Origin of the sequence: Flavobacterium cheonanense (assembly GCF_039539185.1) — a bacterium.
Classification (GTDB): domain Bacteria; phylum Bacteroidota; class Bacteroidia; order Flavobacteriales; family Flavobacteriaceae; genus Flavobacterium; species Flavobacterium cheonanense.
Window position 1 is genome coordinate 1 of the sequence record NZ_BAABCT010000003.1, and the last position, 57,671, is coordinate 57,671.

Annotated in this window: 44 protein-coding genes (1 of these 44 running past the window's edge); 29 read left to right on the plus strand and 15 right to left on the minus strand. The window is 31.2% G+C overall.

Annotation, left to right across the window (positions count from 1 at the left end):
- Nucleotides 1–7,489: beta strand repeat-containing protein (locus ABD766_RS06925; protein ID WP_425556571.1), on the minus strand; the 7,489-nt coding region annotated here is incomplete at its 3' end.
- 154 nt (nt 7,490–7,643) lie between these two features.
- Here ABD766_RS06925 and folE point away from each other — a divergent pair.
- From folE to ABD766_RS06950, 5 genes are all read left to right on the plus strand, one after another.
- Nucleotides 7,644–8,315 carry a GTP cyclohydrolase I FolE gene (gene folE / locus ABD766_RS06930; protein ID WP_344815991.1) on the plus strand — a complete coding sequence of 224 codons (672 nt, stop codon included), beginning with the start codon at nt 7,644–7,646 and terminating at the stop codon, nt 8,313–8,315.
- A 41-nt stretch (nt 8,316–8,356) separates the two neighbouring features.
- The gene (gene cysS, locus ABD766_RS06935) at nt 8,357–9,838 is read left to right on the plus strand and encodes a cysteine--tRNA ligase (RefSeq protein ID WP_344815992.1); all 1,482 of its coding nucleotides are present in this window, start codon (nt 8,357–8,359) and stop codon (nt 9,836–9,838) included.
- 11 nt (nt 9,839–9,849) lie between these two features.
- The gene (gene yidD, locus ABD766_RS06940; RefSeq protein WP_344815993.1) at nt 9,850–10,095 is read left to right on the plus strand and encodes a membrane protein insertion efficiency factor YidD; all 246 of its coding nucleotides are present in this window, start codon (nt 9,850–9,852) and stop codon (nt 10,093–10,095) included.
- A gap of 69 nt (nt 10,096–10,164) precedes the next feature.
- Entirely contained in the window at nt 10,165–11,088 is a 924-nt protein-coding gene (gene lgt, locus ABD766_RS06945) for a prolipoprotein diacylglyceryl transferase (protein WP_344815994.1), read from the plus strand.
- A 134-nt stretch (nt 11,089–11,222) separates the two neighbouring features.
- The gene (locus ABD766_RS06950) at nt 11,223–11,822 is read left to right on the plus strand and encodes a DUF6624 domain-containing protein (RefSeq protein ID WP_344815995.1); all 600 of its coding nucleotides are present in this window, start codon (nt 11,223–11,225) and stop codon (nt 11,820–11,822) included.
- A gap of 134 nt (nt 11,823–11,956) precedes the next feature.
- On the opposite strand, the gene secDF is transcribed toward ABD766_RS06950, so the two are convergent.
- The 8 genes from secDF to ABD766_RS06990 form a co-directional block, all read right to left on the minus strand.
- The gene (gene secDF / locus ABD766_RS06955) at nt 11,957–14,932 is read right to left on the minus strand and encodes a protein translocase subunit SecDF (protein ID WP_344815996.1); all 2,976 of its coding nucleotides are present in this window, start codon (nt 14,930–14,932) and stop codon (nt 11,957–11,959) included.
- Nucleotides 14,933–15,153: 221 nt separating this feature from the next.
- On the minus strand, nt 15,154–16,089 hold the full coding sequence (mdh, locus tag ABD766_RS06960) for a malate dehydrogenase (protein ID WP_298302043.1): 936 nt from the start codon (nt 16,087–16,089) through the stop codon (nt 15,154–15,156).
- A 31-nt stretch (nt 16,090–16,120) separates the two neighbouring features.
- Nucleotides 16,121–17,131, minus strand: a complete 1,011-nt coding sequence (locus ABD766_RS06965) for a DUF6588 family protein (protein ID WP_344815997.1) — start codon at nt 17,129–17,131, stop codon at nt 16,121–16,123.
- Nucleotides 17,124–19,064 carry a DNA topoisomerase (ATP-hydrolyzing) subunit B gene (gyrB, locus tag ABD766_RS06970; RefSeq protein ID WP_344815998.1) on the minus strand — a complete coding sequence of 647 codons (1,941 nt, stop codon included), beginning with the start codon at nt 19,062–19,064 and terminating at the stop codon, nt 17,124–17,126. Before gyrB ends, ABD766_RS06965 begins: the two co-directional genes overlap by 8 nt.
- Nucleotides 19,065–19,514: 450 nt before the next feature.
- Nucleotides 19,515–21,188 carry an asparagine synthase B gene (gene asnB / locus ABD766_RS06975; RefSeq protein WP_344815999.1) on the minus strand — a complete coding sequence of 558 codons (1,674 nt, stop codon included), beginning with the start codon at nt 21,186–21,188 and terminating at the stop codon, nt 19,515–19,517.
- Nucleotides 21,189–21,399: 211 nt separating this feature from the next.
- Nucleotides 21,400–21,843 (minus strand): hypothetical protein, encoded by a 444-nt coding sequence (locus tag ABD766_RS06980; RefSeq protein WP_344816000.1) that lies wholly within the window; start codon nt 21,841–21,843, stop codon nt 21,400–21,402.
- Between the two features lie 73 nt (nt 21,844–21,916).
- Nucleotides 21,917–23,686 carry a TonB-dependent receptor gene (locus tag ABD766_RS06985; protein WP_344816001.1) on the minus strand — a complete coding sequence of 590 codons (1,770 nt, stop codon included), beginning with the start codon at nt 23,684–23,686 and terminating at the stop codon, nt 21,917–21,919.
- Between the two features lie 37 nt (nt 23,687–23,723).
- The gene (locus ABD766_RS06990; protein WP_344816002.1) at nt 23,724–26,738 is read right to left on the minus strand and encodes a tetratricopeptide repeat protein; all 3,015 of its coding nucleotides are present in this window, start codon (nt 26,736–26,738) and stop codon (nt 23,724–23,726) included.
- Between the two features lie 237 nt (nt 26,739–26,975).
- On the opposite strand from ABD766_RS06990, the gene ABD766_RS06995 reads away from it, so the two are divergent.
- Genes ABD766_RS06995 through ABD766_RS07005 form a run of 3 tightly spaced genes read left to right on the plus strand, consistent with a single transcriptional unit; the run spans nt 26,976 to nt 29,726 of the window.
- Complete coding sequence (locus tag ABD766_RS06995; protein ID WP_298302498.1) at nt 26,976–27,659, plus strand: cell division ATP-binding protein FtsE; 684 nt, start codon at nt 26,976–26,978, stop codon at nt 27,657–27,659.
- A 30-nt stretch (nt 27,660–27,689) separates the two neighbouring features.
- Nucleotides 27,690–28,784: a glycosyltransferase gene (locus tag ABD766_RS07000; protein WP_344816005.1), complete on the plus strand. Its 1,095-nt coding sequence runs from the start codon at nt 27,690–27,692 to the stop codon at nt 28,782–28,784.
- Between the two features lie 3 nt (nt 28,785–28,787).
- Entirely contained in the window at nt 28,788–29,726 is a 939-nt protein-coding gene (locus ABD766_RS07005; RefSeq protein WP_344816006.1) for a glycosyltransferase family 2 protein, read from the plus strand.
- On the opposite strand, the gene ABD766_RS07010 is transcribed toward ABD766_RS07005, so the two are convergent.
- On the minus strand, nt 29,713–30,111 hold the full coding sequence (locus ABD766_RS07010) for a sugar 3,4-ketoisomerase (RefSeq protein WP_344816007.1): 399 nt from the start codon (nt 30,109–30,111) through the stop codon (nt 29,713–29,715). The genes ABD766_RS07005 and ABD766_RS07010 overlap by 14 nt on opposite strands.
- Complete coding sequence (locus ABD766_RS07015) at nt 30,101–31,210, minus strand: glycosyltransferase (protein WP_344816008.1); 1,110 nt, start codon at nt 31,208–31,210, stop codon at nt 30,101–30,103. The genes ABD766_RS07010 and ABD766_RS07015 overlap by 11 nt, the downstream gene beginning before the upstream one ends.
- Nucleotides 31,211–31,247: 37 nt before the next feature.
- Here ABD766_RS07015 and ABD766_RS07020 point away from each other — a divergent pair, with 37 nt between their 5' ends.
- The 5 genes from ABD766_RS07020 to ABD766_RS07040 are packed head-to-tail and all read left to right on the plus strand — an operon-like array spanning nt 31,248 to nt 36,065.
- Nucleotides 31,248–32,387 carry a glycosyltransferase gene (locus ABD766_RS07020; RefSeq protein ID WP_344816009.1) on the plus strand — a complete coding sequence of 380 codons (1,140 nt, stop codon included), beginning with the start codon at nt 31,248–31,250 and terminating at the stop codon, nt 32,385–32,387.
- A complete protein-coding gene (locus ABD766_RS07025; RefSeq protein WP_344816010.1) occupies nt 32,375–33,028 on the plus strand; it encodes a class I SAM-dependent methyltransferase in 654 nt (217 codons plus the stop codon). The genes ABD766_RS07020 and ABD766_RS07025 overlap by 13 nt, the downstream gene beginning before the upstream one ends.
- Nucleotides 33,025–34,644, plus strand: coding sequence for a hypothetical protein (locus ABD766_RS07030; RefSeq protein WP_344816011.1), 1,620 nt, complete (start codon nt 33,025–33,027; stop codon nt 34,642–34,644). The genes ABD766_RS07025 and ABD766_RS07030 overlap by 4 nt, the downstream gene beginning before the upstream one ends.
- Entirely contained in the window at nt 34,628–35,497 is an 870-nt protein-coding gene (locus ABD766_RS07035) for a decaprenyl-phosphate phosphoribosyltransferase (protein ID WP_344816012.1), read from the plus strand. The genes ABD766_RS07030 and ABD766_RS07035 overlap by 17 nt, the downstream gene beginning before the upstream one ends.
- Nucleotide 35,498: 1 nt before the next feature.
- A complete protein-coding gene (locus tag ABD766_RS07040; protein ID WP_344816013.1) occupies nt 35,499–36,065 on the plus strand; it encodes an HAD family hydrolase in 567 nt (188 codons plus the stop codon).
- Here ABD766_RS07040 and ABD766_RS07045 read toward each other — a convergent pair.
- The 3 genes from ABD766_RS07045 to ABD766_RS07055 are packed head-to-tail and all read right to left on the minus strand — an operon-like array spanning nt 36,054 to nt 39,406.
- Nucleotides 36,054–37,331, minus strand: a complete 1,278-nt coding sequence (locus tag ABD766_RS07045) for an O-antigen translocase (RefSeq protein ID WP_344816014.1) — start codon at nt 37,329–37,331, stop codon at nt 36,054–36,056. The two genes, ABD766_RS07040 and ABD766_RS07045, sit on opposite strands and share 12 nt — an antisense overlap.
- Nucleotides 37,332–38,432: a DegT/DnrJ/EryC1/StrS family aminotransferase gene (locus tag ABD766_RS07050; RefSeq protein ID WP_344816015.1), complete on the minus strand. Its 1,101-nt coding sequence runs from the start codon at nt 38,430–38,432 to the stop codon at nt 37,332–37,334.
- Nucleotides 38,429–39,406 (minus strand): GNAT family N-acetyltransferase, encoded by a 978-nt coding sequence (locus ABD766_RS07055; protein ID WP_344816016.1) that lies wholly within the window; start codon nt 39,404–39,406, stop codon nt 38,429–38,431. Before ABD766_RS07055 ends, ABD766_RS07050 begins: the two co-directional genes overlap by 4 nt.
- A gap of 115 nt (nt 39,407–39,521) precedes the next feature.
- Between ABD766_RS07055 and ABD766_RS07060 the strand changes: the two genes are divergently transcribed.
- On the plus strand, nt 39,522–41,336 hold the full coding sequence (locus ABD766_RS07060; RefSeq protein WP_344816017.1) for a T9SS type B sorting domain-containing protein: 1,815 nt from the start codon (nt 39,522–39,524) through the stop codon (nt 41,334–41,336).
- Between the two features lie 10 nt (nt 41,337–41,346).
- Here the strand turns inward: ABD766_RS07060 and ABD766_RS07065 are convergent, their stop codons facing one another.
- The gene (locus tag ABD766_RS07065; RefSeq protein ID WP_344816018.1) at nt 41,347–42,090 is read right to left on the minus strand and encodes an RDD family protein; all 744 of its coding nucleotides are present in this window, start codon (nt 42,088–42,090) and stop codon (nt 41,347–41,349) included.
- A gap of 23 nt (nt 42,091–42,113) precedes the next feature.
- On the opposite strand from ABD766_RS07065, the gene ABD766_RS07070 reads away from it, so the two are divergent.
- The 15 genes from ABD766_RS07070 to ABD766_RS07140 all read left to right on the plus strand — a co-directional run.
- Nucleotides 42,114–43,091 carry a stage II sporulation protein M gene (locus ABD766_RS07070; RefSeq protein WP_344816019.1) on the plus strand — a complete coding sequence of 326 codons (978 nt, stop codon included), beginning with the start codon at nt 42,114–42,116 and terminating at the stop codon, nt 43,089–43,091.
- Nucleotides 43,075–44,025 (plus strand): hypothetical protein, encoded by a 951-nt coding sequence (locus tag ABD766_RS07075; protein ID WP_344816020.1) that lies wholly within the window; start codon nt 43,075–43,077, stop codon nt 44,023–44,025. The genes ABD766_RS07070 and ABD766_RS07075 overlap by 17 nt, the downstream gene beginning before the upstream one ends.
- 55 nt (nt 44,026–44,080) lie before the next feature.
- Complete coding sequence (locus ABD766_RS07080) at nt 44,081–44,767, plus strand: DUF4129 domain-containing protein (RefSeq protein WP_344816021.1); 687 nt, start codon at nt 44,081–44,083, stop codon at nt 44,765–44,767.
- The gene (locus tag ABD766_RS07085) at nt 44,768–45,970 is read left to right on the plus strand and encodes a DUF4350 domain-containing protein (RefSeq protein WP_344816022.1); all 1,203 of its coding nucleotides are present in this window, start codon (nt 44,768–44,770) and stop codon (nt 45,968–45,970) included.
- A gap of 25 nt (nt 45,971–45,995) precedes the next feature.
- Nucleotides 45,996–47,003: an AAA family ATPase gene (locus tag ABD766_RS07090; protein WP_298302558.1), complete on the plus strand. Its 1,008-nt coding sequence runs from the start codon at nt 45,996–45,998 to the stop codon at nt 47,001–47,003.
- A gap of 48 nt (nt 47,004–47,051) precedes the next feature.
- Nucleotides 47,052–48,383 (plus strand): DUF58 domain-containing protein, encoded by a 1,332-nt coding sequence (locus ABD766_RS07095; RefSeq protein WP_344816023.1) that lies wholly within the window; start codon nt 47,052–47,054, stop codon nt 48,381–48,383.
- 51 nt (nt 48,384–48,434) lie between these two features.
- The gene (locus ABD766_RS07100; RefSeq protein WP_344816024.1) at nt 48,435–49,226 is read left to right on the plus strand and encodes a TrmH family RNA methyltransferase; all 792 of its coding nucleotides are present in this window, start codon (nt 48,435–48,437) and stop codon (nt 49,224–49,226) included.
- Between the two features lie 21 nt (nt 49,227–49,247).
- A complete protein-coding gene (locus ABD766_RS07105; protein ID WP_344816025.1) occupies nt 49,248–50,795 on the plus strand; it encodes a serine hydrolase in 1,548 nt (515 codons plus the stop codon).
- Nucleotides 50,796–50,923: 128 nt separating this feature from the next.
- Entirely contained in the window at nt 50,924–53,143 is a 2,220-nt protein-coding gene (locus tag ABD766_RS07110) for a RelA/SpoT family protein (protein ID WP_344816026.1), read from the plus strand.
- 80 nt (nt 53,144–53,223) lie between these two features.
- Nucleotides 53,224–53,679: a Fur family transcriptional regulator gene (locus tag ABD766_RS07115; protein WP_298302572.1), complete on the plus strand. Its 456-nt coding sequence runs from the start codon at nt 53,224–53,226 to the stop codon at nt 53,677–53,679.
- A gap of 45 nt (nt 53,680–53,724) precedes the next feature.
- Complete coding sequence (locus ABD766_RS07120; protein WP_344816027.1) at nt 53,725–54,996, plus strand: adenylosuccinate synthase; 1,272 nt, start codon at nt 53,725–53,727, stop codon at nt 54,994–54,996.
- A 205-nt stretch (nt 54,997–55,201) separates the two neighbouring features.
- Entirely contained in the window at nt 55,202–56,359 is a 1,158-nt protein-coding gene (locus ABD766_RS07125; RefSeq protein ID WP_344816028.1) for a hypothetical protein, read from the plus strand.
- Between the two features lie 147 nt (nt 56,360–56,506).
- On the plus strand, nt 56,507–56,896 hold the full coding sequence (locus tag ABD766_RS07130; RefSeq protein WP_344816029.1) for a hypothetical protein: 390 nt from the start codon (nt 56,507–56,509) through the stop codon (nt 56,894–56,896).
- Nucleotides 56,897–57,271: 375 nt separating this feature from the next.
- Nucleotides 57,272–57,511 carry a hypothetical protein gene (locus ABD766_RS07135; protein ID WP_344816030.1) on the plus strand — a complete coding sequence of 80 codons (240 nt, stop codon included), beginning with the start codon at nt 57,272–57,274 and terminating at the stop codon, nt 57,509–57,511.
- Nucleotides 57,495–57,671, plus strand: the 5' portion of a protein-coding gene (locus ABD766_RS07140; protein WP_344816031.1) for a type II toxin-antitoxin system RelE/ParE family toxin. 129 nt of this gene lie beyond the right edge of the window; the window shows 177 of its 306 coding nt (coding positions 1–177); the start codon lies at nt 57,495–57,497; its stop codon lies beyond the right edge, outside the window. The genes ABD766_RS07135 and ABD766_RS07140 overlap by 17 nt, the downstream gene beginning before the upstream one ends.

Genomic DNA, 57,671 nt, shown 5'->3' on the forward strand with positions numbered 1-57,671 from the left:
GATAACTAATCTGAATACCCGATTGTGTCGATATTTGTGAATTCTTTGTCGTTAAATCAAATAAACAACTCTCACCATCATTGTTCTCATCACAAACTACATAGTTGCTTGGTGTGGTGATGATTGGAGCATAAATTAAATTTACTATTCCTGAAGCACTAAGTCCTACACAACCTGTAACAGTATTGGTAGTAACTACGCTATAAGTTCCTGCAACTGTGGTAGTAAAACTAGCAACATTTCCTGGATTAGTAACTCCTGATGGAACTGTCCAAACATAAGAATAAGTTCCTGCTGTACTTACTGTCGCGGTTACTGTAGCCGCATCACCTGTACAAACCGTTGGACTATTAACTGTGGTAACTGGAAGTGGGTTTACAATCAAACTAAATGAACCAACAGAGATACATCCTGTAACAGTATTTCTAATAGTATACCATATTACTTGAGCATTTGGTGTAACATTTGTATACAAATTAGTAAGTGGACTCGTTTGCGATGTCGCATCTGCTTGTGTCAAATAATATCTCACGGTCATGTTAGACTGACCGTTGATTATCTGAGCTGTCTTTGTTGGTAAATTGAACTGCTCTACACCGTCACCTGGGCTATTATTATCACAAAGTGCATAGTCTGTAACATTTGGATTAATAAGTGGTTTTGGATTAACAATTAATTGTAAAGTTGTAGTCGATGGACAAGCTGGTGCCAATGGATCAACAACTCTTACATGTAAAAGCTGAGAAAATGCAGACGTTATGTTACAATATGGATTCTGTGTAATTGGATTTGATCCTGTCAAAGCATCGGTAGCAGTTAAGTGATAGGTAACTACTAAATTTGGATTAGTTGTGATTTCTGCATTCTTTGTCTGTAAGAAAAACAAACATGATATTCCATCTGCATTCTCATCACAAACTTGATAAGGAGTTGGTGTAGTTATTGTTGGAGCAGTAATAATATTTACTGTTGCAATACTTGTATCATTACTACATGGCGCTGCAGCTGTTAAAGTATAAGTAAAGGTGCTTGTTGTAGCTCCGGCTGCTGAAGTAAATGTTGCTGCTGCTGCATTAAAAGTTCCTCCTGTACCCGATGTTCTTGTCCAAGTTCCGCCTATTTGCTCACCTGTGATTAAGGCAGATAAATCTATAACACTTGTACTAGATTGACAAATAGTCGTGCTACCATCATTTCCTGCATTAGGTTGTGCATTGATGTTTACTGTAGCGATACTTGTATCATCAATACAAGGTGCTGTACCTGTTAAAGTATAAAAGAAAGTACTTGTTGTTGAACCAACTGCTGGTGTAAATGTTCCTGTTGCTGCATTAAAAACTCCTCCTGTTCCTGAGGTTCTTGTCCAAGTTCCACCTATTTGCTCGCCTGTGATTAAGGTAGCTAAATTAATAGCTGTTGTTGATGTCTCACAAACTGTAGTAGCTCCATCTGTTCCTGCAACTGGTTGTGCGTTGATGTTTACTGTAGCAATACTTGTATCATTAATACATGGTGCAGTTCCTGTTAAAGTATAAGTAAAAGTACTTGTTGTTGAACCAACGGCTGGGGTGAAAGTTCCTGCTGCTGCATTAAAGACTCCTCCTGTTCCTGTAGTTCTTGTCCAAGTTCCACCTATTTGCTCACCTGTAATTAATGTAGATAAATCGATTGCTGCTGTTGATGTCTCACAAACCGTTGTTGCTCCGTCATTTCCTGCAACTGGTTGTGCATTGATGTTTACTGTAGCAATACTAGTATCATCAATACAAGGTGCTGCGCCAGTTAAAGTATAAGTAAAAGTACTTGTTGTGGCTCCAACGGCTGGCGTGAAAGTTCCTGCTGCTGCACTAAATACTCCGCCTGTTCCTGTTGTTCTTGTCCAAGTTCCACCTAACTGCTCACCTGTAATTAAGGTTGCTAAATTAATGGCTACTGCCGATGTCTCACAAACTGTGGTAGCTCCATCTGCTCCTGCAATTGGCTGTGGGTTAATCGTTACTGTAGCCACACTCGTATCATTAATACAAGGTGCTGTTCCAAGTAAAGTATAAGTAAAAGTACTCGTAGTTGCTCCTAAAGCCGGAGTAAACGTTCCTGTTGCTGCATTAAAAGTTCCTCCTGTTCCTGTAGTTCTTGTCCAAGTTCCTCCTATTTGCTCACCTGTAATTAGTGTAGATAAAGTAATTGATGTTGTTGATGTCTCACAAACTGTGATACCACCATCTGTTCCTGCAAGTGGTTGTGGGTTGATATTAACTGTAGCGATACTCGTATCATTTGTACATGGCGCTATACCTGTTAAAGTATATTCAAAGGTACTTGTGGTGGCTCCAACTGCTGGGGTAAATGTTCCTGCTGTTGCATTGAACGCTCCGCCTGTTCCTGTAAGCCTAACCCAAGTTCCACCTGATTGCTCTCCTGTAATTAATGTTGCTAAATTAATTGCCGCTGTTGATGTCTCACAAACTGTGGTAGCTCCATCTACTCCTGCAACTGGCTGTGCGTTGATAGTTACTGTAGCAACACTTGTATCATTAATACAAGGCGCAGTTCCTGTTAAAGTATAAGTAAAAGTGCTTGTTGTTGCTCCTAAAACTGGGGTAAATGTTCCTGCTGCTGCATTAAAAACTCCGCCAGTTCCACCTGTTCTTGTCCAAGTTCCTCCTGATTGCGCGCCTGTAATTAATGTTGCCAAATTAATGGCTGTTGTTGATGTCTCACAAATTGTAATACCACCATCTGTTCCTGCAACTGGTTGTGCGTTAATAGTAATTGTAGCTACACTTGAATCACTAATACAAGGCGCTACTCCTGTTAATGTATATGTAAAAGTACTATTTGTTGTTCCTACGGCTGGGGTAAATGTTCCGTTTACTGAATCAAACGTTCCTCCTGTCCCTGTAGTTCTTACCCATGATCCTCCTGATTGCTCACCTGTTATTATACTAAATAAATCAATAATACCTGAGGTCTCACAAACCACTATAGAATCATCCAATCCTGCATCCAACTGTGCCGTAATATTTACAGAAGCAATACTTGTATCTACTCCACATGGAGCAGCTCCTGTAACGGTATAAGTAAAAGTACTTGAAGTAGTCCCTGCAGATGGTGTAAAAGTTCCAGCGCCTGCATTGAATGTTCCGCCACTACCCGAAGTCTGTGTCCAAACTCCTCCTGAACTCTCGCCTGTAATCAAACTAAATAAGTTTATAACACTTGAACTACTGCCGCAAATGTTTATACTGCCATCAGTGCCGGCTGTTGGTTGAGAAACAAAATTTATTGTAGCAATACTTGAATCATCAATACATGGTGCAACTCCTAACAAAGTATATGTAAAAGTACTATTAGTAGTTGTTGCAGATGGTGTGAAAGTTCCAGCAAGAGCATTAAAAGTTCCTCCTGTTCCTGATGTTCTTACCCAAGAACCTCCAGATTGTTCAACAGTAATAATACTAAATAAATCAATTGTTGTTAAATTTCCTAAACATATATCTAATGTACCATCATTACCTGCGTTTGGTTGAGGGTTTATGTTTACTGTTGCTATACTAAAATCTCCTGTACAAGGCGCAACTCCTGTTAAAGTATAATTAAAAGTACTTGTTGTAGCTCCAATTGCTGGCGTATAGGTTCCTGCTGCCGCATTGAAAACTCCACCTGTTCCACCTGTTTGAGACCAAGTTCCTCCAGCTTGCTCGCCTGTAATTAAATTAAATAAATTTATTGGAGTAGTTGATGATTCACAAATTGTTGTATTACCATCTATTCCGGCATTTGGTGATGTATTTACATTTACTTGAATCAATTGAAATGGTCTACAAGTAACATCTGTAGGCGCTGGGTTTGCAATAGCATATACATAATAACTTCCTAAAACATTAGGTAAAGAACCTGAACTGCCTAAAATAGGTGCGTCATAAGTTGCTATTCCACCTGCATTAGGTGTAACAGTTCCAAGTAAAGTACCTCCAGTATACATATTTGTACCAACTTGTGGTGTTGTAAAATACACATAACTTATACTATTTGCTCCTGTAAATGTAGTATTTACTGTAAATGGTGTTGGGTCTGAATTCAAACACAATGTTTGAGTGGGAGATGGATTTGTTATGGTTGGACATGTCGAACAATCATCCAAAATAATATTAAAAGATTTAACTCTGATACAAGGATTAGTAGTACTAATTAAACTCATATAGATAGTTTGACTTGTACCTGAAGCTAAAACATAAGCAGCTGGATTAGCAATACTATTTGCTGCAGCATTTTCAGCATCAGCTTGGTTTGTATAATAATAAACATCATAAGCTCCTGTACCATTCAAAGAACCTAAAACTGTAGGTTCATTAGATGTTAAATTAAAAATATTATTTGGTATACAATTAGTTATTGAATTTGGTGTTAAAGTGTCATCAGGAAAAACCTCAATAGTAACAGGTTCTGTAACTGTTCTTACAATAGTTGCTGGTGGTCCTGGGACATTACATTGAGTATATCTAACTTCTGCAGTATAAGTAGTTGTAACTGATGGACAGACAGATATTGTAGGTGTTGTGCCAATAGGATTTCCATTTTGCAACCATCTGAATGAAGTCAAAGAAGGTCCTGAAGGTGTAAACCTCCATGATTCATCATTTGCAATCCAAGTACCTGTATTTCTACCAGGTGCAGCAAGTCCTTCAGCTGCTACTTGACCATGTATGCCTATAACACCACTACCACTATTCCATCCAGCACAAACGCTTCTTCTTTTAACGTGTATATCAATTATATTAGTTGATTCATATAAAACCAATTGACTCTCTTGCAAACCTTGTGCAGTTCCACATGAAAACAAAGGCATGTTTCTTACATTCACAATCAACTTTCTGCACGGAGCAACACCATCAACAATATATCTAACATCAACTGGTGGTGTAGCTGGAACATTAGGATTTGTATCCTGCATTGGGAAGAAAATGGAATTTAAAAATTCAGGTTGAGCTGTACCCAAAGCTGGTATAGCTGCAGTAAATGGCCAAGGACTTGTTGCTGGTTGACAATTAGGATTCGTTGTAACAAAAGTTAAATAAGTATTAGTACTTAATTGAAATGCGTCAAAACAACTACCATAAAAACTAAAATCAAATGGTAAAGGTGTCGCAGCTGAATATGCATCGTCTATATTACAAAGTGAAGTACCAGCATTACCTAATGGCGCTAGAGGCGCATAAGGGATAGATGCCACAGTATAAGAAGTGGTATCTTTAATATCAATATATGATGCTGAAATTGTGGTACAACTAGATGCGTTACATAAAACTGGGTTTGGAGCGTCAATTGTAATCTCATCAGGGCAACAATTAGTTATGTATGTCAGTGTTCCTGTTGATGGTTGACTTACACATCCAGTCGTTGTATTAGTAATTACAACTGTATAATTTCCAGCAATTGCACTATTAAAACTAGGTACATTACCCGGTGCCGGAACACCAGCCGGAACTGTCCAAGCATAGTTGTATGTTCCAGCAACAGATGGTGTAGCTTGTATTAATGCTGGAGTAGTTTCTCCTGTGCATTTAACAGGACTATTAACCAATACTGATGGTGATGGATTTATAGTAATTGTAAAACTATTAGTAACATCAGTACAACCACTCAAAGAAGCAGTCACTGTAATAGTTGCTACAATTGGAGCAGAAGTTGTATTAGTTGCAAGTACGTTAGTTAAATTTCCTTGACCAGCACTTCCAATCGCCAATAGAGGATTATTGTTTGTCCATGATACTGTTGCCCCTGGTAAGTTAGTTGGAAATGACAAAGAAGGTATTAATGTACCATTACATACAATTTGATTACCCGGTACAATTAAAGCTAAAGTATTCACTGTAACAGTAACTGATTGTGTAACAGAACAAGTAGCATTTGTAGTAAATGAAATATCATCAATTGCAAAATCATTTCCTGCAACAGAAGTAGTCCTATCATACATTACGATTTGTGCCGTATTACTTGCACCTGAATTCCAAACATATGAGTATTGAGTCCAATTTCCACATGTTGCAATAGATGGAGCTAATCCGATTCCTTGTGACACTCCATTTATTAGAACTTCTATTTGAGCAGGATTTGGTGTTGCAACTGTTTGAATCCAATAACTGAATGTATGATTTTGACCTGGTAAAACTGGAACCGTTTGACTCCATAACCTGTCATTTCCAGCATTTAAATTTGAACCATCAACAACCATCATATTTCCAGTTCCTGTGGTATGATCACCACAAGTGGAAAAAGGTGTAAACCAAGAACTTGGATTTGTAACAATTCCATAAGCCCTTTGAACTCCAACCACTGGTGCAGATGTTAGATATTGATAATCAGTACCAAAACCACTATTTCCTTGTGAAAAATCTCCATTAACAATTAAACTTCTTGGTGAACTTATTGATGAAGTCACTGTATATGTAGTTGTTGCTGAAGGACTAACTGTAGGTGTTGCACTATTTGGAGTTGTCAATGATGGATCAGCTGGTGATGCTGTCCAAGTATAGGTGGAACCTCCACTAACAGATAATGTTGTGTTACTTCCGCTACATATACTAGTATTAGAAGAAACTACTAAAGGATTTACTGGATTAGCGATAACAACGTTTGATTGACTAACTGTTGTTGGTGCGCTATCTGTTGCTGATATTGTGTACGTACCTGCAGGTAAACCTGTAAAAATTCCTAAAGCATTTGTTTGTGAAACAGGACCTGTTATGGAATAACTAGTGTAAGGTTGTGTCCCTCCAGTAGCATAAATTGCGATAGATCCATCTGAAGATGCAGGACATGACGTATTTAATGCAGAATAAGTTATTGACAATGGTGAAGCAGGTGGTGTTAAAGACAAGTCGTCTATAGCAAAATCATTACCAACAGGATTTGTATTAAAATTTCTTAATTCAATATTTACACATGCATTTGTTGGTGTAAAAGTATAAGTTCTCATTTCCCATCCAGTAGCAGGTAAAGGTGCTAAAAAACTTGGTGGCGATGTTAAAACTGTTGCATTATTAAAAACTACTCTAATATCTGGTTGTGTCGACACCCCTGTTACATTTGTTGAAATTGTTTTTACCCAATAACGAAAAGTATATGTTGCTCCAACAGTTAATCCGCAAACTCCTCCTCCAGAATTACCAGCTTTCCAAAAACTAGGATTTCCGCCATCTGTGCTTCCATCAATAATCATCATTCTACCAGTTGCTAAACCAGTTGTATGATCAAAACCGCTTATAAAATTAGACGTATTATAGGGAAACGGATTTCCTCCAAATGAATAATCACCAGATGTAGTAGTTCCAGTTGGAGTTGCAACATAATTATATCCAGTACTATTGATGTTAAATCCTACACCTATTCCACCAGATTCAAAATTACCATTAACTAATAAATTTTGAGCCGTTATAACATTGATAAACAGGCAACTTAACAATATAATTAGAGTATTTCTTTTCATTGCATAATACATTTTAAGGAGCGAAATATACATAAATTTAACCAAAATTTATCTTAAAATTTCTAATTTTTAAAAATAGAGATTCCATTGCTAATTATAATTCAATAATATTTATCTTTGCAATTAAAATTTGCTAAAAAAATCTTATTAAAAAATGACCAATAACGAAGAATTTACCGACGAAATCGGAAACAATCATATTGCCACAAATGAGCAAACACCTCTAAGAAAAGATGCTTTTGAGAAAACGGATGAGGAGAAAATTGAATTAATAAAAAAAGATGTCGAAAATATACTTTTCACTCTTGGTATGGACCTAACTGACGATAGTTTAAAAGGCACACCCAATCGTGTGGCAAAAATGTTTGTTAAAGAAATATTTGGCGGTTTGAATCCAAATAAAAAACCAAGTTCTTCTACTTTTGACAATAAATACAAATACAACGAAATGTTGGTTGAAAAAAACATTACTGTTTATTCAACTTGTGAGCATCACTTATTACCAATAGTGGGACGAGCTCATATTGCTTACATTTCAAACGGAACTGTAGTTGGATTGTCAAAAATGAATAGAGTTGTTGATTATTTTGCTAAAAGACCTCAAGTTCAAGAAAGGTTAACCATTCAAATTGTTAAAGAACTTCAGAAAGTTTTAAACACTGAAAATGTAGCTTGTATTATTGATGCAAAACATCTTTGTGTAAATTCTCGTGGAATAAGAGATATTGAAAGTAGTACTGTTACTGCTGAATTCGGAGGAAAATTTAAAGATGATGTAGTTAGAAGAGAATTTTTAGATTACATAAAATTAGATACAAATTTCTAGATTTCTAATCATTTACACATCAATAAAACAACAAATATAATATGCAACTTTTTAAAAATCAAACACTTAAAATTTATAATTCTCTTTCTGGAGAAAAAGAAATTTTCACTCCAATAACAGATGGCACTATTGGAATGTATGTTTGTGGACCAACTGTATATAGCAATGTGCATTTAGGTAATGTTAGAACTTTTATGAGTTTTGATGTTATTTACAGATACCTTTTACATTTAAACTATAAAGTTCGTTATGTTAGAAATATCACTGATGCTGGACATTTAACAGATGATGGAGATATTGAAAATGACAGATTTGTAAAACAATCAAGATTAGAAAAATTAGAACCCATGGAAGTGGTTCAAAAATATACTGTTGATTTTCACAAAGTATTGGATTTATTCAATTTTCTTCCTCCAAATATTGAACCAACAGCAACTGGTCATATACTTGAACAAATAGAATTAACTCAAAAATTGATTGATGAAGGATTTGCTTATGAAAGCAATGGATCGGTTTATTTTGACGTTTTAGAGTATAACAAAAGAGGTTTGAATTATGGTGAATTAAACAACCGAAATGTTGAAGAATTACTAGCAAACACTCGTGATTTGGATGGTCAAAACGAGAAAAAAAATCCACAAGATTTTGCATTGTGGAAACATGCTACTCCTGCTCACATTATGCGATGGAACTCTCCTTGGGGCGAAGGTTTTCCTGGTTGGCATCTTGAGTGTACAGCTATGAGTACTAAATATTTAGGCGAACAATTTGATATACACGGTGGCGGAATGGATTTGAAATTTCCTCATCACGAATGTGAAATTGCACAAGGAAAAGCTTGCAATGGAGTTTCACCAGTAAGACATTGGATGCATACAAACATGCTAACAATGAACGGTTTAAGAATGAGTAAATCTACTGGAAATTATATTCTTCCAATGGAACTGATTGAAGGTGGAAATAATTTTTTTGAAAAACCTTTTCACCCAAATGTAGTTCGTTTTTGCTTTTTACAAGCTCATTATAGAAGTGTTTTAGATATTTCTAACGATGCAATGGTAGCAAGTGAAAAAGGCTTCAATAGATTGATGGAAGGTCTTCAACTTTTGAACGATATTCAAACAAGTTCTTCTTCTACTTTAGATATTTCTTCTTGGAGCCAAAGTTGTTATGATGCAATGAATGATGATTTCAATACTCCTATTTTAATCGCTCAACTTTTTGAAGGAATACGTTTTGTAAATTTACTTAATGATAAAAGAGAATCAATAACTTCAGCTGATTTAGAATTATTAAAAACGACTTTAGAGGAATTTACTTTTGAAGTTTTAGGTATTAGAAATGAAAAATCTTCTGGAAATAACTCAGAAAAATTAGAAGGTGTTGTCGAAATGCTAATTGAAATGCGAAATGAAGCAAGAGCCAATAAAAACTGGGCACTTTCAGACGAAATTAGAGATAAATTATTAGCACTTGGTATTCAACTAAAAGACGGAAAAGAAGGAACATCCTTTAGTGTTTAATCAAAATTCAAATGGTGAAAAAAATAATTATTTTTCCTCTTGTACTACTTATTCGGTTTTATCAAGAAGCAATATCACCATTCACTCCTTCAACTTGTCGATTTGAACCTACATGTTCCAGTTATTTTCTTGAAGCCTTGAAAGTTCATGGATTGATAAAAGGATTTTATTTAGGAATTAAACGAATTTTAAGTTGTCATCCATGGGGAAAATCTGGTTATGACCCTGTCCCTGAAAAAAAATGTACTCATAAATAACATAATTTTAGAATTAAGTAATTTTAAAATTACTATTTTTGATAAAATTCATATTAAAAAATACAAAAAATGATTTGGAATCCGTCAGAAGGAATACACATTGGCTCACTTAATTTGAGGTTTTACAGCTTAATGTTTGTAATTGCATTTGGATTAGGTTGGTACATCATGAAAAAGATTTTTATAAACGAAAAAGAACCTTTAGATAAATTGGACACTCTTTTCGTATGGACAGTTTTAGCTACTTTGTTTGGTGCACGTTTAGGACATGTATTTTTTTATGATTGGGAATACTTTAGAAATCATCCACTTGAAATATTGCTTCCTTTTAAGTTTGAACCAGAATTTCAATTTACAGGTTTTGCAGGATTAGCAAGCCATGGAGCTGCAATTTCAATAATAATTGTAATGTACTTTTACAGCAAAAAAGTAGTAAACAAACCTTTACTTTGGGTTTTAGATAGAGTTGTGATACCTGTAGCTTGTGGTGCTATTTTTGTAAGATTAGGTAACTTCTTTAATTCTGAAATTGTTGGAAAAATAACTACCAATGAAACTTTTGGAATTAAATTTGTTCGAGATTATTTTTCTCCTCAAGCTGCCATGAATCAAACTCAGATTGCAAATCCAGATTTAGCTTATGATGCTATTGTAAACAATCCAAAATTTGCAAACCTACTTGCTGAAGTTCCTTTAAAACATCCAGCACAACTTTATGAAGCTTTTGCCTATATTTTTGTATTTTTTATTTTATTATTCTTGTATTGGAAAACAGATACTCCAAGGAAACATGGTTTAATTTTTGGAATTTTTCTAATCCTTTTATGGACCGTTCGTTTTGTAGTAGAGTATGTAAAAGAAAGTCAAGGTGGTTTCGAGAGTGCTCTTGGACTATTTACAACAGGACAATGGCTAAGTGTTCCTTTTATTTTAGTGGGTTTATATTATTTGTTTATGGCAGAAGAACCTCTTCCTGATGATATAAAAATTTAAAATTTTATACCGATATATAAGAAGAGAACTAATATGGTTCTCTTTTTTTTACAATCAAAATATTTTTAATAACTAATCAAATTAAACAATTAGTTTCTATTTTAGCTCATGCAAAACTTAAATTTATCTACAAAATGAATTTTCCAAAAATTGCTAAATTGATGATTGAATTAAAAGATACTGATTTAAAGTTTCGAGAGAAACTTATTAAAGAAAAAAAGCTATCTGAAGGTTACAACAATGAAATGGAAACTCTTCATATAAAAAATGCAGATAAACTAAATGAAATTATTGACGAAATTGGTTTTCCAACCATTGAAAAAGTCGGAATTGAAGCTAGTGAATCGACTTGGTTGATTATTCAACATTCTATAAGTAAACCTGAATTCATGAAAAAGTGTCTAAAACTATTAGAAAATGAAGCTATTGAAAACAAAGTTTATGAGAAGAATTTAGCAAGTTTAACGGATAGAATAAATGTTCTAGAAGGAAAGCCTCAATTATACGGAACTCAATTCGATTGGAACAAAAATGGAGAGTTAAGTCCTAATGAATATGATGATCTTTTGCAAGTTAACATTCGAAGATTAAAAATTGGACTCAATACTCTTGAAGAACAAACGAAAATCATAAGATTACAAGCAGAAAGCGAAAACCAAAGGGTTCCAAAAAATCTTCATGAAAGAGAAAAAGAATTCAACCTTTGGAAAAGAAAAGTCGGTTGGATAAAATAAAAATGGATTTAACGATTATTGTTTTTAAACTTATTTAAGAACTAATACATTAAACCAAGGCTAAATATCAAACTTTAATCTATAAAAAAAAGCTACCTTAAACAAGGTAGCTTTTATATTTATAAGCAATTCACTTATGAATGGTGACGCTCTTCAATTTCTTTAATATCTTTCTTATTCATTGAGTCAACTAAAACTGGTGTTGCAATAAATAAAGATGAATATGTTCCAACAACAATACCAACAAGCATTGCAAAGATAAATCCTCTAATAGATTCACCACCGAAAATAAACATGATTAACAACACTAAAATCATGGTTAAAGACGTATTCAATGTTCTTGATAATGTAGTATTAATAGAAGCATTTACTACTTCTTTGAAACTACCTTTTACGTTTCCTGCTAAGAACTCTCTAATTCTATCAAATACAATTACAGTATCGTTCATAGAATACCCAATAACAGTTAAGATTGCCGCGATGAAGTGTTGATCCATTTCCATGTGGAAAGGCATCACTTTATATAATAATGAGTATAATCCTAACACAAAGATAACGTCATGTAATACAGCAGCGATAGCACCTAATGAATATTGCCATTTACGGAATGAAATTACTAAATAAAGTCCAACAACTAGCATTGCACCAATAACAGCCCAAAAAGAGTTAGTTTTGATATCTGCAGAGATAGCTGCTCCAACTTTAGAAGCTTGTAAAACTCCTAATTGTTTACCATCATAAGAATTGATGAAATTTTCATAAGAAGTTTTAGTATAATATTTACCTAAAACCTTATATAACTTTTTATTTACTTCTTCATCAACGTCAGCACTTTCTTCTTTGATTTTATATTTAGTAGTCAATTTTAACTGGTCATCATCACCAAATACTTTTGCTTCAACGGTAGTTCCAAATTCTTTAGATAATTCTTCAGAAACTTGAGTTGGCTCTACTGCTTTTTCAAATTTTACTTGGAATGTTCTTCCTCCAACAAAATCTACACCTTCATCAAGACCGTTTAAAAAGAAAATTGAAACTAAACTCACAACTACAACAACAGAAGAGAATAAGTAGGTCCATTTTTTAACTCCAATAAAGTCGAAATGGAAACCTGTAAACCAATTTTTAGTAATTGGTGTAGTGAATGTTAAACTTCTATTATTAGCAATATCTCTATCAATAAATATCCTTGCAATAAAGATTGAAGTAAACAATGAAGTTACAATACCAATTAATAATGTAGTTGCAAAACCTTGGATAGGTCCTGTTCCGAAAATAAATAAGATAGCTCCAGTTAATACGTGAGTTACGTTAGCATCAATAATAGAACGCATAGCACCTTTCCATCCGTAAGAGGCAACAACCGCATCACCTAAAGTTTTTCCTTCACGCAATTCTTCTTTTGCTCTTTCATATATAATGATGTTTGCATCTACAGCAGTACCAAGTGTTAACACGATACCAGCAATACCAGGCAAAGTCAATACAGCACCTAAACTCGCTAAAATTCCGAATAAGAAAAGTAAGTTAACTAATAAAGCAATATTAGCATACCAACCAGCTCTACCATAATAGAATACCATCCATAAACAAACTAATAAGAAACCTACAATAGAAGAAATGAATCCAGCATGAATAGCTTTCTCTCCTAATGATGGTCCAACAACTTCTGATTGAACAATTTCAGCAGCAGCAGGTAATTTACCAGCTCTTAATACATTAGCTAAATCTTTAGTTTCTGTAACATCAAAATTTCCTGAAATTTCTGATCTACCACCAGCAATTGGTCCTGTAGAAACACCTGGAGCAGAATAAACTACATCATCAAGTGCAATTGCAATATAACCTTTTGTTGTAAATGCATTTCCTGTTAATTGCTCCCATACTTTAGCCCCTTGACCATTCATTTGCATAGAAACTGCAGGCTTACCTAATTGATCAAAAGTATCTCTTGCATCTGTAATAACTCCACCACTTAAAGGAGCAACATCATCTTTATTTCCTTTTAAAGCATAAAGTTCAAAAGTTTCAATATCAGCTTTAGTTTTTTCTTCTTTTATAATTGTTGGTTTACCCCAGACAAATTTTGCAAAACGTTTGTCAGCTGGCAATAAAGAACGAATGTCCGCTCTTTTTAAATAAGAGTTAATTTTAGTTGTATCTTTTACAGAAACAACACCTAAAATTGGACCACCACCTTGACCTACAAATTTATCTAATATAGGATTACCTCCTTTTTTAGAATCAACAGAATCATTAGCTTTATTAGCTAACATATCTTTAATAGAATCGTTTGTTACAGTTTTTACTTCTGGAGTAGTTGTATTCTTTTCTGTAGCTTTCAAAGCGTCGTTTGCAGCCATTAAGAAACCACCTACTTCATCAATTTTGTATGTTTCCCAAAACTCTAATTGAGCTGTTGATTGTAATAATTTTTTAATACGGTCAACATCTTTAGCACCTGGTAATTCAACAAGAATTCTTCCTGTTTGTCCAAGTTTAGCAATGTTTGGCTGAGTAACACCAAATTTATCGATACGTTTTCTTAATACGCCAAAAGCAGATTCAACTGATTCATCAACTTTTCTTCTGATAACTTTTTTAGTTTCCTCATCAGACATTTTAAAATTGATTTCATCAGATAAATTTTTGTTTGCAAAAATATCTGGAGAAGCTAATTTTGTATCACCTTTGATAGCATCAAAAGCCACAAAGAAAGCATCTAAATAAGATTGATTTCCTTGTTGATTAACCTTTGCATCTTCTAATGCTTTATTGAAAACGGCATTTTTAGAATTGTTAGAAAGACCTTTCAAAACATCTTTAACCGAAATTTGAAGAATAACGTTGATTCCTCCTTCAAGGTCAAGACCTTTGTTGATTTGTTTACCGACTACCTCATCATAAGTGTAATCAACAAGACCAAACATACTAAAAACCTTTTTGTTTTTAATATCGTTTAGATATTCTATTTCTTTATCTTGGTTTCCTTTTGCAAATGCTTTAGCGTCATTTTGAACACCGTTAGATACAAATGTGAAAGAAAGTTGGTAAATACTTACCAGTGCAAATAGAATTGCGAAAAATTTAATAAGTCCTTTATTCTGCATTATTACTAAAAATTAATTAATTTTTGTTTGTTGGGTTAAAAAAAACAAGTAAATATAAAGTAAGACATTGATTTTCAATGTAAATCAATAAAAATACTTTTGTACACGTTTTTTGAAACGTGCAAATATATAATTAACCTAAAGATTAACAAATTATTTACACATTAATATCAAAAAAAAGACTGCAAAAATGCAGTCTTTTTAATCTATTGTATTTTAATTTATGATAAAATCGATTTCAAATCACCATTCATTGCTCTAACTGCATCTGCACTCTTAGCAAATTTTGCTTTTTCTTCTTCGTTTAATTCAATGTTTACAATTTTTTCAATACCATTTCTTCCGATGATACATGGTACTCCGATACAGATATCACTTTGTCCATATTCACCTTCTAACATTACTGAACAAGGAATCATTTTCTTTTGATCATTTAAGATAGAATCAACTAAAAATGCTACAGAAGCTCCTGGCGCATACCATGCAGAAGTTCCTAATAAAGCTGTAAGAGTTGCTCCACCAACCATTGTATCAGCAGATACTTTAGCTAATTCATCAGCTGATAAGAATTCTGAAACTGGCACTCCGTTGTAAGATGCCAATCTTGTTAAAGGAATCATAGTTGTATCCCCATGACCACCAATAACCATTCCTTGAATGTCATTAGCTGGTTTATCTAAAGCTAAAGATAAATAAGTTTTGAAACGAGAACTATCTAAAGTTCCACCCATTCCAATAATTCTATTTTTTGGTAATCCAGTTGCTTTCAATGTTAAATATGTCATTGTATCCATTGGATTAGAAACTACAACTACAATTGCATTTGGCGAATGTGCTAATAAATTTTCAGCCACTCCTTTTACAATTCCTGCATTAATTCCGATTAACTCTTCACGAGTCATCCCTGGCTTTCTTGGAATTCCAGATGTAATAACTACTACATCACTTCCTGCAGTTTTTGAATAGTCATTTGTACTTCCAGAAACCTTTGTATTGAATCCTAAAGTAGTTTGCGTTTGCATAATGTCTAAAGCTTTCCCTTCTGCAAATCCTTCTCTAATGTCTAATAATACGATTTCACTCGCAATTCTTCTGTAAGCAATAGCGTCTGCGCATGTAGCTCCTACGTTTCCTGCTCCTACTATGGTAACTTTCATTGTATTGTGTGTTTATTTATATTGATAAAAATTAAAATTCGTATTGTACGGATAAGTTTGTGTTTACAAATTTACCAAAAGCAAATGAAGTTTGAACATAAATTTTGCTAAATTGATATCTACCTGAGATTTCTCCAATAGTATTAAATTTTGATTTGTAAATATCTTTTAGTTTTTCGTTCAAAATATATTGCACCGGAATAACATTTTCTATTTCACCTTTTGGTCCAGATAAATAGTATTTAAAATCACTTTGATTAGCAATAAAACTTGTCATTAATTCAAATCTCTTCCATTCTTTAGATGCACTCAGCTGAAATTGCCATGTATCTACTTCTCCTGTAATCTCATTAATACCTAAATTACCATAATTAGTATAAGTGTCTAAAAATCCAAAACTTATTTCTTCTTTTGAGTAAGCTACTAATCCAGCTAAGTGTATCTTTTTTGATTCTAGTGATTTGAAATACTGACTAAAATTGTGTTTTAATCCAAATCCGTATACTTGATAATCTCCACGTTTTAATTTGACTTTTGAAGAAAATTTAACAACAGCTTCAAATCCTTTCCAGAGAGAGATTGAACCTTGCAAATAAGGATAAAAAATAGTTTCTTGATTAACACCTTTTGGAGTTTCAATACGAACTTGGTTATTGTCAATTTCTCCAATTAAATAGTATTGCGAATCACTACCTAAAGCAGTTGGAACTATTGCTGAAGAATTATTTTCTATGGTAAAAAAAGAAAAATCAGAGTTTTTAATTTCAAAGCTTCTGTCTCTTTTTGGTACAAAAAACACATTACCATGCAAACTCAAGGTTACATCATACAGTTTTCTCTTTTTTGGAGAAGTCATCCAACCTGAAGATGCTTGATATACAGCAGCATCAGTGGCTGGAGTAATGTATTTTTCAGAGTAAAATGTTGCATCTGTTAGAAACAAACCAATATCTTCTATCGTTTGTATAGATTGAGAAAAGGATTTGCCCGAAAAAATCAGACAAATCCCTATCATTATATATTGTAAAAACTTATTACGCATCGATGTTTGCGTAAACAGCATTCTTCTCGATAAATTCTCTTCTTGGTGGAACTTCATCACCCATCAACATTGAGAATACTCTATCTGCCTCAGTTAAATTATCAATAGTAACTTGACGCAAAGTTCTGAAATTTGGATCCATTGTAGTTTCCCATAATTGTTCCGCATTCATTTCTCCAAGACCTTTGTAACGCTGAATTGCTGCGCTTCCTCCCATTCTTTCATTAGCAGCATCACGTTGATCATCTGTCCAAGCATATTCTTTTTTGTTTCCTTTTTTAACTAAATATAAAGGTGGCGCAGCAATATAAACGTGACCGCCTTCAATCAATTCTCGCATAAAACGGAAGAAGAACGTAAGAATCAAAGTAGCAATGTGACTACCATCGACATCGGCATCACACATAATAATTACTTTGTGGTATCTCAATTTTTCTAAATTTAATGCTTTAGAATCTTCTTCTGTTCCAATAGTTACACCAAGAGCAGTGAAGATATTTCTGATTTCTTCGTTTTCAAAAACTTTGTGGTGCATCGCTTTTTCAACATTCAAAATCTTACCTCTTAATGGCATGATGGCTTGAAAGTTTCTATCACGACCTTGTTTTGCCGTTCCACCAGCCGAATCTCCTTCGACTAAGTAAACTTCGCATTTTGCTGGATCTTGTTCTGAACAATCCGATAGTTTTCCTGGTAAACCTCCACCACCTAAAACGGTTTTACGTTGTACCATTTCACGTGCTTTTTTGGCAGCGTGACGCGCTTGAGCAGCAAGGATAACTTTTTGAACAATAATTTTCGCATCGTTTGGATTTTCTTCCAAATAATTTTCAAGCATTTCTGAAACCGCTTGAGAAACTGGAGAAACTACTTCTCTATTTCCTAATTTGGTTTTTGTTTGCCCTTCGAATTGTGGTTCAGAAACTTTTACCGAAATAATAGCTGTCAATCCTTCACGGAAGTCATCACCTGCGATTTCAAATTTCAATTTATCTAATAAACCTGAAGCGTCAGCATATTTTTTCAACGTACGAGTTAATCCCATACGGAAACCTTGTAAGTGCGTTCCTCCTTCGTGCGTATTGATATTATTTACGTAAGAAAAGATATTTTCAGAATAACTAGTGTTGTAAACTAAAGCCACCTCAACAGGAATTTCTCCTTTTTCGTGTTCCATGCTGATAACGTGAGAAATAATTGGCTCACGACCCATATCTAAGAACTTAACGAATTCTTTCAATCCTTCTTTTGAATGAAAAACTTCACCTTCGTATTCTCCGTTATCTTTTGTACGACGTTTGTCAGTTAATGTAATTGTAATTCCTTTGTTAAGGAAAGACAACTCACGCATACGAGCTGCTAAAGTATCGTAGTTATACTCTATTGTTTGAGTAAATATGGTTTTATCAGGATGAAAAGTAACCATTGTACCACGTTTGTCGGTTGTACCAACTTGCTTTACAGGATACATTGCTTTTCCTCTTTCGTATTCTTGCTCGTATATTTTTCCGTCTCTAAAAACGGTTGCTTTTAAATTATCAGAAAGTGCGTTAACACAAGAAACCCCAACTCCGTGAAGTCCTCCAGATACTTTATAAGAATCTTTGTCGAATTTTCCACCGGCACCAATTTTGGTCATTACTACTTCAAGAGCAGAAACACCTTCTTTTTTGTGCATATCAACTGGAATACCACGACCGTTATCTTCAACAGAAACTGAATTATCTTCGTTAATAAAAACTCCAATAGTATCACAATGACCTGCTAAAGCCTCATCGATTGAGTTATCTACTACTTCATAAACTAAATGGTGTAAACCTCTAACGCCAGTATCTCCAATGTACATGGAAGGACGCATTCTAACATGCTCCATTCCTTCTAATGCTTGAATACTGTCGGCTGAATAGCTATTTTTTTTAATTTCGTCGCTCATAATAAATTATATCGTATGTATGATTTTTGTCTAACACGCAAATATATAATTATTAAGATGATTTTAAAGCATTTTAAAGCATTTTGTCGTAGAAGTTATTAACATTTATCTTTTAATAAATTTTAATTGATTTAAAACGATTTTTCGAAGTTTAGACAACAATGGTTTTTATAATTGATTGATATACTGACAAATGCTAGCTAGCCCTGATTGCAATGGAAAGCTTTTTCTTTTGTTGCCTGAGGTTACTCGAAGGCAACAAAAGAAAAACTTGGAATGGAAAGCAGGAATATGGATTACTGATAAATAACTGACCATTCGCTCCTTTTAAAAAGTATTCAGTTTTCAGTTTTCAGTTTTCAGTTTAAACAAAAACGCCCATCATAAATGACAAGCGTTTTAAACAAACAAACTAAACTTCAATCTAAAGTCAAGAAACTACGCTTGACTTTATGCTTTTATATAGGCGTCATCGTGAACATTTGCCACGGCTCTTCCTGATGGATCATTCATATTTTTGAAAGCTTCATCCCATTCAAGTGCGATTTTGGTACTACAAGCAACGCTAGCTTCTTGTGGAACGCAAAGCGCCGCGGTATCGCTTGGAAAATGCTCTGTAAAAAGAGAACGATAATAATATTCTTCTTTGGATGTAGGTGTTTGAATTGGGAATTTGAATTTTGCATTCGCCAATTGCTCATCAGAAATTTCTTTTGCAACCATTTCTTTTAAAGTGTCAATCCAACTGTAACCTACTCCATCGCTGAATTGTTCTTTTTGTCTCCAAGCAACACTTGCTGGCAACATATCTTCGAATGCTTTACGCAAAACCCATTTTTCCATGCGTTCTCCGTTAATCATTTTATCCTGTGGATTGATGCGCATAGCAACATCCATGAATTCTTTATCTAAAAATGGTACGCGTCCTTCAATTCCCCAAGCTGCCAAACTTTTGTTAGCTCGCAAGCAATCGTACATGTGTAATTTACTTAATTTACGTACGGTTTCTTCATGGAATTCTCTCGCATTTGGAGCTTTGTGAAAATACAAATAGCCACCAAACAACTCATCAGAACCTTCACCTGAAAGTACCATTTTGATTCCCATAGATTTAATAACTCTTGCCATTAAATACATTGGTGTTGATGCACGAATTGTAGTAACATCATAAGTTTCTAAATTATAAATAACATCGCGAACCGCATCTAAACCTTCTTGAATGGTGAATTTAATTTCGTGGTGAATTGTTCCTAAATGGTCTGCTACAACTTGTGCAGCAGCTAAATCTGGTGAACCTTCTAAACCAACAGCAAATGAGTGTAATTGCGGATACCAAGCATCAACTGTGTCTCCTGATTCGATTCTTTTTTGTGCATATTTTTTAGCAATAGCTGATGTAATAGACGAATCTAAACCTCCAGAAAGTAAAACTCCGTAAGGAACATCACTCATCAATTGACGGTGAACAGCTGCTTCTAAAGCAGTTTTTATTTCTTCTATACTCGTTGCGTTATCTTTTACTGCATCATATTCTGTCCATTCTCTGTTGTACCATTTAACGAATTCGCCATCTTTACTAGACATGTAATGTCCAGGTGGAAATAATTCAATTTTGGTACAATAACCTTCTAAAGCTTTTAGTTCTGAAGCTACATAAAATGTTCCGCATTGATCCCAACCGATATATAATGGAATAATTCCCATGTGGTCACGAGCAATGAAATATTCGTCTTTTTCAACATCGTAGATTGCAAATCCGAAGATTCCATTCATTTCGTCTATAAAGTGAACTCCTTTTTCTTTGTACAGAGCAAGAATTACTTCGCAATCGCTTTCGGTTTGGAATTGGTATTTGCCTTCAAATTGTTTGCGTAATTCTCTATGATTGTAAATTTCTCCGTTGGCTGCAAGAACCAAACTTTTATCTTGACTAAACAAAGGTTGTTTCCCTGAAGCTGGATCAACAATTGCTAATCGTTCGTGCGCTAATATAGCTTTATCGTTACTAAAAATTCCACTCCAATCTGGTCCGCGATGACGGATGATTTTTGCCATTTCTAATACTTGAGGTCTTAATGATTCTGATTTTTGTTTTAAATCAAAGGCGCATACAATTCCACACATAATCTTTTCTTTTAATTTTTTATTGTGAAGCAAAATTGAGTCAATACTTCAAATATTAAAACTAAAAAAGAATAATTAGTTATAAATTGAAACTAAAAAATGATTTTATATGAAAATTATAAAGTAAAATTGTTTTGAATTGTGGTTTTGTGTTAGAGATTGTAATTCATTTGCCACAGATTAAACGGATTTTACTGATTTACGCAGATTTTTAAAGGATTGATTGAATTTTATATCTAGTTGAATTAATCTCAAACTCAAAACCCACTTCATTTCCCATCAACTTACTTCCAAGCGGTGATTGCGGAGAAACTGCGATAATGGTTTTATCTTCAATAGTGATTTTTGGTAAAGCCGCGCTTATAAATAATAACATTCCATTGGCTTGAACTAAACTTCCTAAAGCGATTTTAGTATGATTTGCTGAAGCGTCAATTTTATCAAGAATTGCTTTTTGGTCGAGAATTTCTTTTAGTTTGTGGTTGAGTTTTTCTTGTTCAATGTGCATCATTGACAAAGCCGTTTCATGCTTATCACCTGCTGAACCTTTAGCATCGTTTTGAGCATCTTCAGTCAATCCTGAAATCATATCACGGAATACATCGATTTTGTCTTGAAGTAATAGTTGGTGTTGTTGAAGGATTTGTTTTTTCATTTTGGATTATTGGATTGTTAGATAATTGGATTGTTAGAAATCTGATAATCCAATTATCTAACAGTCTATTTTTCTAAAAATCAAATTTATAATTAGCACCTAACAATCCTTGAACACCTTGCACTGGATAGTTTATCCATCTTTGGTAATTTTGATTGGCTAAGTTATTCCCTTTCACAAAAAAGGTCAGTCGGTCATTATATTTATAACCAACGTGAGCATTTAAATCAAAATAACTGTCAAGAGTTTTTGTTTCAGATAGAATAATAGTTAACGGAAATGAAACTGGGTCATTTTTATAGTTGATATCTTTTCGTTCTCCAACAAAGAAAACACTTGTTCCTGCATACCATTTGTCGGTAATATTAAAATCTAAATTAGCTCCTAATTGTAAAGCTGGTAAATTCCAAGCTTCTTCTTGAATATCGGTTGTGTAACTACTAAAAGTTCCGTTAACACCAAAAGATACATTTTTAGAGAAATCAGCTTTTAATTCACCATAAAAACTCACTGTTTTAACATCGTCATAAACTACATTAAATGAATTTCCATAGGTATATCCATTTTTGTTATTGTTTGAAAATGGGATTTGATTACTAATAAACATTGGTTTTCCTCCTTCATTCATCAACGAACCACGAATGTTGTATCCTATAGTATTGGCTAGTTTACCTTTTAATCCAACATAAATGTCAAATTTTTGATCGGTTGGAGCAATTCCTAATGTTGGTGAAACGAAGAAATTTTCTTGTACGAATTCTTGATAAGAATTTTGTTTTAAAGCTCCTTCTGCTCCAGCATAAGCAACCATTAAATCGCCAACCACTTTGTAAGATGCTGTTATATTTGGATAGATAAAGAATTTATTTTTTCCAGATTCTGTTGCCATGCTATAAAAGAATCCAACACCTAAATTTACAGATAAATCATCTTTATTGATTTGGAAACTTGGTTTCATTCCTACGTTGGTGTAACCATATTTCAACTCAGTTATTCCGTTATAATCTTTGTCAAACTTACCATTGATATAATCGAAAACAAAATCTACTTTTATCTTTTCATCCATAACATCAAATCCAAGAGATGGTTTTGCTACTAAACGATTTTCTCCTGTAGAAAAAGCATCTGAGAAACGATTGAATTTGATTGTTGCCTCTTTCAAAACACTTTCTCCAAGCGCTAATCTTCCACCAAGTGAAATGGTTTGATAGGTTTGTTTAGAATCGATTGCTTTAATAAAAGCATCCTTATCGGCAGGAATAAAGTTTTCATAGAACAATGGATTCAAGCCATACCAATTATACATTTGATGCTGATAACCCAAATCTGCATTCCAAGACAAATTTCTAGATTTACTTCCGTAAGTTAAATCTATAGAAGAGTTAGAAAATTTATCATCTAAATCCAAATCTTTAATTCCGCCTTGAGAAGAAAGATGTCTTAGCATTGCTCCTACATAATCACCACTTTCTAATGTTTGTGTTACAAACAATTCGGCATTAATGTTTCCATAGTTTCCTGCTGCTAAAGTAGCGTAATTGCTATACAATTTTTCTTGCTTTCCTTTATCAACTCCAGCTGCTTTTCCTTTAGAAGGTGTAAATGTTGAAGCTACTGGAAAAGAGAAAATATTGTACTGAATATTCTCTTTTTTAGAATTATCATCGTCTTCTAAAGATGGTGTTTCTTTCACTTTAAAAGCATCGGAAATAGTTGGTGTGTATGGTTTTACAACGTTTACGACTTCAGTTCCGATGTTTTCGTCTTTCTTTTGAGCAAAGGTGATTTGAGTTCCTAAAAGAACAGTTACTATTGCGATTTTATATTGGAAATTGATTTTCATTTTTTTCATTTTTTATTGTACAGAGTTTAAACAAAGTTTATTTTTCAATAGAAGAATTCGTTTTACTTTCCTCTGATTTAATAGTATTCAATTCTGTTTTGGCTTCTTCAACAACATCGGTGAATTCTGCAAAATTTTCTATTACACCTTCTAAAATTGCTGTTGCTTGGAAACTATCTTTCAATCCGTAATAATTTTTCGCCATGACCACTAAACCTTTAGCTCCAAAATATTTGTAACCTGAATAGTCTTTGGCAATTTTTTGAACCACTTTGTTTGATTCAGCAAATTTTCCATCCTTATTTTTGAAATAAGCATCATAAAATAAAGCTTCAGCAGCCAATTCTCCTTTAGCTATTTTCAATAAATTAGCATAAGCTGTTCTTGCTTTAGCTTCGTCATTTGCTTTTATTGCTGAACGAGCTACAATAATTTGAGCATCACTTTTTACTTTGTTATCTGTTTTTGGATTTGCCAAAACTTTATCAGCATAAACTACTGAATTTGGATAATCTTTTTGTGAGTAGTAAGCTCGCATTAAATTTGCTTGAGCAAAAGTTACGTTTTGGGGAAAATCAGCCTCCGTTTCTAATCGTTTTAAAACTGGAATGGCTTTAATAAAATCATCTTTTTTCAAATGAATTTCGCATAAACGCGCTAACGATTGTTCTGTAAATTCGCTTTTTGATTGTGCAATTACATATTCATAATTTGGAATTGAATTTGTTTCCAAACCATCAGCATAATACGATTGAGCCAAATAAAAATTAGCTTTCAAAGCATGAATTCCTTTTGGAAACTTAGCCACATAACTACTTAAAGTTGCGATGGCTTGTTTGGTGTTATTTTGCAAATATTGTTTTTCAGCAGCTTCATAAGTATCGTTATCTAATTCAGCATCGGAAACTTCAACGAAATCTAAAGTTCTTACCCAAGTCGCATATTCGTCTACTTTACCATTATCAACATAAATCAATCTTGCAGTAGAAACAGCTTCTAATGCTTCTGGAGTTCTTGGATAATCGGCAGCTACTTTTTTGAATTTTGTTATAGCTTCATTATCTTTATTCGCATTGTAATAAATCAATCCTTGACGCAAAACCGCTTTTGAAGCATAAGAACCATTTTTGAATTCAGACAATAGTTGATCGTAAGTTTTAATTGCTAAATCAGTTTTATTGTCAGCTACATAAGTATTTCCTAATTCAAACAAAGCATCATCACGATATTGAGAGGTTTTGAAAGTTGACAAAAACTTATTGAAATCTTCAATTTTCTTATCATTTTTACTTACAAAACCATAAGAAATTGCTTTTTGAAAGGCTGCATAATCAGCGTCAACGCTTTTTAATTCGATCGCTTTATTGTAAGCATCCATTGCTGGCCAATATTTGGAAGTTACAAAACGGCTGTCTCCAAGTCTCAAATAAGAATCATTCAATCGGATTTTATCATCTTTAACAGCATCAATTTGGGCTTGAAAATAATTTCCAGCTTGGTCATATTCTTTTTGCTTGAAATAACAATAAGCGATATTGTAATTTACATTTTTAAATTCAGGTGTGTTTTTAGCTTCAGCCATTCCTTCAAATTGCTTGAAACTTAACAATGCTTCGTTGAAATTATCTAAAGTAAATTCAGTTTCGGCTTTCCAAAATGTAGCTCTTGCTGAGAATTTTGCGTCTTTTTGTTCTTTCAACGATTTGGCAAACATCTTTTGAGCTTCTTGATAATTTCCGTCTGTGTATAATTCTAAACCTCTATAAAAAGTTACTTTTTGATACGCCAATCTGTTTTCTGGGTTTTTGTTTTTTTCCAACAAAGTCAACGCTTCTTTGTAATTTTTAGAAGTGATATACGAGTTAATCAATAAGTTTTCAATTTCATTTTTGCTAGGTGAATTTGGATATTTTGCTAAAAAAGAAGATAAAACGTCTGGAACCGATTGATATGAATTCCCAATTTCATAACTGATTTTAGCATAATTCAAATTGGCGTCTTCTTGAATTTTCTTATCAAATTCCATTTCAGATGCAATCTTGAAAGCGTTTAAAGCTTGTTGCTTCTTGTCGGTTTTCATGTAGCTTTCGCCCAAATGGTAGTAGGCATTTTGAGCAACAAAATCCTTTCCATCAATAATCTTATTGAATTGCGAAATAGCGTTTTCGTAGTCTTTTTGTTGGTAATATGTATATCCTAATTGGTAAAAATCAGTGTTACTCCATTTTCCTTTTTTACCGTTATATTCTTTCAAATAAGGCAATGCTTCATCATACTTTTTCAAATTGAAATAACTTTCTCCAATAATTTTATTCAATTCTGATTTTTCAACCGCCGATGATTTTGCCATGGCAGCTTTACCCAAATCGATTGCTTTTTGAAAATTTCCAAGTTTAAAATTCATATCAGCTTGAAAATATGACATCTTTTCTTTGTATTTCTCTTCACCAGAAACTTGATCAAAATACTTTGTTGCTTCTTTGTAATCATCACCTTCATAAGCCATAAATCCTAAGTAATATTTGGCTTGTGAACCATATTCTTTAGAATTAGCAACTTTATTAAAATAAGCAGTAGCCTCTTTTTTATTTTTAGCTGTAAAAAAAGCATATCCTTTTTGAAAATTATAACGTTCTAACTCATCATAAGTCAGGGCACTTTCGTCAACTTTATTAAAATATTCTAATGCTTGTGGATAGTTTCCGTTTTCGAAATAGAAGGTCGCAACACCAATGTAAGCTTGATTTTGCTTAGTACTTGTTGGATAATCCGCTACAAAATCTTCCATCAATTTATCTGCACCAGATTGATTTAAACGAATCGCACAATTGGCTATATAATAAGCACAATCAGCTTGTACCTCTTGTTCTTTATTGTTTTGTTGCACTTTTTCGAACAAAATCTGAGCTGCTAAATATTGTTTGTCGTTGTATAAATCTGTAGCTCTATCAAATTCAGAAAGTTGGTTGGTATAAATAGCAGTTTGCTGTGCCGAAATTGTAGCGCCAGAAACCAATACATTTAAAAATAAAAAAGCTGTTATTTTACGCATTTCATATATTTTTTAATAATCATTCAAAATTACCATTCTATTAAGTATAACGAGACATCGTTTGGTTTTATTATAAACATTTTTCTTAACAATCTAATTTAAGATATTATTAAGATACGAAGCAATAAAAATCAACTTGTTAAGTTTTTAAATTAGGAAACTTCAAAATTTATATATCTAAAATCTTATATCTAATATCTAAAATTTATTACTTTTACCCAATAAACAAAATTTCCTATGTCACAACCCGTATTATCTTTAAAAGACGTTACTATTTATCAAGAAAATAAAGTCATTTTATCTCAAGTGAATCTTGAAGTAAATCACGGCGAATTCCTTTACATCATTGGAAAAACCGGAACTGGAAAAAGTAGTTTTATGAAAACACTTTATGGAGATTTGCCTTTAACAGAAGGTGAAGGTCATATTGTAGAATATGATTTGGCGACGCTACAAGAAAAAGACATTCCTTATTTGAGAAGAAAAATAGGTATTGTTTTTCAAGATTTTAAATTGCTTCCAGATAGAAATGTGAATGACAACATGCTTTTTGTATTAAAAGCAACAGGTTGGGTTGACATGACTGAAATGCAAAATAAAATTGATGAAGTTTTAGATAAAGTAGGAATGAAAGGTTTTGCCAATAAAATGCCTCACCAACTTTCTGGTGGAGAGCAACAACGTGTAGCTATTGCAAGAGCATTACTTAACGACCCAGAATTAATCTTAGCAGATGAGCCAACAGGAAATCTTGACCCACAAACTAGCGCTGAAGTTCTTGAAGTATTAAAGAACATCAATGCCAATGGTAAAACCATCATTATGGCAACACATGATTATGCTTTGTTAATGAAATTCCCATCTAAAACACTTAAATGTGAGGATGGTGCTATTTTTGAAGTGGTTCAGAGGAGTGTTTAATACTTCTTTTAAAATTGTAATTTAAACAATTTGTCAAAACAAACAATCGTTATATCAGGAGTTAACATGAAAGATGGTGGCATTTTTACCATCATGGACAATTGTTTACAAAAGATATCACAATATATTGAGAACAAAGACATTAAAGTCATTGCCTTAGTTCACGATAAATCTAAATTTGATTACCCAAATATTGAATATCTTGAATTTCCTGATGCTAAAAAATCTTGGTTCAAACGATTGTATTATGAATATTTTTACTTTAAAAAATTATCTAAAAAGATAAATCCAGACATTTGGTTTTCATTGCATGATGTTAGTCCAAATGTGATTGCTAAAAAACGTTTTGTCTATTGTCATCATCCTACAGTATTCTATAAAGCAAGTTTTAGCGATTGGAAATTTGATTATAAAGTGGGTGTTTTTTCAATTTTGTATAAATATTTATTTCAAATTAATATCAAGAAAAACCAAGCCGTTTTTGTGCAACAACATTGGATTAAAAATGAGTTTGAAAAACTTTACAACATCAATAATGTAATGGTTTGTCAGCCAGAATTCGTATCAATTTCGAATCCAAAAAAAATCATTTTGGATGCTTCTAAAATTCATTTCTTTTATCCATTAATTGCCAGAAGTTTTAAAAATGTTGAATGCATTGCTGAAGCTTTAATACTTCTACCCGATTCTATAAAAAGTGCCATACAAGTCCATCTTACTTTTGATAAAGGTGATTCTAATTATGCTAATTATATAATTGACCAATTCTCTTTGGCACAATTTAATTTTATAGGAAAATTATCTCGTGATGAAGTTTTTGGCTACTATGAAGCTATGGATTGCTTATTATTTCCTTCAAAACTTGAAACTTGGGGATTACCTTTATCTGAAGCTAAAGCTTTTAACAAACCTATTTTAGCAGCTAATTTGCCTTATGCAAAAGAAACCGTTGGTGATTATGAAAAAGTATCCTTTTTTGATGTCAATAATCCAAAAGAATTGGCGCAATTGATTACTAATTTTGTAAACAAAACCATACTATTTCAAGGAAATAAATATACTTTTGATACAAAGAACCAATTGAACGATTGGAATGCCATTTTTGATTTTATTTTTAAAAAATAATTTATGCCTTTTTTTTCAATAGTCATTCCGCTTTATAATAAAGAAAAGTATGTTGAAAATGCTCTAAAAAGTATTCTCAATCAAACTTTTACTGATTATGAAGTTTTGATTATAAATGATTGTTGTACCGATAAGAGTGTTGAAAAAGTAATGCCTTTTTTATCGGAAAAAATCAAATTAATTCATCATTCTGAAAATAAAGGACTTTCTGCAAGCAGAAATACTGGAATTGAAAAAGCGTCGACCAACTATATCACTTTTCTTGATGCTGACGATTTATGGAAACCAACTTTTTTAGAAACCATTCATAGGTTAATTATAAATTTTCCTGAAGCGAGAATTTTTGCAACCAACTATGAAGAAATTTATCCTACCAAAACTTATAAACCCTATAATGGCTCGGTTACTTTAGCGGAAAATTATGAAGGATACATCAATTTTTTTAAATTAAATATTGGCCAAGGTATCTATAATCATGGTAGTGTTTGTGTTCACAAAGAAGTCTATGAAAAAGTTGGGAATTATGATGAAAATATTGATTTTTCTGAAGATATTGATTTTAATATTAGAGCCAATTTTCATTTTAAACTTGCTTATTCATCAACAATCGGAATGAGTTATTTAATGCAAGTTGAAAATCAAATTACAGCAACATCTATTGTTAATAAAAAACTTCCTGATTATAACAAATACAAGCCATTTGAAGAAAAAAATACAGAAGTTGCCAATTATATTAATTTTGAAAAGTATGTTTTGGCAAAAAAACTAAATCTCTATGGCGATAAGAATTTAGCAACTTCACTAATTAAATCTATAAACACCTCAAAACTCAATTGGAAACAGAAAGTTTTATTACAATTGCCTACGAATTTGTTAATTACAATTGATAAAATAAAATCATTTTTGATAAAAAAAGGAATAAAAATCGCTACTTATTCTTGATATAAGCAATAAACGATTTGTAGTTTCTAATATAATCGTCTTCATCATAAACTTCTGATGCTAGAACTAAACAAACTGCACCAGAAGAGAAATTTTCCAATTCACGCCAAATATTATTAGATATCAACAATCCTTTATCAGGTTTATTCATTGTGATAACTTGTTGATTTTTACCATCTTTTAAAACCACATCAAAACTTCCTGAAATTGCTATCAAAATCTGATTTAGTTTTTTATGTGCATGTCCGCCACGCTTAGATGTACTTGGAATATCATACAAATAATATACTCTTTTTATATCAAAAGGAACAACACCATTTTCAAGCACAGCAATGTTTCCTTCTCTCTTTAATATTTTGGGAATATCAATTAACTTAACGTTCATTTTTTAATTGTTTAAAAAGTGATAACCATTGATTTCCAATGTTTTCAACTTCAAATTTTGATATACTTGTTTTGCAATTGCTTTTACAATGTAAATATAAGTTTTTATCCTCACACAATGTATTCATTGTAGCAATCATAGCCTCTTTATTTTGATTTTCTACCAATAAACCATTTTGCAAATGATTAATAATTTCTGAAGGTCCGGTTTCACAATTATAAGCAACAATTGGTGTTTCACAAGCTAAAGACTCTATTAAAACCATTGGTAAACCTTCATATTTACTAGTAAGCACTGTGAAAAGTGCTTTTGAATAATAAGTAAAAGGATTTTCTACATTTCCTTTAAAAATGATGTTTTCTTTCTGCCCTATTCTATCAGTTAAATTGATCCAATCTTGTTTTAATTTTCCGTCTCCTAAAATAATAAGTTTGATGTTTTTATCTGGTAAATTTGATTTAGAATAACATTCAATAAGATGGTCAAATTGCTTTATATTTTTATTCATGCTTCCAGCAGCAACAATGAAATCTCCTTCAAAATCAATATTTTCTGATTTGATTTCTTTTATTTTTTTAAAATCAATTGGATTGTAAATTTGATGGATGTTTTTAAAATTATATTCCGTTTTAATCTTCTCTTCAATTCCTTTAGAAACAGCAATTAATTGTTTGCTATTTTTATATAGTAAATTGGCTAAAAACTTACTTTTTGGAATATAAGAATCCAGTTTATTACTGTGAATCGTTTGAATATGATTTTTGTATAAATAATTGTGAATAATAAACTCTTGCCAAAAAAAATGTTTGTCTCTAAAATCTATTACAAAATCAAAATTATGGTCTTTTAAATATTTTTTTAAGTGCAAAAATCTTTGAATTCTGTTTACAAACCCAGACGTACTCGAACTGTATTTGGCTAAATGCATTACTTCACCAGAATAATCATATTCTATTTTACCTGCAAAAACTAAATGATGCACATCAAACCCTTGATTAACAAAAAAATGAGACAAATTCGCAGCACAACGTTCTGCTCCACCATCAGAAAGAGTTACAGTTACAAGGCAGATTTTATAAGAAGTTCGGTTTTGAGTCAATTTTTTGTATTTTAGCAAATGTAAATAAAACTTTTAAATGCGCATATTACTTGTTGGTGAGTTTAGCCGATTACATAATTCCCTCAAAGAAGGATTACTAAAATTAGGACACGAAGTGGTCATAGTTAGTAACGGTGATGGCTTTAAAAATTATCCATCAGATTATTCCAATAGAGCATTTTGGTGCGAAAGCAAATTAGGAAATCTACCACGACAGTTGATTTATAGAATTTCAAAATTTGACATTTCAAAAATTGAACGTGGTCTTCGTTTCTATTTTCTTCTAAAGAAATTAAAAGGTTTTGATTGTGTACAATTAATCAATGAAGCTCCTATTCAAACTACTTCTAAATTTGAATTATATTTATTAAAAAAACTCTTCAAACAGAACCACAAATTCTTTTTATTATGTAGTGGTGTTGATTATATTATTTTGAATCACATGCTCGAAAAAAAGGAACGTTATTCGATAATGAATCCTTATTTTGAGGGAAAAAAAGAAATAAAAGAACAATATAAATGGATGTTTGATTTTAATTCAAAAACTCACATCAAAATCCATAAATTTCTTTTAAAGAACATAAATGGTATTATTGCAAGTGATTTAGATTATGTCAATCCATTAAAAGATAATCCAAAGTTTTTAGGAATGATTCCAAATCCTGTTAACATTTCAAATGTTAACTACATTGAAAATCCAATAGAAGGTAAAATAGTTATTTTCTTGGGAATTAACATAGGAAATTCATACAGTAAAGGAATTCATTTATTTAAAGAAGCATTAGAAATTATCAAACAAAAATATGCTGATAAAGTTGAAGTTATTGTCACAAGAAATATTCCTTACCAAGAATACATAAAACTATTTAATAAAGCACATATTGTTTTGGATCAAATCTATGCTTATGATCAAGGTTATAATGCGTTGGAAGCTATGGCAAAAGGAAAAGTAGTATTTACTGGTGCAGAAAAAGAATTTGAAGACTATTACAATTTAACAGAAAAAGTAGCTGTGAATGCTTTACCAAATGTAGAAAATCTTGTAACAGAGCTATCCTATTTAATAGAAAATCCAAATGAAATTCAAGCTATTGGAATTCGTGCAAGAGCATTTGTTGAAAAAGAACATAATTATGTGAAAGTTGCTGAAAAATATTTGAAAGCATGGGAGAATTAATAAACCAATCAACTATTTTGAAGTACTTAAAAACCAAGTCATCCGATTTGAGTTTTATTGATAAACTTAAAGTAGTTTACAGACCTTTGATTTGTCCTTTTGATGATTTACTCAATTACATCGAAAATGATGATTCTGTTTTTGACATTGGATGCGGTTCAGGACAATTTTGTGCATTGGTAGCCAAATTTACTCCAGCAAATGAAATTTATGGAATTGAAATTTCTGAAACTCTTGTTCAAAATGCAAGAATTGTAAATCAAGAATTTAAAGATGAAAAAAACATACAATTTGAAACTTTCAATGGTTCTGAAATTCCAAGTTTAATTCAAAATTATTCTAAAATATATTTGATTGATGTTTTGCATCATGTTCCAAAAGAAAATCAATTAGAATTTTTAAAAGAAATTTATTCTAAAATGGCTGTTGGAAGCAGGCTGATTCTGAAAGATATTGATGCTAGTAGCTTATTACTTTATTTCAATAAAATTCATGATTTAGTTTTTAGTAGAGAAATTGGAAACGAAATGAAAGCCAATTTTGCTAAAAAAGTAGTTGAAGAAATTGGGTTCAAAGTTCTTGAAAGTTATACTAAAAAAATGTTAGTGTATCCGCATTATTTTTTGATTTTAGAAAAATGAAAACATTAAATTATAAAATAATTTTGTTTCTAATTATTTCATTCTATTGCTTGATTTTAAGTCAGTATGGAATGGAAACTTGGGATACTGGATACATGTCAAGTTTTGCATGGCGAATAGTAAATGGTCAACACGTTTATGAAGATTTTATTTATAAATTTCCTCCTGTAACAATATATGCTCATGCTTTTTTTATGAAAATTTTGCCCGAAACTGGTCAGTTTTTTTATTTTAGAATCATTGCATATTTGAGTTTTCTTCTTCAAGTTTATTTTTTTGTTTCAGGTACTTATCTGATTTACAACATAAAAAAAGTAAACAAATGGGGTTTGATAATTTTATGTTTTTTAATATCGTGGCTAAATTTTCCACCCTATCCTTGGCCAACTACAGATGGGCTTTTGTATGCTTCAATCTCATTTTGGATTGTAGCAAAAAATACTAAAGTTAATTTTGCTCAACTTTTTCTAATTGCTTTTTTCTCGTTGCTTTCGGCTTTATCAAAACAATCTTTCTATTTGATTCCGTTGCTCATCTTGGTTTGGATATATCTCAGATATAACTTAAAAGCAAGTCTTTATTACATAATAAGTTTATCAATTTTACTTGGAATATTTGTCTTATTAATCTGTAAAATAACAACTTGGCAAAATTTCAAACAACAACTTAATGGAACTTTAGATTTAAGAGATTTATATATTGTTGGATTTCATCATTATGTATTTATGCCATTTAAGTTTTTTGTTGCATTAACAATTATTATTTCTGCTAGCTTATTTATCTACCTAAAAAAAACAAATCAAAAAATTAGTCAACTAACTCCACATCTTAAGAAAATAGCAATTGTCTTTCTATTAGTTGCAATCTTTTTATTTTTGATAAATAAGTTTTTTGCGGCTTCTTTTCTTGCATTTGATGCAGCCGTTATTGCTTTATTGTACTCCTATTTTGAGAAAAAGAAAACTATCAGTTATCTATTTCCACTAGTGGTTTTAATTGCGATATCTTGGTCCGTATCGATAAGTTTAGGTTATCAAACAACATTATTATTTGCCACAGGAATTATTTTGACTTTCATCACATTATTTGAAAATGAGGTTTCTATAAATCCGAAAAAGTATATTTTAATAGGATTACCGCTTTGTTTGGTAGCATTTGCATCCAATAAAAATCCTTATCATGAAGATTCTATTTTAGAACTAAACTATTCTCTTGAATCGATTTCACCCAAGTTAAAATATATTAAAACAAAAAAAGAAACTTTTGAAAAACACCTAGAATTAAAACAATTAATTAAAAAATATGGTGAGAATTATATTGTAGCGCCAAGTATGCCAATGGCTAATTATTTGTTCAATACTCAAAGTCAACTTCCTGGAGATTGGTTATTAGACCATGAAATAGATGGTCAAAACGAAAGATTTATTAAAATTTGTTCTAATAAAAAAAATTATATCTTTATTGAAAAATCATTTGTAACTGGAGAAGATTTTAAAGAAGCTACAATTGAAGCAAGTCTAACTGCTTGGTACATTTACAAAAAATTTAATAAAATTGATACAACCAAATATTTCATAGTTTACAATTCAATCAAACCAAATGAGAAATTACCTTAAACTCATAAGAGTTGAACAATATATAAAAAATGCGTTTGTATTTGCACCGCTTTTTTTTGATAGTCAATTTCTAAATTTAGACAATTTGATTAATGTAATTTTGGCATTCCTATGTTTTTGTACTATATCAAGTAGTGTTTATATTTTTAATGATTATTTTGATATCAATGAAGATAAAAACCATCCACAAAAACGATTTAGACCATTAGCTTCAGGAAGTATTAGTATCAAAAATGGATTAGTTTTGATGCTAATTTTAATGATTAGTTCCCTAACAGTTTCTTATTTGATTTCTATTGAATTGTTTCTTGTAATCATTTCCTATTTAGCGTTAAATTTTCTTTATTCAAAATGGCTTAAACATATTGCAATACTTGATGTTAACATCATTGCAGTTGGTTTTATACTTCGAATTGTAGCTGGTTCTGTAGTGAGTAATGTAGTTCCTTCGATTTGGATTTTATTAATAACTTATCTTTTGGCACTATTCTTAGGTATTTCTAAACGAAGAACTGATGTTATTCTTGCCGAAAATGGTAACGATGTTCGCAAAAATATTGAAGGTTATAATTTAATTTTTATAGATGTTATTTTAGGAATTTTGGCATCAATAATTATTGTTAGCTATATATTCTATTGTATTTCTCCAGAAGTTCAACTGCATTATCATTCCAATTTATTGTATGTTTCCATCATCTTTGTAGTTAATGGAATTTTTAGGTATTTGAAATTGGTTTTTGTAGATCAATCAACCTATTCGCCAACTAAAATAGTTTTACATGACCGATTTATACAATTTACAATATTGGGTTGGCTGCTGTTGATGAGTTACTTATTATATTTCAGAAATTAGTATGAAAACATTAGTATTAGTTGACTTTGACAAAACGCTTTATAAAAAAGATAGTTTGATAGAATTTACAAGATTCTACAAAGGAACTTTTCAATTAATAATAGGTTTTATAGCTCTTTCACCAATTCTTTTAAATTGGAAACTTGGAAAAATTTCTAATGAAACTGCTAAACAAAAATTTATGACTTATTTTTTTAAAAACGAGCCTTATAATTTGTTTTTAGAAAAAGGAAAACAGTTTTCAAACGAAAATATTCCTAGAAATCTTAATAAAAATATTTGGGAAAAAATTCAGAATCTTCAGGAGAAAAACGCCGATATTTATATTGTAACAGCTTCGTTTCGCGAATGGATTGTTAATTGGACTGAAGAAAATAATTTAAAATTAATTACTTCAAAACTTGAAATTGCAAACAATAAAATTACAGGAAAATTCAAAACAAAAAACTGCTACGGAATAGAAAAAGTAAATCGTATAAAAGAAAAAATAAATCTAGAAAATTACGATAAAATTGTAGTTTTCGGAAATGGAAAAGGCGATTACGAGATGCTTCAACTAAGCAAATAAACTTTTTCTAAAGTAAATACTCAAGGTGATAAAATAGATTGAATAAGTAAAAGAATGAGCCATTACAACTCCTTCAATTGAAAATTGGGAAACCAAATAGATACTACTAAAATACAATACAAAAAGAGAAAATAGCTCCGAAATAATGAAAGCTTTAGTAAGTTTCTTTGCATAAAATTGATATCCTAAAATAAAAGATGCCGCTTTAAAAGTATCACCAATCAATTGCCAAAAAAACAATTTAGAGACTGGTAAAAATTCTTTGGTAAACAAGATATGAATGATAAAGTCTCTTAGAAAATAGATTACAATCATTCCAATTATAAAAACTGGTAAAATTCCTTTGTAATAATTCCAAAAAAGTGTTTTGGTTTCTTGATTACTTCTGGCTACAGCTAATTTCGGTAAAAAATAAATAGAAATAATTGACGTAATGAACATAAAATAGTAGGAAGACATTCTACTCATTGCTTCCCAAAATCCTGCTTGTTCAATTCCTAAATTAACTATAATGTATTTTCTAATTGTAAGAAAAACCATTGGTCCAAATACGGCTGAAACCAATGCCATCAAAGAATAGGATGACAAATTTTTCAGAAAAGAAAGATTGTAAAACTTCAAATCAATAGCTTTTAAAATCTTAATTTCTTTATTAATTGAGAAAAAAGAAACTAAAAACAAGACAGATGGCGTCAAAATAATTGATAACAAAGCACCTTCCGTGTTCAATTTCCAAATCAATAAAACAGAAGCTATCAAACCAATTAAACTTCCTAAGATATTGACATAAATAACTTTTTTATAAGCTCCAAATCCGTTGATTGTTGCTATTAAAAAGATGTTTCCAATATAAAATGGCAAAGCAACTGCAAGTGATTTAAATACAAAAGCATATTGATATTGATTGCCGAAAATTGAAGTATTCAAATATTCTGAAAACAAAAACAATCCCAAACTTATTAAAAGACAAGTGAATAAGACTGTAATAAAAATAGTAGAAAGTGTTTTCTTAAGTTGATTGTCATCCGATTTATGTTCGGCCACATATTTTACAACTCCATTTTCAAAACCGAGTGTAGCAAAAGCTTCTGTTGCTGTTAGAAAATTCCTCAAATTTCCAACCAAAGCCATTCCACTTGGACCAACAAAAACAGCAATAAATTTAGAGGTAATAAATCCAACAAAAATCTTGATTAAAATACTTATTGCATTCAAAGAAGTAGCTTTGAATAAAGGTTTGGATAGTATTTCTTTGATAAAACTCAATTAGTATTTATTTAAAATTGAAATAACAATACTAACTTCATCATCAGTCATAATTGGACTTATTGGTAAACTTAACACTTCATCATGAATCTTTTCAGTTATTGGAAATGATAAATTATTCCATTCAGGAAAAGCCTTTTGTTTGTGAGGCGGAATTGGATAATGAATTACAGTTTCAATTCCATTTTTTAGTAAATAATCTTGTAAATCATTACGGTTTTCAGTTCGAACAACAAACAAATGAAATACATGATTGTTAGAAAAATCCCAGGTTGGCAAAACTATTTTATCGTTTTTAATTTCAGACAAATAACGTTTGGCAATACTTCTTCTTTTATCGTTATCTGCGTCTAAATTTGGCAATTTTACATTTAAAAAAGCCGCTTGAAGTTCATCTAATCTACTATTTATGCCAACCAATTCATTGTGGTATTTTTTTTCTGAACCATAGTTTCTCAATGAAAATAGAACTTCAGCTAAATCATCATCATTTGTCGTAACAGCACCACCATCACCTAACGCACCAAGATTTTTACCAGGATAAAAACTAAAAGCAGCAGCATTAGATAAATTACCTGCTTTAATTTCTGCATTTGAAATTGCACCATGAGATTGAGCTGCATCCTCAATTACAAGCAAATTGTACTTACTTGCAATGGCAGAAATAGTTTCCATTTCACATAATTGTCCGTAGAGATGAACAGGCAAAATGGCTTTAGTTTTTGATGTGATTTTTTCTTCTATTAAATAAGGATTGATATTATAAGTTTCTAATTTTGGCTCTACCAAAACTGGCACTAAATCAGACTGTAAAACTGCTAAAATACTGGCTATATAAGTATTTGCAGGAACTATCACTTCATCGCCTTTTTGCAACTTTCCTAGTTGAATATAAGCTTTGAAAATCAATACCAATGCGTCCAAACCATTACCTACTCCAATGCAATGCTTTGAACCGCAATAATGAGCAAAATTAGTTTCGAATGATTTTACTTCATTTCCCAAAATAAACCAACCCTTATCTAAAACCAGCTTCATTTTTTCTTGAAATTGTTCTTGATAACCTAAATTTAATTGCTGTAAATCGAGGAATTTTATCATATCAAAACCGATTCTAATAATGGATAATTCTTTGTTTGAACCTCATAAAAATTTTGGATCACAGTTTTGGCACCAAAACTTTCCTTCCAAAACAACAAACCTTCATTTATTCTTGTTCCTTGCTCTTCATTGGAATTATTAAAATCAAAAAAATGATGGTCTTTATAGACTTCTGTGATCAAATGATGGTACAAATAATCTAAACTTCCCAATTCATTTTTATCTGAATTTCCAGAAACATACTGTGGATGTGCAACTTTATCAGTACTAAAAACGGTGGTCCCTGCTACAATTTTATCCTTGTCATAAACATTAAAGTGACGAATATTGTTTGGAAAACGCTTTTGCAATAAAGTAATTTCATCAACAGAATGAACTGGTTTTACTTGATGTTTTTTATCTAAATTCGGAATCAAAATTTCATTCCAAAACAACTCAAAATTTAATTCTTCTTTAATAATCAAATTATTTTTTTTACCTCTGCGGATACTTTCCTTTCTTGTTTTTGTAATAGAATATGGCTTTGTCAAATCAATTACAGAAAGTGAATCTCTCCTATTTAATTGTGCTTGAGCGATAAACAAACAATATTCCAATTCATCTGAAAAATACTCTAAATAGAAATTTGGAATAGTTTTAACAACCAATTTCTCAATTGAATTTTCATTCAAAAATTGTAAAATACCTTTGAAAATCCAAATAACTGAAGTTAATTTAGCTTTCTGACTCAAAACTAATCCTCCATAAGTCAAACCATGATGCGAATAAAGTGTATTTGCATTCTTATTGGCAGGCAAAACTGCAACCAATTGATCTTTGTCAAAAATCATCAATGAAAAATCTTGAAATCGATCTGAATGATATTCCATAAAGTTTCTATTGAAAAGAAAAGTAGCATTCTTGGCAACGCTAATAAAAGCATTCCATTGTTCAAAATCTGCTGAATTATATAATCGAATTTGGTAGTGTTTCACAACTAAAATTAAAACTTTGGAAAATTACACAATTATTTTATATTAAAACGAATTTCAAAAATAGTCATAATTAAAAATAATTGACTACTTTAGACATCATAATTGCTATAATTTTGTGAATCTAAAACTTCATTATCTTGCTTTTAGTATACTATTACTTTCTTTTTGCAACTGTTTTGGGCAAAACGTAACTTTATACAATCAATTTAACGGACGATTTGACTTTACTTTTATAGGAAATACCATGAATTTAGGTGAAAATAATATCACATTAGGTTGCGAAAATTTGCTTTTAACTTCATCAGATGCTACCTTAAATCTGAATTCAAATCAGATAATAGAAAGTGCTTATTTGTATTGGGCAGGTTCAGGAGCCGGCGATTTTAATGTGAAATTAAATGCAGTTGACATCACAGCTCAACGAACTTTTTCTAATATTTCAATAAGTTCAGGACTTCCCTATTTTAGTGCTTTTAAAGACATTACAAGTCAAGTTATTGCAACTGGAAACGGAACCTATACACTTTCAGATTTAGATATTTCACAAACACTTATAAACGAACAAGGATATTGCAACAACAGAACCAATTTTGCAGGTTGGGCGATAGTTATTGTTTACAAAGACATTAGTTTACCTTTGAATCAAATAAATATTTATGATGGTTTACAGAGTATTCCAAATGCTTTGAATATTACTTTAAACAGTTTGAATGTAATTGATAATAACAATGCACAAATAGGTTTTATTGCTTGGGAAGGTGATAATGTTTTAGCTGTAAATGAAACCCTTAGAATTAACGGAAATACGCTTAGTAATCCGCCATTAAATCCTGCAAATAATGCCTTCAATAGCACCAACAGTATCACAGGAAGTACTACCCTTTACAACATGGATTTGGATATCTATAACATTCAAAATAACATAAATATTGGAGATTCCTCTGCACTAATTCAACTTACATCGGGACAAGATGTGGTTTTGATAAACGTTGTAGTTACAAAACTTAATAGTCAATTACCAGACGCAACGATTGCTTTAGACTCTATTAATCAATCTTGTAGTTCAAATGTTTACACAATAGATTATATAGTTTCAAATCTTAATTGTACCAATCCGCTACCAGCAGCAACACCTATTGCAATTTATGCAAATGGAATACTAGTTGGGCAAACGCAAACACAAAATAGCATTCCAATAGACGGAAGTGAAAACGGACAAATAACCATCACAATACCAAATACAATTCCAACAGATTTTATCTTAACTTTCATAGTTGATGACAACGGAACTGGCACCGGAATAGTAACCGAAATAATTGAAAACAACAATACTTTTTCGCAAACAATTTCTAGTTGGCTGCCACCAAATTTTAACCTTCTTGAACCTTTAATCTCTTGTAATGAAGGATTTACTGTTGGTACTTTCAATTTTTCAAATTATGCCAATCAAGTTCTAACCAATTCGACTGATACTTTTATTGGATTTTACGAAACAGAAACAGATGCTATAGCCGATGTTAGTGCAATTGCAAATACTTCAAATTATGTTTCAACTTCAACTCCAAAGAAAATCTTTATACGAATTGAAAATGACCACTGTTTCTCAGTTACCTCATTTGATTTAACTACAAAAAACTGTCCTCCAATTATCTATAATTATGTTACTTCTAATAATGATGGTTTTAACGACACGTTTTTTATTGAAGGATTAAGAAACATTTTTGTGAATTTTGAATTAGAAATCTACAATCGTTGGGGAAGATTAATTTGGAAAGGAACCAATCAATCAGAAGATTGGAATGGCGAAATCACTTTTGGACAAACCATAAGTTCCTCATTAGCTTTAAAAGGAACTTACTTTTATATCTTAAACTTAAATGATGCTGATTACCCAAAACCTTTTGTGGGATGGTTGTATTTTACTAAATAGATAATCTAAATTACATATTTTGGGTATAAAAATTATAATCTTTAATTACTGTTTTCAAAAAATCCTCACTTTTACCCGATTGATTTTTAATTCCTGTAACCTTTTCAACTTTTTCTTTTAACTTAGAAATCATTTCAAAATCACTTTTAGCAATTGCAGTATTCAAAGTTTCTTTAATAATTCTAACATCATTATCGGAAAGTTTTATAACTAAAGGATAAACAGGAACATAAGCTTCGCCAATATCTTCTAAAATCGTACTATTAATAGTGAATTTATTTTTTAAAGTTATCACCGCTGTTCCAGCAGAAACATCTCCTAAACGCTGATTTTTTTCATTAATAATAGTTGAAACTACAGCTATAATTCCAGAACTTATACTAATATCAATAATTCTAAAAAGCCATCTCAATAAATAGTCAGGAAACGAAGCTTGATAACCATCAATTTTTACAACTTTAATTCTAATTAGCCGTTTTCCAATAGTTTGACCTTCAAGAATACTTTCTAAAACTAAAGAATAAAACATATAGGGAAATAAAAATAAAACCACTATGGCAATTGCTGACCATTGATCCATTTTTGATATAGCATCTCCCAATCCCATTTTGTTAAAAACGAAATATCCAATTACTACTAAATAAGATCCTTTTATCAGTAAATCAACAAAATAGGCCAATATTCTTTCACCTACAGAAGCAGCTTGAAAATTAATTTTTACATTTTGTGTGGTATTTATTGTTAATTCTGACATATTTTTTAATATTTTAGCGTTCGATGAGAGAAATAGCATTCATAAAACAAAACAAAGAAAAATGGCTCGATTTTGAGCTAGCAATTTTTGGTAAATCTAAAAAAAATCCTGATGAAATGGCAAGTTTGTACATTCATTTAATTAATGATTTATCCTATGCCCAAACCTATTATCCTAAAAGCAAGACAGTTAAGTATTTAAATTATCTAGCTTCACAAATATATCAAAAGATTTATAAGACTAAAAGAGTAGAAAAAAATAGAATTTTAGAGTTCTTTTTTACAGAAGTACCACTTATTGTTTATGAATACAAAAGATATTTACTCTATGCTTTTGTATTGTTTTTTTGCTTTTTTGCAATTGGTGCCGTGTCAGCAAAATATGACGCTGAATTTGTTCGTTTAATTCTTGGCGATGGTTATGTTAATGAGACTTTAGAAAATATAAAAGATGGAAATCCAGTAGCCATATATAAATCAGGAAGTAATTGGGGAAGCTTTATCGGAATAACCGTAAACAATCTCTATTTTGGAACTTTGTGTTACTTGGAAGGATTTTTTCTTGGAATAGGAACATTATATCGTTTGCTAAACACCGGAATAATGGTTGGTTCTTTTCAATACTTCTTTTATGAACAAGGCGTTTTTTGGGAAAGTGTTAGAGGAATTTGGATACATGGAGCATTCGAAATATTTGCAATTGTAGTTCATGCTGCAGCAGGTTTTATTCTTGGTGCTTCCATCCTATTTCCTAAAACATATTCAAGAGTAAATTCATTAAAAATTGGCGTAAAAAATAGTTTAAAAATATATTTAAGTTCCTATCCTTTCTTTATTGCTGCAGGTTTTTTAGAAGGTTTCATTACAAGATATTCTATTGATATGCCTATTTGGTTAAGCGTTGGAATTATTATTTCAACTTTGTCAATTATTTCTTTTTACTATTTAATCTATCCATACATTATTCATAAAAAAATCAATAAAAATGTTTCAACTTTATAAAAAAAGAGAATTTAGCGATTATATAAACGATACTTTTCAGTTTTTTAAAATCACAGGAAAGCACTATTTCAAAAACTATTTTACAATTAATGGTTTCTTTTTATTAGCTGCAGCAGTTTTGATGTACTTTTTATTTAAAGTATATTTTGAATTTATATTTTCAAATATAAGTGGAGGCGTTCAAAACAACAGTATGTTTCAAGATTTGTTTCAAAATAATGCTGGAACGATTGCAGTCATTGTTATATTTGGTCTGTTTTTTTTCTATTTCTTGTCATTACTTCAATTTGCATTTCCAGTTTTATATTTAAAATTATACGATGATAAAAAAGGAGCAAATTTTGAAACTTCAGATATTATAGCCGAATTAAAAAAGAGTGCTTTTAAACTTTTTAAATTTACAATTGGTTCAATTTTTATTATTTTTCCAATAATAATGATTGTTATGTTTATCAATATATTATTGTGTGTTATATTAATTGGATTTCCATTATTATTGATAACAATTCCAATGATTATGTCTTGGATTCATCTAAGTTTTTATCATTACCTATCTTCAGAAGATACCTTCTTTGGATCGATATCTGCAGGATTTGGCGATTTAAGACAACAATTTTGGCCCATTGTTTTTTCAACACTAATAATTTATATTATCATTCAAATTGTTAATACTATTTTCACTATGATTCCTTATGTATTTGGAATGGCAAGTTTTTATACAACATTAAATGATTCTCAAAATGTAGCTGCTGATGGTCTTGGATTCATGTCAATTATGATGACAATAATTATGGTTGTATCAATGATTGTTAGTTATATTTTAAATAATTTAATTCTAATCAATCAAGGTACAATTTATTATAGCCAAAGAGATTATGACGAAAACATTTCAGAAAAAAGTTCAATAGACATGATTGGTAGTGATAGTGAATAAATTATTTTTTATAGTTAGTTTATTTTTTTGCATTACAATCAATGCACAAGACTCGTTGGAAATTTCCAATGGAGGAAATTCTGTGCATAATCAAAAGGAAATTATAATTGACAATTCTGATATTGAAACTCAAAAATTTAATCCAAATTTTAAAGAAAACTACAAGTCAAGTGAATTTCAATATGAAGTAAAAGCTACGGAAAAAGGCGCTTGGGACAGATTTTTAGAAGCTATGAAAGACTTTTTTAAAGATCTTTTTGGGATTTCTGATGGTGTTTCAAGTAAAGCTGTTGATGTTACGATAAATATTGTCTCAACATTAATTATTCTGTTTGTAATTTATCTAATTGTTAAAGCAATTTTAAACAAAGAAGGTCAATGGGTATTTGGAAAATCAACGACAAAAAAAATAATTTCTGATGATGATATCGAAAGAAATTTAAAACTTGTTGACTTTGAAAAATTGATTAAAGAAACAATAAAATCAGGTGATAATCGATTAACAATTCGTTACTATTATCTATGGATTTTAAAACGAATGTCAGAGAAATCAATTATTGATTGGAATCCTGAAAAAACAAATACCGATTATTTTTATGAGATTCAAAACCAAAAACTGAAAGAAGATTTTAGTTATGTTTCTTACTTGTACAATTATATTTGGTATGGCGAATTCGACTTGGATAACAACGCTTTTGAAAGTGCAAAAAAATCTTTTGAACAAACACTAAAATCTATATAAATGAATAAAACCATTAAAATATATATAGTTTTTTTAGTGCTAATTTTTATAGCAATAATCTTTGTTGACGCTAATAGACCTCGACCAATTGATTGGCGTCCAACTTATTCTATAAACGATAAAATTCCATTTGGTTTATACATTTTTGATAAAGAAACACCAACATTACTTAAAAAAAATTCCCTAAAAAAAGTCACAAATACAATTTATGAATATTTCGAACCATTATATAATTATGATTCACTTGTAAATAATTACAGCGAAAGAGGAACTATTCTTTCCATTTCTGAATATTCTCAAATTGACGATCAATCAACTCAAGAATTATTATATTTTGTTTCTCATGGAAATTCTGCTTATTTAAGTTCAAAAAGTTTCTCAAAGATTCTAATGGATTCATTAAAATTTGAAACAAATAATGAAATGATTTTTAATAAAGAAATCAAATTTTCATTAGTAAATAAAAAGCTTGACACCAAAAAATACAATTTCGATATAGGCGCTGGTTCATACTATTTTGGCAAAATTGACACACTTACAACAACAATTTTAGGTTATCAAGAATCAGGTAATAATAAATATGCTAATTTTATAAAAGTACCACATGGCAATGGTTTTTTCTATTTGCATACTCAACCAGCAGCTTTTACAAACTATCATATCTTGAAGGAAAACCACTCAGAATATTTAGAGAAAATAGTTTCTTATATTCCAAAAGGAAAGATATTTTGGGCAATTGACAACATCAATGGAGAATCTGTTTCTTCATCTCCAATGCGATTTATTTTGAGTAATCCTGCTTTAAAATGGGCTTGGTATCTATTTTTAATTGGTATGGTATTTTTCATGATTTTCAATGCAAAACGAAAACAACGCATTGTTCCAATAGTAAAACCATTACAAAATACAACAGTAGATTTTACAAAAACAATTGGAAATTTATATTACCAAGAAGGTGATCATCAAAATATTATAAATAAGAAAATAATATATTTTCTTGAAAGAGTTAGAAACGAATTCTTAATAGAAACCAATACTTTAGATGAGAATTTTATTAAAAAACTACATTTAAAAACAGGTAAAAATATTGAAGATATTGAAAATGTAGTTCGCCTAATCAATTATCAAAGAAGAAGTTATAATCAAAGCATTGAAGACGATTTAATAGAAATAAACAACGCAATTGAAAAAATTTTTAGTTAGAAATAAACTATACAATTAAAAGAATATGGAAAATATAGAAAACAATAACCAAACCGATTCAGAGGTAAACTTTCAATCGCGATTAAATTTAACACCACTAAGCGAAGGTGTTGAACGAATTAAAAAAGAATTAGAAACAGTAATTGTTGGTCAACACAAAATGATTGATCAACTTTTAGTTGCAATACTTTCAAATGGTCACATTTTGATAGAAGGTGTTCCAGGTGTTGCAAAAACTATTACTGCTAAAATTTTAGCAAAAACATTAGATGTAAATTTTAGCAGAATTCAATTCACACCCGATTTGATGCCTTCTGATATTCTTGGAACTTCGGTATTTGATTTAAAAAGATCAGAATTTGAATTCAAAAAAGGACCAATTTTTTCAAATTTAATTTTAATTGATGAAATAAATCGTGCTCCAGCAAAAACGCAAGCTGCTCTTTTTGAAGTAATGGAAGAGCGCCAAATTACGATTGACGGAACAACTTATAAACTTGAAACTCCTTTCATTGTTTTAGCCACACAAAATCCAATAGAACAAGAAGGAACCTATCGTTTACCCGAAGCACAATTAGATCGTTTTTTATTCAAAATAAATATTGATTATCCAAAACTTGATGAAGAAGTAATCATCTTGCAACGTGAACATTTGCTTCAAAATCATGGAAAATTAGATGCTATCAAAACCATTATTTCAGGAAACGAAATTAAACAATATCAAGAATTGGTAAAGCAAATAATAGTAGAACCAAATTTATTAGAATACATAGCAAAACTCGTTGTCAATACGCGTGAAAACGCCTTTTTGTATTTAGGTGCTTCGCCAAGAGCATCGATTGCTATTTTAAACGCTTCAAAAGGATATGCAGCAATTCGTGGACGAGATTTTGTTACACCAGAAGACATTAAAGAAGCGGCAATTCCAGTTTTGCAACATAGAGTAATTGTAACTCCAGAAAGAGAAATGGAAGGATTAACAAGTATTGAAATTATCAAACAAATTATTGAAAACATTGAAATTCCAAGGTAAAAACAAGGAAATTTAATTTATCCTATTTATAACATTTTAAGCTAAAAAATGAAACTTTTAAAGCAACTTTACATAAACAATTTCTTTTTCTACTTGCTCATTAGCATTGTAGCGTTGTTTTGTGTAGCTTTTATTTTTCCTTTTTTATACAACGCTATTTGGTATTTGTTGTACCTACTTTTAGGTTTTTTAGCATTAGATTTTATAATTTTGTTTGTTACAAAAAATGGTATTGAAGCACAAAGAACAATTCCAGAAAAACTTTCTAATGGTGATGAAAATCAAATAATTGTATCTATAAAAAACTTTTATACCTTCCCTATTTACACCAAAATAATTGACGAAATTCCATATCAATTCCAAATTAGAAATTTTGAAATAAAAAGAAAAATCAAAAATGCTTCAACAGATGATTTTCAATACTTTTTACGTCCAACAGAACGTGGAGAATATCATTTTGGAAATTTAAATATTTACGCCTCTTCACCACTTCGATTGCTTTCGAAACGTTATACTTTCAACAAAGATGTAATGGTTCCAACTTATCCATCTTACATTCAATTGAGGAAATATGATTTGATTGCTTTTTCTAATAATTTATTTCAATATGGCGTGAAAAAAATTAGAAGAATTGGTCACACAATGGAATTTGAGCAAATCAAAGAATATGTTTCTGGCGATGATATTAGAACTCTAAATTGGAAAGCTACCGCTAAGAAAAATAGTTTGATGGTTAATCAATTTCAAGATGAAAAATCGCAAAATATTTATATGTTAATAGACAAAGGTAGAACCATGAAAATGCCTTTCAATGGATTGAGTTTATTAGATTATGCCATAAATGCGACTTTAGTTTTGTCGAATGTGATTTTGAAAAAACAAGACAAAGCAGGAATGTTTACATTTTCTAAAAAAATTGATAATCGTGTTGTTGCTGAAAGAAGAACATCACAAATGCAAAAAATTTTAGAAAGTCTTTATAATGTAAAAACCGATTATTTTGAAAGTGATTATTCAAGATTATATGCCGATGTTAAGAAAAATATCACTCAAAGAAGTTTGCTAATTCTCTACACAAATTTTGAAACTTTAGACGGACTAGATCGCCAACTACCTTATTTGAAAGGAATTGCAAAAAACCATTTGTTAGTTGTAGTTTTCTTTCAAAACACTGAATTAAATCAAATTACAAACAAAAAAGCAGAAACTATTCAAGAAATTTATGATAAAGTTATTGCTGAAAAATTCCTTTTTGAAAAAAAATTAATTGTAAACGAACTAAAAAAATATGGTATCCATTCCGTGTTAACACAACCCGAAAATTTAACATTGGATACCATCAATAAATACCTAGAAATTAAAGCACGAGGAATTCTGTAGATTTTAGAATTATTTTAGGTATTTTTGACCTTTAGATTTTTCTTTATCAACATGACAAAACAAATCACTTCCATACAAAATCCGTTAATTAAATCTTTAGTCTTATTACAAGAAAAAGCTAAAGCTAGAAAGCAATCAGGCACTTTCTTAATTGAAGGAAAACGTGAAATTGAGCTTGCCATTAAAGGAAATTATCAACTAGAAACTATTTTATTTCTTCCTGAATTAATTACAGAAAATGAAATCAATAAACTTGTTAAAAGCAAAGTTGAACTGATTGAAATTACCAAAGAAGTATATCAAAAATTAGCCTACAGAGATACAACTGAAGGTATTTTAGCGGTTGCAAAAACAAAAACTTTATCGCTAAACGATTTAAAATTACCTGAAAATGCTTTGATTTTAGTGATGGAATCAATTGAAAAGCCAGGAAATATTGGTGCTATGCTTCGCACTTGTGATGCTGCCAATATTGATGCCGTGATTATTGCCAATCCAAAAACAGATTTGTACAATCCTAACATTGTACGTTCAAGTGTAGGATGCCTTTTTACCAATCAAATTGCCACAGATACTACCGAAAATGTAATACAATTTTTAAAAGACAAAAAAATTGCTATATTTGGTGCCACATTACAGAACTCCAACTTCTACCATACTCAAGATTATACTACAGCTAGTGCATTGGTTGTAGGCACAGAAGCGACTGGCTTAACTCAAGCTTGGCGCGATAATGCTACCCAAAACATCATCATTCCGATGCAAGGCGAAATCGATTCTATGAATGTCTCTGTAGCTTCAGCTATTTTATTATTTGAAGCCAAAAGACAAAGAGGATTTTGATTTTCAACTTAAATTTATACCATGAGAAAACTATTTTTTACTGCAATTTCAACTATTACATGCGCTTTATCGTTTGCACAAATTTCTGAATCTAAACTAGATGATGTTGTAAACAGAACTATGAAAACCTTTAACGTACCTGGAATTGCTGTTGCAATTGTTAAAGACGGAAAAGTAGTTATCTCAAAAGGTTATGGTGTAACCAATATAAATACACAGAAAAAGGTTGACGGAAATACACTTTTCGGAATTGCCTCCAATAGCAAAGCATTTACATCAGCAGCATTATCAATGCTTGTGGATGAAAAAAAACTTGATTGGGATGATAAAGTCATAAAATATATTCCTGAATTTAAAATGTATAATGATTTTGTTACTAACGAGTTCACAATAAGAGATTTATTAACTCATAGAAGTGGTTTAGGATTGGGAGCTGGTGATTTAATGATATGGCCAGACGGACATGATTTTACACCAAAAGACATCATCAAAAACATTCAATATCTAAAACCAGTTTCATCTTTTAGAGCGCAATACGATTATGATAATTTACTTTACGTAATTGCTGGTGAAGTTATTGAACGAGTTTCAGGAACATCATGGTGCGAATTTGTAGAAACACGTATCATGAAGCCTCTACAAATGAACAATAGTGCTGCTTCTTGGAACAGACTAAAAGACACTACAAATACTATCGTTCCACACGTACCTACCAATGGAAAATTAGAAATTATCAAGCGATATACTAATCCGATTTTTGATGCTGCTGCCGGAATTTATGCTAGTACAAATGACTTAAGTAAATGGGTTATTGCTCAACTTAACAAAGGAAAATACGGCACAAACAATCAATTATTTAGTCCAGAAGTTCATGAAGAAATGTGGTCACCACAAACAATTCTTCCTATTTATGGCATGAAACCTTACAGTTGCAACTTCAAAGCCTATGGATTGGGTTGGCAACTATCAGATATCAACGGCCATTTACAAGTATCACACACTGGAGGATTGGACGGAATTGTTACACAAACCATCATGTTTCCAGACATTAAACTTGGTATTATTGTATTAACCAACCAACAATCTGGTTCGGCTTTTAATGCAATTTCAAATACAATTAAAGACAGTTATTTGGGTCTGAAAAATCCTGATCATGTAATTACATTGAGTGAGGAACGTAAAAACAAAGAAGAAAACGCAGATAAAATTACAGATGAAGTATGGAAAACTGTAAATCAAAATAACATTACTCGTGTAAAAATTGATTTTACAAAATATATCGGAACTTATAATGACAACTGGTTTGGAGAAGTTTACGTTTATGTAAAAAATGGAATCTTAAATTTTAAATCCAAACGTTCACCGAGACTTTCAGGAACCATTTTATTTTACAAAGACCAAAACTTTGTTGTGAGATGGAACAACAGAAGTTTTAATGCTGACGCTCATATTTTCTTCGAACTTGATGCAGAAGGAAAAGCTGTAAAATTTAAAATGAAAGCGATATCGCCACTTACTGATTTTAGTTATGATTTTCATGATTTAGACTTCTCAAGAATAGATAACTAAATCTAAAATTTTCACACTAAACTTGTTTAGTATTCAAATCCAAATTCTGAAAAAATTATCGGAATTTGGATTTTTTTTATTGCAATTTCAATAATATTTCTTATTTTTAGCTAATTGAAGAATTTGCTATGATAGAGATTGATTTAGAAGAAGAAAAAAAAGCTTTAGCACGCGAATACAAAGAGTTACTTCGTATTAGTTATCAAACACTTACACCTGAGGATAAAAAACTCATTCGTAAAGCATTTGATGTAGCTGTTGATGCACACAAAGACCAACGCAGAAAATCTGGTGAAGCCTATATCTTTCACCCAATTGGTGTTGCTAAAATTGTAGCTTCTGAAATCGGACTTGGACCAACAAGTATTGCTGCAGCCTTAATGCATGATGTTGTTGAGGATACCGAAATTACAATAGAAGACATTGAAAAAATGTTTAATCCAAAAATAGCACAAATTGTAGCTGGATTAACCAAAATATCTCAAGTAAAGAAAGACTTAAACATCTCAATGCAAGCTGAAAACTTTCGTAAAATGTTGCTTACATTGAACGATGATGTTCGAGTAATTCTTATCAAAATAGCCGATAGATTGCACAATATGCAAACTATGGATTCGATGCCCGATTACAAACAAGTCAAAATTGCTTCGGAAACATTATATATCTACGCACCTCTTGCCCATCGTTTAGGACTATATAATATCAAAACCAAGTTGGAAGATTTAGGTTTAAAATACACAGAACCTGCTGTTTATAATGATATCGTCAGTAAGATAAAAGAAACTAAGGAAGAGCAAGACGAATACATCAAATTGGTTTCTGATGTATTAAAAAAATCACTTGACGAAGAAGGTGTTGAATACACAATGAAAGGTCGTCCGAAGTCCATATATTCTATTCGCCGTAAAATGTTGGCTCAAAATGTCAGTTTTGATGAAGTTTATGACAAATTTGCTTTGCGAATCATATACAAATCCAATGCACACGACGAAAAATTCTTGGCTTGGAAAATTTATTCCATCATTACCGATCATTATCGTCCAAGTCCAAGTCGTTTACGCGATTGGATTTCATCACCAAAGTCATCTGGCTATGAAGCACTACACATTACTGTTATGGGACCAAAAGGTCGCTGGGTAGAAATTCAAGTGCGAAGTGAACGAATGGATGAAATTGCCGAAAAAGGATACGCAGCGCATTACAAATACAAACAAGGTGCAACCGAAGAAAATGGTTTGGATGTTTGGTTAAACCTACTAAAAGAAGCACTAGAAAACTCTGAAACCAATGCTGTTGATTTTGTTGAGGATTTCAAAATGAATCTCTATGCCAAAGAAATCTTTGTCTTTACACCCAAAGGTGAAATTAAATCTTTACCAAAAGGTGCCACTTCATTAGATTTTGCATTCAGTATTCACTCCGAAATTGGAATTAAAACCAGAGGAACTCGTGTTAATGGAAAATTAGTGCAATTAAACCACGAATTAAAAAGTGGTGACCAAATTGAAGTAATAACATCAGTCAATCAAAAACCTACAATGCATTGGCTAGATTATGTTACCACTTCGAGAGCAAAAAACAAAATTAGAAGTGTTCTTAATGAAGACACCAAAAAAATAGCCGAAGAAGGAAAAGAACTTCTTACAAGAAAATTAAAACATTTAAAAATTACTTTAAATGAAACTGTTGTAAATGAATTGGTAAACTTTTTCAAACTGAAAACAAGTTTAGATTTATTTTATCGCGTTGGTATTGGCGCTATTGAAAATCAACAATTAAAAGATTTTGCTGCTCAAAAAAGCAATACATTAATCAATTTCTTTAAAAATAAAATCAAACGTTCACCAAATTCTAATGTTGAAGACATCAACAGACAAGAACTAACCAGTAATTATGATTTATTGGTTTTTGGAAAAGAACAAGACCGATTAGATTACAAATTATCAAGTTGTTGTAATCCAATTCCTGGTGATGAAGTATTTGGATTTGTAACGATTAATGAAGGCATAAAAGTACATAAAAAAGACTGTCCAAATGCTATTGCATTACAATCTAACTATGCCTACAGAATCATGATTGCCAAATGGATTGACTCTTCACAACAAGAATTTAAAGCCGTATTGAAAATTACCGGAATGGATACTTTAGGATTAACCAATGAACTTACAAAAGTAATTTCAAATCAAATGCACGTGAATATTCAAAGCATTTCCTTGAGTGGAGAAGCAGGAATTTTTAATGGACAAGTGACGGTAGTTGTACAAAATAATACCATCCTGAAAAAACTAATTGATAACATTAAAAAAATTGATGGTATCGAAAAAGTTTCAAGAGTTTACAAGAACTAACAAGATTATCAACAACTAGTTTATAACTTTTAAACTCATAAAGTTTCATACTTATAAACTATAATTTATCTTTGCGCATTATGACACAAATAGCATCAGATAATACAAAAAATCAAGAAACAGTAAAGAACGTTTTTACTGCCTATCTTGAAAACAAAGGACACCGTAAAACGCCTGAACGCTACGCTATTCTTCAAGAAATTTATAATAGTCAAGAACATTTTGATATAGAAAATTTGTACATCAAAATGAAAAATAAAAACTATCGTGTTTCAAGAGCAACGCTTTACAACACCATCGAATTACTTTTAGATTGTGGTTTGGTTAGAAAACACCAATTTGGTCAAAATCAAGCGCATTACGAAAAGTCTTATTTTGATAAACAACACGATCATATTATTATGACCGATTCTGGTGAAGTAATTGAGTTTTGTGATCCAAGGATTCAAACTATTAAAAAAACTATGGAAGAAATTTTTGGTATAGAAATCACAAATCACTCCTTATATTTTTACGCAAATAAGAAAAAAGAATAAGTAAAGACAAGGCAATGCCTTGTCTCAACAATAAACAACAACACAATGACCGTAGATTTACTACTCGGATTACAATGGGGTGACGAAGGAAAAGGAAAAATCGTTGACGTACTTACCTCAAAATACGATATTATCGCACGTTTTCAAGGTGGTCCAAATGCTGGACATACTCTTGAATTTGACGGAATAAAACATGTTTTGAGAACCATTCCTTCTGGAATTTTTCATGATAACAATATCAATATTATTGGGAATGGTGTCGTTATCGATCCAGTAGTTTTCAAAAGTGAAATCGATGGTTTGGCAAAATTCAATTTGGACATCAAATCTAAATTAATCATTTCGAGAAAAGCACATTTAATTCTTCCAACACATAGATTACTTGACGCAGCTTCTGAAGCTTCAAAAGGTAAAGCTAAAATTGGTTCTACATTAAAAGGAATTGGTCCAACTTATATGGATAAAACTGGTAGAAACGGAATTCGTGTTGGAGATATCGAATTAGAAGATTTCAAAGAACGTTACAGAGCTTTGGCAGACAAACATGAAGCTATGATTGCTTTCTACAATGTTGAAATTCAATACAATTTACCTGAATTAGAAAAAGAATTCTTTGAAGCTATCAAAGATTTACAAAAACTAACTTTTATAGATAGTGAAGAATATTTGGCACAAGCACAAAAAGCAGGAAAATCAATTCTTTGCGAAGGTGCACAAGGTTCGTTATTAGATGTAGATTTTGGAACTTATCCATTTGTAACATCCTCTAATACAACTGCTGCTGGAGCTTGTACTGGTTTAGGAATTGCACCAAATAAAATCAAAGAAGTTTACGGAATTTTCAAAGCTTATACTACACGTGTGGGTTCTGGACCATTTCCTACAGAAGATTTTGGCGATGCTGGTGATGTTATGGCTAAAGTTGGAAACGAATTTGGCTCAGTAACAGGAAGAAAAAGACGTTGCGGTTGGTTAGATTTAGTTGCCTTGAAATATGCAATTCAAGTGAATGGTGTAACTCAATTAATGATGATGAAAGGCGATGTTTTATCAGGATTTGAAACTTTGAAAGTTGCTACAGCTTACAACTACAAAGGCGAAGTTATCCAACATTTACCTTACAACATAGAAGAAGAAAATGTAACACCAATTTACACGGAATTCAAAGGATGGCAAGCCGATTTAACAGGTTTAACCACTTTTGAAAGCCTACCAAAAGAACTAAAAGACTACATCGAATTCATAGAAAAAGAAGTCGAAGTACCAATAAAAATAGTTTCAGTTGGACCTGATAGAAAACAGACAATTTTGAAGTAAAAATAGAAATCCCAAATTTTTAAGTTTGGGATTTTTTTATTGAAAAATTGTATATTTGATAACTAAATAAGTCATTTTATGGCACAAATCCATCAAAATATTGATTGCTTTGTGTTTTTTATGGCTGATATGTACAAGTTAGCGGCAATGATGGAAAAACTGTGCGAAATATGAATGAAAATAAAAATTATTACAACTATCGGCAATGAAAAAGAAATATTTCTACATATTATTAATTTTAGGATTTTCCATTTCGATATGTGCTCAGAACAAACAACAAGATTTTGAAAAAAAGCTTTTGGAACATTTTCAAAAACAAAGTTGGGATAATAAAATTAAAATAACCATAGATAGTCTTTTTAAAAGTCCATATAAAGAAAAATTCAATGTTTCTGCAAGCCGTAACTTCATAGAATTTGATACAACACATATTGTCATTAAGAATCCATACTTCTCTAAAAAATATGAGGAAGCTGAAGAAACCAAAGATTACGTCAAAAATTTTCCAAAATCATTTTCTGTAATATACCAGAACTCACTTGTGTCGCTTTTTGAAAACGGAAAATTTGCTTGCTTAAAACTAAACAATTTTGAACGAGATACAAGTCTTGAGAATATATTAAATACAAGAAAATTCAAATACCATTGGATAATTAATAATCAGTTAGCAGGATTTTCAGGTAATTCAATTTATTTTTGGAATGATAGTAAGTGGATTAAATCAAAAGGTACTTTCCCATTAAAAAATCAACCAAAGCTATTTGAGGACAAAGATTTTATTGTTTACGGAGATTGTCACGGTGAATGGGGAGGAACAGTTTATTTCTACGAAAAACTAACCAAAAAAACGTACTTTACAGAATCCACTTGTGCCAATTCAGTCATTAAAAGCAAAAATGGTTATGAGGTTCTAGCTCATTTGGGTCACGGTGGTGGTTCATCTGAGATAAAAATAATTAATGACCCAAGGAAGTTGACATTAGCTAAAACTATTGAAATAAAAACAACCGTGAAAGGAGAAGCCTTGGGATATATAGACAAATCAAATGCTTTCGAGAAAAAATTAGATTTTTATGGTGTCCAAATATTTTCTTCATTCATATGGGAAAACAAAGAACTGTTCATAGTAAATCTTTCAGATTTGACATTTTTAGCTGAAATAAAAAATAATGAAATAGAAATTGTACATCCTTTGTTTTTTAGTGATTTATACACACACGATCCAATTACTAGTCAGTATAAAGAATATACTTTAATGAATCTAGATCATTACGGTACTGGATTGGAGAGAGAAATCTCTGTCTTAATTATAAAAGGAAATAAAATAACGAAACTAGATTGGAATGAAAATCACAACCGCTAACAGGCGTTTGGCAAGATTGCGAATTTTGTAGTAAATACACGTTTAAATTTCGCAAGAATTATTATCTTTAACAGAAAATAATCGGTTCCGAAGTTCGCAACCTCGCCAAGCGCCGGAACGTTGAAGCAATACTGAAAAAATGAGTAAATGAATCGAATTGAATTTTTTAGAACTCACGCTCGACGTTTATTTTCGATTCTCGAAAGCGAATTTAGTTATACTTTCGAAGAAGAAAAAGTCTTCAGACATGGAGAGATTGATTGGTCGGTTAAATTGCTTTATTTTAACAAACAGAAAAACTTAAGAATAGAAATAGAGCAAGCGCCTTATTACACTGATTACGGTTTTACATTCAGCATTCAAAATGTAAGCAGCAATGAAAATGTGACAATATACAATATAGCTTATGAAAGACAAGATTCTGAAAACATTTTTTTGACAAATGCTTACGAGTTAATATTTTTAAATAAGGAAGCTGTTGAGTTAATCGACGGAAAAAAATGGGAAAATCACAAAAAGATACTTATTCAAAAATAAACCTGAGAGCGCTGACATGTTTTACAGTCGATAGCGCATTCTATACTTGATTATACCAGATCGCGCGGATATGTTCTACAATCAATATCATAACGTATCAAAATCATTCAACCTCAATTTTATCTATAAGTAATTCAAAATTTTCATTTCTCTTATTTCCTAACCAGATAGCGCGGATTTGCAATCCGTGCCTACAAAGAAATTTAGGGTAGATTTGTATTATTTATGGTCGTTATCTTCAAGTTACTAGTAATTAAATTACTCCGATGTTCGCAACCTCGCCAAGAGCCGGGACGTTATACAAGAGTTTTTAATTCCTATTTTTGTTGAACTACAATAATTAATTATTAACTTTGTTTTTTAAATTTAGCTATTATGAATGTGAATCTAAATATCTTGAATCAGAAGTTGGAATTGATCCAATGGTTATCTACAATTGAAGATTCTTCAATTATTGAAAAAATTATAGATTTAAGAAAAAAGGAAAGTAAAGATTGGTGGAATTCTATTTCGGAAAGAGAAAAAGAATCTATTGAACTTGGTTTGAAAGATGCAGAATCTGGAAAACTAAATCCTCATTCAAAAGCTAGAGAATTATATGAAAAATGGTTATAAAATTCTTTGGACAGACAATGCGCTGAAAGAATTACAAAAAACTGTTGAATATTTAGAGGAACATTGGACCGAAAAAGAACTTAAAAATTTGGCTATCAATCTTGAAAAGACTTTAAATCTAATTTCAAATAATCCATATCTTTTCCAAGCATCAGAAATT

Bases quoted from the DNA above. Each gene is read 5' to 3' on its own strand.
- ABD766_RS07065 (WP_344816018.1), bottom strand. From the start codon at position 42,090: ATGTCAGAATTAACAATAAATACCACACAAAATGTAAAAATTAATTTT.
- mdh (WP_298302043.1), bottom strand. From the start codon at position 16,089: ATGAAAGTTACCATAGTAGGAGCAGGAAACGTAGGAGCTACATGCGCA.
- ABD766_RS06950 (WP_344815995.1), top strand. From the start codon at position 11,223: ATGAATTTTCCAAAAATTGCTAAATTGATGATTGAATTAAAAGATACT.
- ABD766_RS07105 (WP_344816025.1), top strand. From the start codon at position 49,248: ATGAGAAAACTATTTTTTACTGCAATTTCAACTATTACATGCGCTTTA.
- secDF (WP_344815996.1), bottom strand. From the start codon at position 14,932: ATGCAGAATAAAGGACTTATTAAATTTTTCGCAATTCTATTTGCACTG.
- ABD766_RS06990 (WP_344816002.1), bottom strand. From the start codon at position 26,738: ATGCGTAAAATAACAGCTTTTTTATTTTTAAATGTATTGGTTTCTGGC.
- ABD766_RS07025 (WP_344816010.1), top strand. From the start codon at position 32,375: ATGGGAGAATTAATAAACCAATCAACTATTTTGAAGTACTTAAAAACC.
- ABD766_RS07115 (WP_298302572.1), top strand. From the start codon at position 53,224: ATGACACAAATAGCATCAGATAATACAAAAAATCAAGAAACAGTAAAG.
- yidD (WP_344815993.1), top strand. From the start codon at position 9,850: ATGGTGAAAAAAATAATTATTTTTCCTCTTGTACTACTTATTCGGTTT.
- ABD766_RS06995 (WP_298302498.1), top strand. From the start codon at position 26,976: ATGTCACAACCCGTATTATCTTTAAAAGACGTTACTATTTATCAAGAA.
- lgt (WP_344815994.1), top strand. From the start codon at position 10,165: ATGATTTGGAATCCGTCAGAAGGAATACACATTGGCTCACTTAATTTG.
- ABD766_RS07110 (WP_344816026.1), top strand. From the start codon at position 50,924: ATGATAGAGATTGATTTAGAAGAAGAAAAAAAAGCTTTAGCACGCGAA.
- ABD766_RS07125 (WP_344816028.1), top strand. From the start codon at position 55,202: ATGAAAAAGAAATATTTCTACATATTATTAATTTTAGGATTTTCCATT.
- ABD766_RS07040 (WP_344816013.1), top strand. From the start codon at position 35,499: ATGAAAACATTAGTATTAGTTGACTTTGACAAAACGCTTTATAAAAAA.
- ABD766_RS07050 (WP_344816015.1), bottom strand. From the start codon at position 38,432: ATGATAAAATTCCTCGATTTACAGCAATTAAATTTAGGTTATCAAGAA.
- ABD766_RS07005 (WP_344816006.1), top strand. From the start codon at position 28,788: ATGCCTTTTTTTTCAATAGTCATTCCGCTTTATAATAAAGAAAAGTAT.
- cysS (WP_344815992.1), top strand. From the start codon at position 8,357: ATGCAACTTTTTAAAAATCAAACACTTAAAATTTATAATTCTCTTTCT.
- ABD766_RS07075 (WP_344816020.1), top strand. From the start codon at position 43,075: ATGTTTCAACTTTATAAAAAAAGAGAATTTAGCGATTATATAAACGAT.
- ABD766_RS07030 (WP_344816011.1), top strand. From the start codon at position 33,025: ATGAAAACATTAAATTATAAAATAATTTTGTTTCTAATTATTTCATTC.
- ABD766_RS07130 (WP_344816029.1), top strand. From the start codon at position 56,507: ATGAATCGAATTGAATTTTTTAGAACTCACGCTCGACGTTTATTTTCG.
- ABD766_RS07035 (WP_344816012.1), top strand. From the start codon at position 34,628: ATGAGAAATTACCTTAAACTCATAAGAGTTGAACAATATATAAAAAAT.
- ABD766_RS07135 (WP_344816030.1), top strand. From the start codon at position 57,272: ATGAATGTGAATCTAAATATCTTGAATCAGAAGTTGGAATTGATCCAA.
- ABD766_RS07095 (WP_344816023.1), top strand. From the start codon at position 47,052: ATGAAACTTTTAAAGCAACTTTACATAAACAATTTCTTTTTCTACTTG.
- ABD766_RS07100 (WP_344816024.1), top strand. From the start codon at position 48,435: ATGACAAAACAAATCACTTCCATACAAAATCCGTTAATTAAATCTTTA.
- ABD766_RS06985 (WP_344816001.1), bottom strand. From the start codon at position 23,686: ATGAAAATCAATTTCCAATATAAAATCGCAATAGTAACTGTTCTTTTA.
- ABD766_RS07085 (WP_344816022.1), top strand. From the start codon at position 44,768: ATGAATAAAACCATTAAAATATATATAGTTTTTTTAGTGCTAATTTTT.
- ABD766_RS06965 (WP_344815997.1), bottom strand. From the start codon at position 17,131: ATGCGTAATAAGTTTTTACAATATATAATGATAGGGATTTGTCTGATT.
- ABD766_RS07120 (WP_344816027.1), top strand. From the start codon at position 53,725: ATGACCGTAGATTTACTACTCGGATTACAATGGGGTGACGAAGGAAAA.
- asnB (WP_344815999.1), bottom strand. From the start codon at position 21,188: ATGTGTGGAATTGTATGCGCCTTTGATTTAAAACAAAAATCAGAATCA.
- ABD766_RS06980 (WP_344816000.1), bottom strand. From the start codon at position 21,843: ATGAAAAAACAAATCCTTCAACAACACCAACTATTACTTCAAGACAAA.
- ABD766_RS07070 (WP_344816019.1), top strand. From the start codon at position 42,114: ATGAGAGAAATAGCATTCATAAAACAAAACAAAGAAAAATGGCTCGAT.
- ABD766_RS07010 (WP_344816007.1), bottom strand. From the start codon at position 30,111: ATGAACGTTAAGTTAATTGATATTCCCAAAATATTAAAGAGAGAAGGA.
- ABD766_RS07020 (WP_344816009.1), top strand. From the start codon at position 31,248: ATGCGCATATTACTTGTTGGTGAGTTTAGCCGATTACATAATTCCCTC.
- gyrB (WP_344815998.1), bottom strand. From the start codon at position 19,064: ATGAGCGACGAAATTAAAAAAAATAGCTATTCAGCCGACAGTATTCAA.
- ABD766_RS07090 (WP_298302558.1), top strand. From the start codon at position 45,996: ATGGAAAATATAGAAAACAATAACCAAACCGATTCAGAGGTAAACTTT.
- folE (WP_344815991.1), top strand. From the start codon at position 7,644: ATGACCAATAACGAAGAATTTACCGACGAAATCGGAAACAATCATATT.